Raw genomic sequence first — 57671 nt, 5'->3', positions numbered from 1 at the left:
ATTCAGGCAGTGCTCGCACAGGCGCGGCAGGTACATCATGAAGGTGTTTTCGAACTGGCCGTAGATGTCCTTTTGCACATCGTCGAAGTTCTTGTCCTTGCTGCGCTTGCTGAACTCGCCGCCCAGGATTTCTTCCCAGTTCGGGCCCCACTCGATCTTCTCCATGCGCTTGCCGGTGATCAGGCTGCGCGGGCGGGCCGTGGGTGCAGCCTTGGTCTCGGGCGCGGACTGCAGGTGGTCGTAGTCGAACGTGAAGGGTTCGTAGTAGTCGTCGATCTGCGGCAGGTTGGGGTTGGCGAAGATGCGCATGAGCAGCTTCCACTTGCCGCCCTGGCGGGGGGCGATGGAGCCGTCGGGGTTGCGTACCCAGCCACCGTTCCAGCGGTCCTGGTTTTCCCATTCCTTGGGGTAGCCAATGCCGGGCTTGGTTTCGACGTTGTTGAACCAGGCGTATTCCACCCCGGGGCGGCTGGTCCAGACGTTCTTGCAGGTGACGGAACAGGTGTGGCAACCAATGCACTTGTCCAGGTTCAGCACCATGCCGATTTGTGCGCGAATTTTCATCGTGTTTCTCCTTGTCTTCGGCTTCAGGCGTGGTGGGCCGATGCGGGGGCTTCGTCGTCGAGCCAGTCCACGCGGTCCATCTTGCGCACCAGCACGAACTCGTCGCGGTTGGTGCCGATGGTTCCGTAGTAGTTGAAGCCGTAGCTGTACTGTGCGTAGCCGCCAATCATGTGGGTGGGCTTGAGCACGATGCGCGTGACCGAGTTGTGGATACCGCCACGGGTGCCGGTGATCTCGGAGCCAGGGGTGTTGATGATCTTCTCTTGCGAGTGGTACATCATCACCATGCCGGGGTTCACGCGCTGGCTCACCACCGCACGGGCCGCAATGGCGCCGTTGGCGTTGAAAAGTTCGACCCAGTCGTTGTCCACGATGCCCGCAACCTTGGCATCGTCTTCGCTCAGCCACACCACGGAGCCACCCCGGTTGAGCGTGAGCATCATCAGGTTGTCGCTGTACGTGCTGTGGATGCCCCACTTTTGGTGCGGCGTGATGAAGTTCAGCTGGATCTCTTTGTTGCCGTTGGGCTTCTTGCCTTCGACTTCGTGCAGCGTCTTCAGGTGCACCGGTGGGCGGTAGCTCACAAAGCCTTCGCCGAAGTCACGCATCCACGGGTGGTCCTGGTAGAACTGCTGGCGGCCCGTGAGGGTGCGCCATGGGATGTACTCGTGCACATTGGTGTAGCCCGCGTTGTAGCTGACCTTCTCACTTTCCAGGCCCGACCAGGTGGGCGAGCTGATGATCTTGCGCGGCTGCGCCTGGATGTCGCGGAAGCGGATCTTCTCGTCCTCGCGGTGCAGCGCCAGGTGCACGTGGTCACGGCCGGTCTGCTTGCCCAGGGCCTCCCAGGCCTTGCAGGCCACATGGCCGTTGGTCTCAGGCGCCAGCATCATCACCACTTCGGTGGCGTCGATGTCGGTCACGATGCGGGGCATGCCCTGCGTCACGCCCTCTTCCTTCACGCGGCCGTTCAGGTCGCCCAGCTGGCCGACTTCGGTCTGCGTGTTCCAGCCGATGCCCTTGCCGCCGTTGCCGGCCTTGTCCATCAAGGGGCCCAGGGCGGTGAAGCGCTTGTACAGGTTGGGGTAGTCGCGCTCGACCACGGTGACCTGCGGTGCGGTCTTGCCGGGGATGAGTTCGCACTCGCCCTTCTTCCAGTCGCGCACGCCATAGGGCTGGGCCATTTCACCGGGGGTGTCGTGCATGATGGGCGTGAGCACCACGTCCTTCTCGACGCCCAGATGGCCCACGCTGACCTCGCTCACGGCCTTAGCGAAACCCTTGTAGATCTCCCAGTCGCTCTTGGCCTGCCAGGCAGGGTCCACCGCTGTGGACAGCGGATGGATGAAGGGGTGCATGTCGCTGGTGTTGAGGTCGTTCTTCTCATACCAGGTAGCCGTGGGCAGCACGATGTCGGAGTACAGGCAGGTGGTGCTCATGCGGAAGTCGAGCGTGACCAGCAGGTCCAGCTTGCCTTCGGGCGCGTTGGCGTGCCACTGCACTTCCTCGGGCTTGGCTTCGTCCTTGCCCAGGTCCTTGCCCTGCACGCCGTGGGTGGTTCCCAGCAGGTGCTTGAGGAAGTATTCATGCCCCTTGCCCGACGAGCCCAAAATGTTGGAGCGCCACACGAACATGTTGCGCGGCCAGTTGTCGGGATGGTCCGGGTCCTCGCAGCTCATCGTGAGGCTGCCGTTCTTGAGCGACTGCACCACGTAGTCCTTGGCGTCCATGCCCTTCGCCGCAGCATCCTTGGCCACTTGCATCGGGTTGGTCTTGAGCTGGGGCGCCGAAGGCAGCCAGCCCATGCGCTCGGCGCGCACGTTGTAGTCGATCTGGGCGCCGTGGTAGGCGCTGGCATCGGCCAGGGGCGAGAGGATTTCTTCCATGCCCAGCTTCTCGTAGCGCCACTGGTCGGTGTGGGCGTAGAAGAAGCTCGTGCTGTTCATCTGGCGGGGGGGACGGATCCAGTCCAGCGCAAAGGCAAGCGCCGTCCAGCCGGTCTGGGGCCGCAGCTTTTCCTGGCCCACATAGTGCGCCCAGCCGCCACCGCTCTGGCCAATACAGCCGCACAGCATCAGCATGTTGATGATGCCGCGGTAGTTCATGTCGCAGTGGTACCAGTGGTTCATCGCCGCGCCGATGATGACCATGGACTTGCCATGCGTCTTGTCGGCGTTGTCGGCAAACTGGCGCGCCACGGTGATGATCTGGTCGCGCGGCACGCCCGTGATCTTCTCCTGCCAGGCAGGGGTGTAGGGGCGGTCGGCGTCATAGCTGCCACCGGGCTCTTCACCAGGCAGGCCCCGGTCGATGCCGTAGTTGGCGGCCAGCAGGTCGAACACGGTGGCGACCATCACGCGGCCTTGGGCTTCGTGGCCGGACAGCTCCAGGTGCGTTACGGGCACGGGGCGCACCATCACGTCGCTGCCTTGTTCGTTGGCCGTGAAGTTGGGCGATTGCACGCCGCCGAAGTACGGGAAGGCCACCTTGGCCACTTCGTGGGCCTGTGCGCCGTCTTCGATCACCGACAGCTTGAGCTTGACGGTGTTGCCCGTGCGGGCTTCCTTGTTCTCCAGGTTCCACAGGCCCTGGTCGGCGCGGCCATCGGCGCCCCAGCGGAAACCGATGGAGCCGTTGGGCAGCGTGACCTGGCCCAGTTCGTCGTAGCCCACGGTCTTCCAGTCGGGGTTGTTCGACTGGTCAAGCTGGCCCGGGAAATCGCTGGCACGCACATAGCGGTCGGGCACCATGGCCTTGCTGCCATCGGGCAGCGTCTTTTCCTTGAGCACCACCAAGAGCGGCAGGTCGGTGTAGCGGCGTGCGTAGTCGTCGAAGTAGGTGCTGCGGCCCTTGCCACCGTCCTTGAAGTAAAACTCTTTCAGGATCACGTGGCCCATGGCCATGGCCACGGCAGCGTCGGTGCCCTGCTTGGGGTGCATCCACAGATCGCCCAGCTTGGCCACTTCGGAGTAGTCGGGCGTGATGGACACGACCTTGGTGCCCTTGTAGCGCACCTCGGTCAAGAAGTGGGCATCGGGCGTGCGTGTCTGGGGCACGTTGGAACCCCAGGCAATGATGTACGAGCTGTTGTACCAGTCGGCCGACTCGGGCACGTCGGTCTGCTCGCCCCACACCTGCGGGCTGGAGGGAGGCAGGTCGCAGTACCAGTCGTAGAAGCTCATGCACACGCCACCGATCAGGCTCAGGTAGCGTGAGCCTGCGGCGTACGAAATCATCGACATCGCCGGGATGGGCGAGAAGCCGATGATGCGGTCAGGGCCGTGCTTCTTGATCGTGTAGACATTGGCCGCAGCGATCATCTGGTTGACTTCGTCCCAGGTGCTGCGCACAAAGCCGCCCAGGCCGCGCTGCTTTTGCCATTCGCTTTTGGCGGCATTGTTTTCGACAATGCTGGCCCAGGCGTCCACGGGGCTCTTTGCCAGGGCAATGGCGGCACGCCAGTGCTTGAGCAGGCGGCCACGCACCATGGGGTACTTCACGCGGTTGGCGCTGTACAGGTACCAGCTGTAGCTGGCGCCGCGTGCGCAGCCACGGGGCTCGTGATTGGGCAGGTCGGGACGGGTGCGTGGGTAGTCGGTCTGCTGAGTTTCCCAGGTCACGATGCCGCCCTTGACGTAAATCTTCCACGAGCAGGAGCCCGTGCAGTTCACGCCGTGGGTGGAGCGCACGATCTTGTCGTGCGCCCAACGGTCGCGGTAGGCGTCTTCCCAGGTACGGTCTTCGCCGTTGGTTTCGCCGTGGCCTTGGGCGAAGGTCTCGCGGGGCTGCGAGAAGTACGTGAGGCGATCCAGAAAATGGCTCATCGGGGGCTCCTTGTTCTATAGGGGGTGTGCGGACAGCTCAGGCGGCCATCAGCAAGGCATCTCGGCGTTCTTGCGCGCGTAGTACCACCAGGTGACGACGATGCAGACGGCATAGAAGACTGCAAAGCACCACAGCGCGGCATTGGGGGTGCCCGTCAGGGCGATGGAGCTGCCATAGCTCTTGGGAATGAAGAACCCGCCGTAGGCAGCCATGGCGGCCGTGAAGCCGAGCGTGGCCGCCCCCAGGGTGTTGCCTTCCTTATTGGCCTGGGCCACGGCAGCAGGGTCGTGCTTGTCCACGCCGCGCAGGGCCTCGGTCAGAAAGATCACAGGGATCATGCGGAAGGTGGACCCATTGCCAATGCCGGTGGTGAGGAACAGCACCAGGAAGCACACGAAGAAGCCAGAGAACTGCCCTTCATTGCCTGCGGAGGGCAAGAACACCGTGACGCCCATCACGGCGATGGCCATGACGATGAAGTTCCACAGCGTGACGCGCGCGCCGCCGAGCTTGTCGGCCAGCCAGCCGCCAAAGGGGCGGATCACAGCACCCACCAGCGGGCCCAACCAGGCGTAGGCCAGGGGGTTCACGCTAGGGAACTGGCTCTTGATGAGCAGCGGGAAGCCTGCGGCATAGCCGATGAACGAACCGAAGGTGCCGAGGTACAGCACGCACATCAGCCAGTTGTGCTTGCGACGGAAGATGGCGGCCTGCGCGGCGAACGAGGCGCGGGCGTCGGCAATGTCGTTCATGCCGAACCATGCGGCCAGGGCCGTGACGGCAATCCATGGCACCCAGATGAAGGCGGCGTTCTGTGTCCAGACCTGCACGGTCTGGCCGTTCTTCACGATGGTCTGGCCTTCGCCACCAAAGATGCCGAAGATGCCGGCCGTGACGACCAGCGGGCTCAGGAACTGCACCACCGACACGCCCAGGTTACCCAGGCCGGCATTCACGCCCAGCGCCGAGCCCTTGCGCTCCTTCGGAAAGAAGAAGCTGATGTTGGCCATGCTGGAGCTGAAGTTGCCGCCGCCCAGGCCGCACAGCAGCGCCAGGATGAGCATGGTGGGGTAGGCCGTGGTGTTGTCCTGCACCGCAAAGCCGATGCCGATGGCGGGGATCAGCAGCGAGGCGGTGGAGATCGCCGTCCAGCGGCGGCCACCGACCAGCGGCACCATGAACGAGTAGAAGATGCGCAGCGTGGCGCCCGAGAGCGCGGGTGCTGCGGCCAGCCAGAACAGCTGGTTGGTCGAATACTTGAACCCGAGACCTGGCAAGCTCACGGCGACCACGCTCCAGACCTGCCAGATGGCAAAGGCCAGGAACAGCGCGGGCACCGAGATCCACAGGTTGAGCTTGGCGACGGCTTCGCCTTCGCGCTCCCAGAAATTCTTGTCCTCTGGTGTCCAGAGGGTGAGCAGACGCCCCTGGCGCCCGCTGGTGGTGGTGGCAGACATGGTGAGGTTCCTAGAAAAATCAGCGGTTACCGGCTTGGGCGGTACCTTGTGCACCCATGACGCGGGTGTTGCGCACTTCGGTGAAGTACATCCAGATGAGCGAGACCCACACCACGCCGTACATCAACATGAAGGCGCTGGAGCGGATGCCGGTGAGGTCCATCAGCAGGCCAAACAGAATGGGCAGGATGAAGCCACCCATGCCGCCAGCCAGCCCGACGATGCCGCTGATCGTTCCGATGTTCTGGGGGTAGTCGTTGCTGATGTACTTGAAGACGCTGGCCTTGCCAAAGGCCCAGCAGATGCCCAGCAGGAACATGAGGCCGGTGAAGACATACACGTTCAGGCCCAGGTGAAAGGTCTTGGCGCCGTTGACGGTGAGGATGGTGAAGTCGGTCTGCGGATAGCTCAGCAGGAACAGGCAGATCCAGCTCACCCACATCACCCACCAGGTCACGCTGTGGGCGCCGTACTTGTCAGACAGCACGCCGCCGATGGCGCGCAGCACGCCGCCAGGCAGCGAGAAGCAGGCAGCGAGCAGGGCGGCGACGCGGATGTCCAGGCCGAACTCACCCACGTAGTACTGCACCATCCACAGCGACAGCGCCACGTAGCCACCGAACACGATGCTGTAGTACTGGCAGTACTTGAGCACCTTGGGGTCCTTGAGCGCCTTGAGCTGGTCGGTGAACTTGACGTTGCTGGACACCAGGTGGGAAGGATCGCTGTGGCTAAAGAACCAGAACAGCACCAGCGTGCCCAGCATGATCGCGGCGTACACCTGCGGCACCATGGTCCAGCCAAAGGCCACCAGGATCACAGGCGCCACGAACTTGTTGACGGCCGCACCCGAGTTGCCTGCGCCGTACACGCCCATGGCTGTGCCCTGACGCTCCCTGGGGAACCAGCGCGCCACATACGGCGTGCCCACCGAGAACGAGCCCCCCGCCAAGCCCACGAACAGGCCGATGGTGAGGAAGTGCCAGTATTCGGTGGCGTAGCTCATCATCCAGATGGCAGGCACGGTGGTGGCCATCACAGCGGCCATCACAATGCGGCCGCCAAACTTGTCGGTCCAGATGCCCAGCGGCACCCGCACCAGCGAGCCCGTGAGCACAGGCATGGACATGAGCAACCCGAACTGCGTGGAGTTCAGGTTGAGCATCTTTTTGATGGGGATCCCGATGACGCCGAACATCATCCAGACCATGAAGCAGACCGTGAAGGCGAAAGTACTGACGATCAGTACCGACCAAGCCTGACGGGTGCGCTGTGGGCTGTTGCCCGAGGGCAAAGTGGTTTGTGCCATGGCGCTAGTCCTCTCGTATTGGATGACAGGCATCGTCCCTCTTATCGGGGAGCTTGCCCATCCTTCGCTAGAACGTGTCTGGCACGGCAGAGGGAGTAGTCACACGGGGAGCACCATCGTTCGAAAGAACTATGGCCTTTGCAAGAGCAGCCGCGAAGCACACGGAAGATCAACAGGGCGGTTTATAGCGGACTATCTTGACAACATCAAGACGCTGCAAATTCAGGAGCACCTCACGCCTATGAGGAGCCATTCTTCAATAAGAAGTGGCTTCCATCGCCCGTAAAACAAGCGCGAGCAGCTCTCATTTTGAGAGCATTCAAATCTTGAAGGGAGAGGTCCAGCAGATCGGCCCGCACTGAGCGGCACACCCGCTGCGAGCCCCGTGGCGGCATGGGGCCGATGACCCCAGAGCTATTCGATGCGCTGACGGTCTGACGCGTAGACCGCGGCCTGCACGCGCGAGGTGAGCCCCAGTTTGCGCAGGATGTGTTGCACATGGATCTTGACGGTGGTCTCGGCAATATCGAGTGTGCGGGCGATCTCTTTGTTGCTCAGGCCGCGTGCAATTTCACGCAGCACGTCTTCTTCGCGCGGTGACAGTGGTGACACCTCTTCTTCAGGGGCTGGCGCGGCCACAACCCCCGCAGGCACGGGCTCAGGCGGGCCACCCTGGGCCTGGAACGCAGCCACCAGCTTGCCCATGAGCTCGGGGCTGACCACGGGCTCGCCGCGCGCTGCGCGGCGGATGGCCTGGGCCAGCAGGTCGCCATCGATCGTCTTGAGCAGATAGCCTTGCGCGCCGTTGCGCAGGGCGGTGGCGAGGTCCTGCGAATCCTCGCTGACGGTGAGCATGAGCACCCGCGAGTGTGGGGACACCTCGCGCAGGCCGCGAATGGCGTCCACGCCCATCACGCCAGGCAAGTGGTTGTCCAGCAGGATCACGTCGGGCTGCAGGCGCGGCACCAGGCGCAGGGCTTCGGCCGCATCGCCCGCCTCCCCCACCACCTCCAGCCCCGCATCCTGCCCCAACAAGGCGATCAGGCCCCGGCGAAACAGGGTGTGGTCGTCCACCACAAGCAGGGTCAAGGGGCGGGCAGCAGCGGCAAGGGTCACGTCAAAAGTTCCTGGTGTACAGCGGGAGCAGCGGGCACCGACGCCGGGGCAGGCGTCGCCGCTGGGGCCGGTGGGCGCGGGCTGCTGGGCAGCTCAATGCACACGCGCGTTCCCTGGCCTGCCTGTGAATGTACTTGCACCACGGCACCGATGCGCTGTGCGCGCTCGCGCATGATGCCCAGCCCCACATGCACCGAATCGGGCGGCACCTGCGCGGCTTCAAAGCCGATGCCGTCGTCCTGCACTTCAAAGCGCCAACGGGGGTGGCGCTCCACGCGCAGCGCCACCCGGCTGGCGTTGGCATGCTTGCGCACGTTGGACAAGGCTTCCTGCACCATGTGCAGCACCTGGATCTGCACATCGGGCGGCAGCGGCAGGCCGTGGCCCGACATGGCGAGCGTGGCGGCCATGCCCGTCTGGTGCTCAAACTTGGACAGCGTGGCGCGCAGCGCGGTTTCGATGTCTTCCTCGCTGGTGCGGGTGCGAAAGTGCACCAGCAACTCGCGCACATCGCTGTAGCACTCGCGCACACCCACATCCAGCTCGTCAATGCTGCGGTCGCGCTTGGCGGTGTCACCCTTGGTCACCGCATCGCGCAGCAACTGGGTCTGTATTTTCAGGAACGCCAGCGACTGGGCGATGGAGTCGTGCAGTTCGCGCGCAATCATGCTGCGCTCTTGCGCCACGGCGGCCTCGCGCTCCAGGGCCGTGGCACGCAGGCCTTCCATGGCGCTGGCCAGGTGGCGCGTCATGGCCTCCAACAGTTCGCGCAGCTCGTCGTTCAGCACCACAGGGGAGCGAAAGAACAGGTCCACCTCGCCCAGGACGCGCTGCTGCATTTGCACGGGAATGGTGACCATGGTCTCAAACCCGGCCTCGCGGCAGTGGGGCAAAGCGACGGCCGATGTGGGCGTGATGGGGATGACGCGGGTGCGCGCTTTTTCCTGTGGCTGGCCGCAGTGGCAAGCGCCAGTGTGCAGGCAGTGCTCTTGCTCGGCCATGGCTTTGGGCAGCCCATCGTTGGCCAGCAGCACATAGCGCTCGTTGGCTTCGTCCGACCAGCGCACGGCCACCGCATCGGCCCCGGCCACGCGCCGGATCTGGCGCACAAAGCCGTTGGCCAACGCCTGCAGGCTGCCCGCATCCGAGGCCAGTGCGCTGACCTCGTAGAGCGCCGCCAGCCGCTGGTTTTGCACGGCAATGCTGGCGGTCTTCTCCTGCACTTTTTGCTCCAGCCCCTCGTGCGAGGCCTGCAACGCGTGGGCCATGAGGTTGAACCCCGCAGACAGCTGGCCAAACTCGTCATCGGTCTCGATGGGCAGCCGGGTGCCCAAGTCGCCCTGGCGCAAGCGGGCCTGGGCATTTTGCAGCCGCGCTACCGGGTTGATCACCAGCAGGTAACTCACCGCCATGAAGGTTACAGCCGCGGCAATCGCCAGCGCCATCATGCACAGCTGAAACAGGTGCAGCGCGGCCGTCCACCCGGCAATCTGCACCTCGATGGTCTCCACAAACTGGTCCACCTGCTCCACAAAGTGGTCGGCCTGCGCCAGCGCCTGCACCCGGTCCGGGCGGGGCTCCTGCGTCCACTGGCGGTGCAGGGTGGTCCATTCCGCGCGGATGGCCTCAAACCGGGGGCGCGTCTCGTCGCCCCAGGGCACAAACAGAGGGCGGGCCGGGTCACCGGTGCGCAGCAGCTCCAGGCTGGCGTCAAACTCTTTGGCGCGCTGCTGCACGGCTTGCACGGGTTCCGTCTGCAGCACCAGCACCATGCGCAGCATGTTCATGCGCAGGCGACCCGCCTCGTTCACGGCGGCGGCCCCGCCCTCCAGCTTCCAGGTCACCCACAGGGTCAGGCCTATGGAGCCCAGGGCCACCAGCAAGAAGCCGGCCCCCAGTGCCAGCAGCTTTGCGGTCAAGGATGGAGAGGTTCGCATCGCCGCAGTGTAAACATGCCCCCTTGGGTACTCTTGACCCAAGTCAAGAAACAACCGCGTAGCATTTGCGCATGCGCTCACTGTTTTCCCGCTCACGCCCCCATTTTTCGTCTGCCCTCCCTCTGCTGCGCCGCGCCCTGGGTTCCGTGGTGATAGGTGCCGCTTTGGCAGGCTGCGCCCACCGCCCCCCCAGCGCCACCGGCACGCAATGGCCCCTGGTGTTGCGCACCGTGCTGCCTGCCGATGTGCTACTCCTGGGTGAGCAGCATGACGACCCGGAGCACCAGCGCATGCAGCACGAAGCCGTGAAATGGCTGGCCATCCGCAACCAGCTGGGCGCGGTGGTGCTGGAAATGGCCGAGCGCGGCACCAGCACGGTCGCACTGCCCACATCAGCCACACCAGCCCAGGTACAAAGCGCCCTGCAGTGGCAAGAGGCCGCCTGGCCTTGGGAGAAATACAGCCCCGCCATCATGGAAGCTGTGCGCGCCGGAGTGCCCGTGCTCGGGGGCAATCTGCCGCGCACCCAGGCCCGCAGCGCCATGCGCGACCAGGGCCTGGACCAAGCCCTGCGCCCCGAGGCCCTGGAGCGGCAGCGCGAAGCCATCCGCGAGGGGCATTGCAACCTGCTGGCGCAAGCCCAGGTGCCGGGCATGGCACGCATCCAGATCGCCCGCGACAAAGCCATGGCCCAAACCCTGGTAGACGCCCACCGCAGCCCAGGCACCACCGCCTTGCTGATCACTGGCGCAGGCCACACCCTGCGCACCGCTGGGGTGCCCGTGCATTTGCCAAAAAACCTGACCGTTCGCATCGTGGTGGCGCTGCAGCAAAAGGCCCCCACGCCCGAAGGAGCGTCCAGCGAAACCCAGACCGCCCAGCCCTCCCACAGCCAACAAGCCACAGCCGACGCCGTGGGCCGCCTTGTCCCGGCCGACGCAGACCTGGTGTGGACATCGCCCTGGCGGGATGCGCCCGACCACTGCGAAGCATTGCGCAAGCAACTGGAATAAGCGCTCTGGGCCCCACGCCCAGGCCCAAGAACCCGCCACAAGTAGCCCCGCAGCGCCAAGCCACCGCCGGTGCTGCGACAATGTGGCGCCTATGACCCAAGCCTATATCCTCACCCTGTCTTGCCCCGACCGACTGGGGCTGGTGCACGCTGTCTCCGGTTTTCTGATGGAGCACGGCGGCAACATTGAAGAAGCTGCCCAGTACAACGACAACGCCACGGGCCTGTTTTTCATGCGCGTGCAGTTCGCCTGCGACCAGCATGACCACGCCACGCTGAAGGCGCGCCTGGCCACCTTTGCCGAGCCCTTCGAGATGCGCTGGAGCCTGCACACCACGGCCGAGCCCATGAAGACCGTGCTGCTGGTCAGCAAAGAAGGCCATTGCCTCAACGACCTGCTGTTCCGCTGGAAGTCCGGCCTGCTGCCGGTGGACATCCGCGCCATCATCAGCAACCACCGCGAGTTCTATCAATTGGCGGCCAGCTACAACGTGCCGTTCCACCACATTCCCGTCACAGCAGCCACCAAGGCCCAGGCCGAAGCCAAGCAATTCGAGATCATCGAAGCCGAAGGCGCTGAGCTGGTGGTGCTGGCGCGCTACATGCAGGTGCTCAGCGATGACCTGTGCCGCAAACTGGCGGGCCGCGCCATCAACATCCACCACAGCTTCCTGCCCAGCTTCAAGGGTGCCAAGCCTTACTACCAGGCCCATGACCGGGGTGTGAAGCTGATTGGCGCCACGGCCCACTATGTGACGGCCGACCTGGACGAAGGCCCCATCATCGAGCAGGACGTGGCCCGCGCCGACCACACCGACACCGTGGAAGACCTCACATCGCGTGGCCGCGACACCGAAAGCCAGGTGCTGGCACGCGCAGTGAAGTGGCACAGCGAGCACCGCGTGCTGCTGAACGGCCACAAGACGGTGGTGTTCCGATAAAGCCTTTGCGGGCTTGATGGGTGCATTGAAGTGGCTACCACCGCTGCGGCCTCCGTGCTCAACAGCGCCGCAAGGCGCATTCCACCCATCCAGTGCCTGCTGACGTTTGAGGCCCTGGCCCGCCTGCGCAGCGTGACGCAGACCGCCGACGAGCTGTGCGTCACGCCCAGCGCCGTGAGCCACCGCGTCAAGCAGCTGGAGCAGATGCTGGGCGTGCGCCTCTTTGGGCGGGCGGACTTTTCGCTCACCACGGAGGGCAGCGCCTACCTGGCCCATGTGCGCGAAGGCCTAGGGGCACTACAGCGTTTTCCAGGGGAAGCCACAGCCCCCGGTCGCAGGCGCCTGAAGCTGGCCGTCACACCCACTTTTGCGCGCACCATTCTCATCCCACGCCTGCGACAGTTCACCGAGGCCTACCCGGAAATCGACCTGGCCCTGCAGGTGTCCATCCCGCTGCTGGATGTGGTGGCCGAGGATGCCGACCTGATGGTGCGCTTTGGCCCCGGCCACTACGCCGATGTGGAGCATATCGAGCTGGCGCGGGATGTGGTGACACCTTTGGCGTCCCCCGCATTCGTGCGCGAACACGGCCCGTTTGAACGCCCAGAAGACCTGGAAGGCCTACCCCTGCTGCGCAGCCCCCTGGAGCCCTGGCGCACCTGGTTTGCCGTGAGCCAGCTTGACTGGGCCGAGCCCAACGAGGGCTCGCAATTCAACGACATTGGCCTCATGTGCGATGCCGCCGCAGCCGGCATGGGCGTGGCCCTGGTGCGCCTGAAACTGGGCGCGCCCTGGCTGGAGCATGGCACGCTGGTGCGGCTGTTTCCCATCGAAGCCCACAGCCCCCACGCCCACTACCTGTGCTGGCGCGCCGGCGCCATGGAGCGCTGGGAATGCGCCGCCTTTGCGCAGTGGCTCAAGGGCACTCTCTGACCCTGCGGCACCCCGCGTCGCCTCGCCTCAACCCGCTTCGCCGTGGGACATGGCTCTTTGTTTCAGTACAGAAAAAGGGCTTGTGTGCACCTGCGCACTTTTTTGTTGCCTTTCCTTTTTGCCTGCAGATACTCCGCGCTGAAGAGGGAAATCAAGGTGCCAAAAAGCACAGCCGCAGACACCAGGCGTTGACACAAGCGCTAGTCTGCAGCGCCCTCCTTCCGTGTAATGACCGCAAGGAGTTCGAAGATGAAAAGCAAGACCCCGGGCCTGCAGCGCCCCACACTGAAGCGCGTCGTGGCCGCAGCGCTGGCTGCCACCCTGGCCATTCAGCCTCACATGGCCGCCCAGGCGGCCAACCACCCGCTCACCGCTGTGCGTGATGTGAACATCATCGATTACGTGGTGAACGTGGACTGGGACTACGACAACCCGCCCACGCAGCAGGACAACCCCGGACAGTTGCTGGACCGTGCCTACATCACCCAGGTGATCCGCACCGTGGCCCGAAGCAAGTTCACCGCCACAGAAGGCCGCCACCGCCTGGGCAACGTGTTCATCTACAAGAATGGACAGTTCGGCAACAACGTCGACATCCGGATGATCAACAAGTCCGACCGATCAGCGGCCAACATCTCCGGCTGGGGCACTCGGGGCCAGACTTCCTATAACTACCTGGCCTACAGCGGCGCCTTTGAAAGCGTGGATGCCCTGGGCAAGGTGATCAACCACGAATTGGGCCACTACACCTACGGCCTGTACGACGAGTATGTGGAGGCCGGTGCTGCCCTCAAGCCCAGCGACCCAGGCAGCCCCTCTGGCGAAGACACGCCCAAGAACACGGCCATGAACAACCACCTGGAGTTCGTGTCGCTATCGACCCCCGCCGACTACACCAACCCCGCTGAGCGCAAAACCGCCCAAGCCCGCATGATGGCCACACAAAGTGATGGCACTGGCGGCAGCGCCTGGGAGATGCTGACCAGACCACCCGAGCAGGACCCTGAAGTCGCCCGTGGCCAGGGACGCACGTTCTTCGAGGCCTTCCGTGGCGTTGATCCAAAGACCCTGAACCTGACACGCCCCACCACCGGGTTTGATGCAGACCTGAAGCTAATCTTTGCACCAGCGCCGGTGTTCCGTGACGTGATCGTGGTCGACCGCACGCTGCCCGCAGCCCGCCTGGCGGACCTGATGCAAGCAGCCAAGACCCTGATTGGCCAAGCAGCAGCCAACACCCAGTTCGCCATCGTGGCGTCCCCCGCCACGGGCAGCGAACCCGTCGCGGCATTCACCACTGCGGACGCAGCGGGCAAGCAGACCCTGACGGCTGTCCTGGATGCGATTCAGGCCGACACCGCAGGCACATTCAATGCGCTGACAGCCTTTACCAAGGCCTACGAACTGATTGGCGCAGCGCGCCAAGCGGGCGACCCGGCCACCCTGCACCTGCTCACGGGCTCCGAAGCCCAGGTGCCTGCAGAAGCGGCATCCACCGCCAAAACTGCCCGCATCGCTGTCAGCCCATTGGGCTTGACGGGGGGGAGCGCAGAAGCCCGCGCCATGCGCGCCAAGGCGGCCGTGCTCCAGTCCAAGGCAGGTGCTTCGGTGAACCTGACGCAACTGGCCCAGTTCACAGGCGGTGCTTACAACTCTGCCCGCAACGGCGCGGAAGCCGCCAAGGATGTCACCCGCGCACTGAACGAAGTGCATGCCAAGGCCGTCGCCTCCGTGCGTCTGGATGGCTCGGATGCGCTCGCAGCCAATGGCAGCTTCAGCACCCAGTTTCGCATCGCCAGCGCTGCGCTGGACGGCGCGGTGGACATCGAAAGCTACTTTGACCCAGCCGACGCCAAGAAGCTGAGCTTCAGCCTGACCACACCCGATGGCCGCGTCTTTACCCCCGCCAATGCTCCTGCAGGCATTGACATGGAACTGGACGCGGCAGAAGGTGTGTTTCTGGTCACGATCGGCACTGAGGTGTCGGGCCGCAATGGTGTGTGGGCGCTGAAGGCGACCAGCAACGCCGCCATGGTGGACGGCCTGAGCGTGGACGTGAGCAGCGCATCGCGCCTGGCACTCAATAGCGAAGTCACCGGTGGCGTGCTGTCCACCGTCAACACGGCCCCGACCCTGCGGGCCACGCTGGCCTCTGACAAACGCATCAAGGGCGCTACGGTGCGCGCCACCGTGTACAACGAGGATGGCCAGGCCGTTCTCGAAAACCTGGTGATGCGCGATGACGGGGTGGCCCCTGACCTGCGTGCGGGCGACGGGGAATACGCCGTATCGCTCAAGGACAAGCTCAAGGCAGGCGAGTACTACGCCATTGTGGAAGCCAACAACGACGGTTCCGCCGTGATCGCCAGCCTGGGGGCCCTGGTCAAGGGTGCCCGCGCTGAAGAGACGCCCGTAGAGGCGTTCCAGCGTGAAGCGGAGGTCTCGTTCACGCTGGAGGCCACAGCCACAGGGGTGCTGGGCACAGACAGCACACCGACACCCACGCCCACGCCAACGCCCACCCCAGGCAGTGGTGACAGCGGCGGCGGTGGCTGCACAGTCAACCCTGACGGACGCGACGCATCGTTGCTGGCGCTGCTGGGCCTGGCCCTGGCCGGAGCCGCCCTGCGCCGCCGTCTGCGCAAGGTAACTCGCGGCTGACATTCGCGAAGAGCCCCGCCCCGACCAGAAGCGCGACCTGGAATGCCATGAGCCTGACTCACCTGCGCCCCCTGAACGCCTTGACGCAGCCCGTGCGCGCCGGGCGACCGGCACGCCCTCACCCCAACCGGCTGCTGGCCTTTCTGGCGGGGTTGTGGGTGGCAGCTGTGGCCGTGGCATGGATCGCGCAGCACTGGCTGGGCATGGGGCTGCGCCCTGCGGGTGCGGGGGCATGGCTGTGGGTTCTGCTGGGTGCGCCCGTGCTGGAAGAGTCTGTTTTTCGGCCACTGGTGCAGAGCAGCCTGCACGAGGGGCTGCAGCGGTGGCGCCCTCCACTGCGCAGCAGATTCTGGCCCCGCCCAGCCGCAGTGCGGGCAGCGGTGCTGCGCTGGGCTGCGGCGCACGGCGCTACCGTGCTGACAACAATAGCGTTTGCCGCCGCCCACGCCCCAGCCCATGGCTGGCACTGCCTGTGGTGGCTGCTGCCAGGCTGGGCGCTGGCCGAGGTGTGGCGCCGCAGCGGCAGCCTTTGTGCCTGCATTGCCACCCATGCGTGGTTTAACTTGAGCCTGGCGCTTTTGTCACACGGACTGTGACGAAACTTCAACCAGTCCGCGCCCCCCAAATTGCCCCGAGGGCGTTACAGTGCGGCGGTGATAACCGAAACCTCCCCCATCACCCCTGAAGAGCGCAAGGCCCTGCAGCACCGCGTAGTGCAGGCCCTTTCTGCTGTGGTTCCACAGCACGCCCTGCTCTGGCACAGCGAAGACACCACCCCCTACGAGTGCGATGGCCTGACCGCCTACCGACAGCGCCCTCTGGTGGTGTGCCTGCCCGAAACGTACGAGCAAGTGGCCGCCGTGTTGAAAACCTGCCATGCGCTGCAGGTGCCGGTGGTGGCGCGCGGTGCAGGCACAGGCCTGTCGGGCGGGGCCATGCCCCATGCCACGGGCGTCACGCTGTCGCTGGCCAAGTTCAACCGCATCCTCGACATCAACCCCGAAAGCCGCACGGCGGTGGTGCAATGCGGCGTGCGCAACCTGGCCATCAGCGAGGCCGCCGCACCGTATGGCCTTTACTACGCACCCGACCCCAGCAGCCAGATCGCCTGCACCATCGGCGGCAATGTGGCCGAGAACTCCGGTGGCGTGCACTGCCTGAAATACGGCCTGACGGTGCACAACGTGCTCAAGGTAAAGGGCTTCACGGTGGAAGGCGAGCCCGTCGAATTTGGCAGCGAAGCGCTGGACACCCCTGGCTACGACTTGCTGGCCGCCGTGATCGGCAGCGAAGGCATGCTGGCCGTGACCACTGAAGTGACGGTCAAGCTCATCCCCAAGCCCCAGCTGGCGCGTTGCATCATGGCCAGCTTTGACGACGTGCGCAAAGCGGGCGACGCCGTCGCCGCCGTGATCGCGGCCGGCATCATTCCCGCCGGGCTGGAGATGATGGACAAGCCCATGACTGCCGCCGTAGAGGACTTTGTGCACGCAGGCTACGACCTCACAGCCGAAGCCATCTTGCTGTGCGAAAGCGACGGCACTCCCGAAGAGGTGGAGGAAGAAGTGGGCCGCATGAGCGAGGTGCTGCGCGCCGCAGGCGCCACGGCCATCTCGGTCAGCCAGGACGAAGCAGAGCGCTTGCGCTTTTGGAGCGGTCGCAAGAACGCCTTCCCCGCCAGCGGCCGCATCAGCCCCGACTACATGTGCATGGACTCGACCATCCCGCGCAAGCGCCTGGCAGACATCCTGCTCGCCATTGCCGAGATGGAAAAGAAATACCAGCTGCGCTGCGCCAACGTGTTCCACGCGGGCGATGGCAACCTGCACCCACTGATCCTGTTCGACGCAAACGACCCGGACCAGCTGCGCCGCTGCGAGCTGTTTGGCGCCGACATCCTGGAAACCAGCGTGGCCATGGGCGGCACGGTGACGGGCGAGCATGGCGTAGGCATCGAGAAGCTGAGCAGCATGTGCGTGCAGTTCTCTGGCGAGGAAAACGCGCAGATGTTCGGGCTCAAGCATGCGTTCGATCCGGCAGGGTTGCTGAACCCGGGCAAGGTGATTCCGACGCTGCACCGGTGTGCGGAGTACGGGAAGATGCTGGTGCTCGGGGGGCAAATCAAACACCCCGAGCTGCCGCGTTTTTGAAGCCAATGAAACCCTTGCAAGGTTTGGCCTTCCTGCTGCTCATGCAGTCAGCGGGTGAAGCGCTCTCGCATTTTTTGAAGCTGCCAGTGCCTGGCCCCGTGGTGGGCATGGTGCTGTTGGTGTTGGCCTTGCGCTGGGGCCCCGTGCAAGCGGCAGTGGCCCCGGCTGCGGGCTTCCTGCTCAGCCACCTGTCGCTGTTGTTCATCCCGGTGGGCGTGGGGGTGATGACACACCTGGCCTTGCTGAGCGAGTACGGTTTGCGGCTGGTGGCGGTGATCGTGTTGTCCACCTGGATCGGCATGGCCGTGACGGCAATGGTGCTGCGCCTGCTGCAACCCAAGGCGATCCATGCCGAACTTCGTTGAACTGTGGGTGTACCTGGCCTCGGCCCCGCTGTTTGGGCTGACGGCAACCCTGTCCGTGTATGTACTAGCCCAGGCACTGTCGGTGCGCGCGGGGCACGCGCCCTGGGCCAACCCTGTGATGTTGTCGGTGGCCGCGCTGGCAACACTCATGCTGGCCACAGGCACCGCCTACCCCACCTACTTTGCGGGTGCACAGTTCATCCACTTCTTGCTGGGGCCTGCGGTGGTGGCACTGGGCTGGCCCCTGTGGCAGCGCCGTGCAGCGCTGCGCGCGCGCTGGGCTCGCCTGGTGCTGGCGTCACTGGCCGGTGGCAGCGCCGCAGCGGCCAGTGCCGTGGGGCTGGGCTGGGCGCTGGGTCTGCCGGGGGATGTGCTGCTGTCGCTGGCGCCCAAATCCGTCACGGCACCGGTCGCAATGGGTGTGGCCGCGCAAATCGGCGGCGTACCGGCGCTGGCGGCAGTGTTTGCCGCACTGACGGGCATGGTGGGTGCGCTGTCGGCCCGCTGGCTGTTTGGGTGGATGCGTTTGCCGAGCGACGCGGAGGGCATGGCTCTGCGGGGGTTTGCACTGGGCACCGCGTCGCACGGCATTGGTGCGGCGCACGCGCTGCAGGTGCATGCCGAAGCAGGGGCGTATGCGGGGCTGGCGTTAGGGCTGCAGGTGGTGCTGGCGGCGGTGTTGATGCCGTTGGTGTTTCGGTGGTTGTGAGGGCCTTTGCCGTCAATTTTTAAGCCATTTTGGCCGTTAGCGCTTGTATCAACTGCGCTGGCAGCTACGCTTTTGATAGCAAATTCAAGCCCCTGACACTGCCGCCCAAACCTCCCTGGCGTGGGACACCCCGAACAACACCAACCCGATCAACCCGCCGACCACGGTGCCGTTGATGCGGATGTACTGCAGGTCCTTGCCAATGTTCAGCTCGATCAGCCGCGTCATCTCTTCCGTGTCCCAGCGGCGCACCGTGTCTTCAATGTGCTGGGCGATGAAGGCCGACACATCTGGCGCCAGCCCCTCTACCCACCGCTCCAGGCGGTCATTGAACGACTGCCGCAACGCCGCATCGCCCGCCAACGACTCACCGAACCACAAGCCCAGCTTGCCCACCTGCCGCGCCAGCACCGAATCGGCATCGGCCAGGTCGCGCTGCAGCGCCCCGCGCAGGTCCTGCCACAAGGTCTGCACATAGCCCGCCACCGTGGCATCGGTCTGCAGCCAGGTGCGGATCTCCTCGCCCTTGCGTGCCCAGCCGGGGTCAGTCCGCAGGCGCTCGATGAAACGCTGCACCACTGCATCGAACTGCGCGCGCAGGGCGTGCTGCGGGTTGGCAGCGACATCGGCCATCACGCTCTCCAGCGCGCGGGCCAGCAGGGCCGAGCCCTTGTCGCCCAGCCAATCGCTGGGCAATAACTTTTCGGTGCGCGGGTGGTCCTTCTTGAGCCAGGCCACGATGGCCTGCGCCACCCAGGCACGGGTTGGCTCGTTCTGCAGCAATTCGATGAGTTTCTCCAGCACCTCGTCCAGCAGCGCCTGGTGGCGGCCGTTGTGCGTGAGGGTATCGAGCACCGCCGCCAGGGCACGCGACATGTCCACCTGACCGATCAACGCGCGCGCCGCCTTCTGGATGAAGCGCTCCACCTGCGCGTCCTGCACCGTTTCCAACGCGGCCGAGGCCAAACGCGTGGCCTGGTGCCCCAGCAGCGCGGCGTTGCCCGGTGCCGTCAGCCACTGCGCCAGCCGCTCGGCGGGGTCATGCCGGCGGATCAGCGCCACCAGCGAGGGCACGTCCAAAAACTTGTCGCGCACAAAGGTGGCCAGGTTGCGGCCGATGCGCGCCTGGTTGCGCGCGACGACCGCGGTGTGCGGAATGGGCAGCCCCAGCGGGCGGCGGAACAGCGCCACCACCGCGAACCAGTCGGCCAGCGCGCCCACCATGGCGGCCTCGGCCATGGCTTTGATGCAGTTAAGCAGCAAATCCCGCTCGACCACGCTGGTGGCAATAAAAACGGCGGTCACCAGCCCCAGCAGGCCCAGCGCTTGCCGCTTGGCGCGGCGCAGGGCCAGCGCTGCGGTGTCAGGGGCCGCCGCGGTGGTCATCCGGGTTTGCTGCAGCGCCTCAGGCCGCAACGGCGATCTGGTCCAGCGCCTTGGCAAGGTGGCCCACGGTGCGGTCCACGTTGTGCCACTTCTCCAGGCCAAACAGACCGATGCGGAAGGTCTTGAAGTCCGGGCCTTCGTCGCACTGCAGCGGCACACCCGCAGCGGTCTGCAAGCCCACTTCCATGAACTTCTTGCCGTTCTGGATGCCGGGGTCGGTGGTGTAGCTCACCACCACGCCGGGCGCCTTGAAGCCATCGGCCGCTACGCTGGGGAAGCCGCGCGATTCGAGCAGCGCGCGCACCTTGGCGCCCAGCTCGATCTGATCGTCGCGCACCTTGGCAAAGCCGTAGGCGCGCGTCTCGGCCATCACCTCGGACAGGCGCACCAGCGCATCGGTGGGCATGGTGGTGTGGTACGCGTGCTGGCCCTTTTCATAGCCCTCGGCGATCTGCATCCACTTTTTGAGGTCGCACGAGAAGCTGCTGCTGGTGGTGCCGTCGATGGCCTGGCGCGCGCGTTCACTCAACATCACCATGGCGCAGCAGGGCGAGCCGCTCCAGCCCTTTTGCGGCGCGCTGATGAGCACATCCACGCCGGTGGCCTGCATGTCCACCCACATGGCGCCCGAAGCCACGCAGTCCAGCACGAACAGCGCGCCCACATCGTGGGCCGCAGCCGTCACGGTGCGAATGTAGTCGTCGGACAGGATGATGCCGCTGGCCGTCTCCACATGGGGGGCGAACACCACCTTGGGTTTTTCGGCGCGGATGGTGGCCGCCACTTCCTCAGCCGGGCATGGTGCCCAGGGCGCCTGCGGGCCGCTGCCCTGCTGGCGCGCCTTGCAGACGACCGAGCCGCCACCCAGACCCTTGTCGGCGTCAAAAATCTGCGTCCAACGGTAGCTGAACCAGCCGTTGCGCACGATGAGCACCTTCTCGCGGTTCGCGAACTGGCGGGCCACGGCCTCCATGCCGAAGGTGCCGCTGCCGGGCACCAGCACGGCGGTGTGGGCGTGGTAGACCTCTGTGAGCGTGCCCAGGATGTCCTTCACCACGCCGGTGAAGCGCTTGGACATGTGGTTGAGCGCGCGGTCGGTGTAGACCACCGAAAATTCAAGCAAGCCATCGGGATCGATATCGGGCAGCAGTCCGGGCATGAAAGTTCTCCGTCAACAGGAACGCCACCCCGGTGCGGGGTAGGCCGAGCAGGCCAGCTTAGCATGCAGGCTGGGCCAAAAGACCCACCCGCACAGCGTTGGCCACGGGCCGCTACGATGCCCTTTTTACCCGCAGGATTGCCATGCCCGACTTTCGCAGCGACACCGTCACCCAACCCACGCCCGCCATGCGCGAGGCGATGTTCAAAGCCCCGCTGGGCGACGATGTGTTTGCCGATGACCCCTCGGTCAACGCCCTGCAGGAGCATGCAGCGCAGTTGCTGGGCTTTGAGGCCGCGCTGTTCGCCCCCTCGGGCACGCAAACCAACCTGATTGCGCTGTGGGGCCACTGCCAGCGGGGCGATGAAGCCATCGTGGGCCAGAGCTGGCACACCTACCGCTGGGAGGCGGGCGGCATGGCGGTGCTGGGCTCCATCCAGCCCCAGCCCGTCGAGACCCAGCCCGACGGCACGCTGCGCGTGGCCGACATCGCCGCCGCCATCAAGCCGGACGACCCACACTTTGCACGCACCCGACTGGTGGTGCTGGAGAACACGACCGGCGGCCAGGTGCTGCCGCCCGCCTACATCGCCGAGGTGGCCCAACTGGCCCGCAGCCGGGGGCTGGCGATGCACCTGGACGGCGCGCGCTTGTTCAACGCCGCCACGGCCAACGCAGCACGCCATGGCACCGATGTGTACGAAGAAGCGCGCACGCTGTGCAGCCATTTTGATTCGGTGTCGCTGTGCCTGAGCAAGGGCCTGGGCGCCCCCGTGGGCTCACTGGTGCTGGGCAGCGCTGCGTTCATCCGCCAGGCACGCCGCACCCGCAAAATTCTGGGTGGCGGCATGCGCCAGGCCGGTGTGCTGGCGGCGGCGGGGCACTATGCGCTGCAGCACCACGTCCGCCGACTGGCGGATGACCATGCCCACCTGAACCAGTTGGCCCAGGGGCTGCAGGAGATGGGCCGCAGCCACCCGGCGCTACAGGGCCGCATCACGGTGCAGCCCTGGCAAACCAATATTTTGTTCACCGACATCCACCCAGACATTGCCCCGGCCTTCACGGCCTGGCTCGCCCAGCACCAGGTGCGGGTGACCAGTGGCTTGTATGCAGGCCAGACCCGCCTGCGCTGGGTGACGCATCTGGATGTGAGCCAGGCCGATGTGCAAGCGGCCCTGGACTGCGTTGCGCGCTTTGCCCTGCCCGGCTGAAGCGGGGGCAACCACCGCCCGTCAAGCAGGGGGGTAGGTACGCCCACCAAACACCCCTGTGCCGACACGCACCATGGTGCTGCCTGCCTGGATCGCGGCATCCAGGTCGGCCGTCATGCCCAATGACAAGGTGTCAAACGCCTCGGCGCCCGGGATGCCTACCTCCACAAGGGCCTTGCGGATTTGGTCAAACAACGCGCGGGCCGCACTGTGCACCGCTTTCTGGGCTGCGAAGTCAGGACTGGCATCGGGGATGCTCATCAGCCCGCGCAGCCGCAGACGTGGCAGTTTTGCCACAGCCAAGGCCAACTCCAGCGCGTCCTGGGGCGCAACCCCGGCCTTGGTCTCGCCACCGTCCACGTTCACCTGGATGCACACATTCAAAGCAGGCAGGTCCTGGGGCCGCTGGTCAGACAAGCGCTGGGCGATCTTGAGCCGGTTCACCGTGTGGACCCAGTCAAAGTGCTCAGCCACCAGCCGGGTCTTGTTGCTCTGCACAGGCCCGATGCAGTGCCATTGCAGCGCAAATGGCAATTGCTGGCGAAGCGCCAGGATCTTGTCCACGCCCTCCTGGATGTAGTTTTCGCCGAAAGCCCGCTGCCCGGCAGCGGCGGCCTCGGCCACGGCCTCGGCGCCGAAGGTCTTGGAGACAGCCAACAAAGCCACCTCCTCCCGCGCCCGGCCAGCTGCCCGGCACGCCTCGGAAATGCGGTCGTTCACCTGTTGGAGGTTGTTAGCAATCGTGGTCATAATGGCCGCCAAGCGTACCAAACGATAGAGGGAACCCCGTGGACATTACCCAATTGCTGGCATTCAGCGTCAAGAACAAGGCCTCCGACTTGCACTTGTCGGCGGGGCTTCCGCCCATGATCCGGGTGCACGGCGATGTGCGGCGCATCAACGTCGAGGCACTGGACCACAAGACCGTGCACGCCATGGTGTACGACATCATGAGCGATTCCCAGCGCAAGCAATATGAGGAATTCCTGGAGGTCGACTTCTCGTTTGAGATCGAAGGCCTGGCCCGTTTCCGTGTCAACGCCTTCAACCAGAACCGTGGCGCAGCGGCCGTGTTCCGGACGATTCCGAGCAAGATCCTGACGCTGGAGCAACTGAACGCCCCCAAGATTTTTGGCGACCTGGCCCTCAAGCCACGGGGCCTGGTGCTGGTGACCGGCCCTACGGGCTCGGGCAAGTCCACCACGCTGGCCGCCATGGTCAACTACCTGAACGAAACCGAGTACGGTCACATCCTCACGGTGGAAGACCCTATCGAGTTCGTGCACGAATCCAAGAAGTGCCTGATCAACCAGCGCGAAGTCGGCCCGATGACGCTGTCGTTCGCCGCTGCGCTCAAATCCGCACTGCGCGAAGACCCGGACGCCATCCTGGTGGGCGAAATGCGCGATCTGGAAACCATCCGCCTGGCCATGACGGCCGCTGAAACAGGCCACTTGGTGTTCGGCACGCTGCACACGTCCAGCGCCGCCAAGACCATCGACCGGATCATTGACGTGTTCCCGGCCGAAGAAAAGGAAATGGTCCGCGCGATGTTGTCCGAATCGCTGCAGGCCGTGATCTCGCAAACGCTGTGCAAAACCAAGGACGGCTCGGGCCGCGTGGCCGCGCACGAAATCATGCTGGGCACCAGCGCCATCCGCAACCTGATCCGCGAGGCCAAGGTGGCGCAGATGTACTCCACCATCCAGACCAGCAACAGCGTGGGCATGCAGACGCTGGACCAGAACCTCACGGATCTGGTGCGCCGCAACATCATCAGTCCTGCAGAAGCGCGCGCCAAGGCCAAGATCCCCGAGAACTTCCCTGGTTGATCGGCGTCACACACGCCCCCACAGACACATATCGCAGCACCGTTGTGCTGTAGACCGGAGCATCTTATGAAAGGCATTCTTGGCCTTCTGCGTTCAAAAACCATAGGCAACAAGCCCAAGGACGACAACACCGATTCCGTGCTGTTTTCTACCGCCTTTGCGGGCCAGGGCGTGGATGATTCCATGCTCGTCCCTTGGGAGGCACGCGCTGTAGAGGTAGGCGCCAAGCGCCTGCCCACCAGCCGGGGTGGCAAGCTGCTGCAAGGCCTGTGGTCCAAAGACAAGTACATGGCGCACCTGGACAAGGATGCCGTGGAACGCATGGAGCGCTTTTTTGAATTTGCCGCCATTCCGTCCAACCGCGACGTGATCCGCCAGGACGAATACGGCAACTTCATGGTGGTGCTGTTGACTGGCACCATTGCGGTGGACCGCGTGCAACCCTGGGGAGAGCAATTGCGTCTGGCGGAAACCCGCCCAGGCGACATCCTGGGCGAGATGTCGCTGCTCGATAGCGGCATCCGTTTTTCGGCCTGCACCACGCTCACCGATTGTGAAATCGCGGTGCTGAGCGCCGAAGCCATGGACGACATGATGTCCCAAGACCCCCAGTTGGCCGCCAGCTTGGTGGCGCTGTTGGCGCGTAAACTGTCGTTGCGCTTGCGCGTGGTCAGTGCCCGCTTGAGCGACAACCAAAAGTAACCGCACGTAAACAGCGCAGAACAAAGACAGCCGCCCGGCTGACAATGACGCCAGAGAGGATTTCTGATGGAACGCGATCAGGCCAGTAAATTTATCAATGACCTGCTCAAGTTGATGGTCAGCCGCAACGGCAGCGACTTGTTCATCACAGCGGAGTTTCCACCGGCCATCAAGGTCGATGGCAAGGTGACCAAGGTATCGCCCCAGCCTTTGACGCCCACGCACACCCTCACATTGGCCCGCGCCATCATGAGCGACAAGCAGGTGGCCGACTTTGAACGCACCAAGGAATGCAACTTCGCCATTTCGCCTGCGGGCATTGGCCGCTTCCGGGTGAATGCTTTTGTGCAACAAGGCCGGGTCGGCATGGTGCTGCGGACCATTCCGCTGACACTGCCCACCATTGACGGCCTGGGGGTGCCCCAGGTGCTCAAGGAAGTAACGATGGCCAAGCGCGGCTTGTGCATCATGGTGGGCGCGACCGGCTCCGGCAAGTCCACCACACTGGCCGCGATGGTGGACTGGCGCAACGAGCACTCCTTTGGCCACATCATCACAGTGGAAGACCCGGTCGAATTCGTGCACCCCCACAAGAACTGCGTAGTGACGCAGCGCGAAGTGGGCCTGGACACCGACAGTTGGGAAGCCGCCCTCAAGAACACCCTGCGCCAAGCGCCCGATGTGATCCTGATGGGCGAAATCCGCGACCGCGAAACCATGGAGCATGCCGTGGCCTTCGCTGAAACCGGGCACTTGTGCCTGGCCACGTTGCACGCCAACAGCGCCAACCAAGCACTGGACCGGATCATCAACTTCTTCCCAGAAGAGCGCCGCGCCCAATTGCTGATGGACTTGTCGCTGAACTTGCGCGGCATGGTGTCGCAGCGGCTGATTCCCAAGCAAGACGGCAAGGGCCGTGCTGCGGCGGTGGAAATCATGCTCAACACCCCGCTGATTTCTGACCTGATCTTCAAGGGCGATGTCTCTGAGATCAAGGAAATCATGAAGAAGAGCCGCAACCTGGGCATGCAGACTTTCGACCAGTCGCTCTTCGATCTGTACGAAGCGAACGTCATCAGCTATGAAGACGCGTTACGCAACGCTGACTCGTTGAACGACCTGCGCTTGCAAATCAAGCTCAACAGCCAACGCGCCAAGTCACCAGACTTGGCCTCGGGCACCGAGCATTTCGCGATAGTTTGAAAGCCCCCCTGAGTCGCCTGCGGCGCCTTCCCCCGAGGGGGACGCCACCGGTGGCCGGGCAAAGCCCGCTCCACGGTGGCACTGGCAAGTGCACGCCCAATGCGGGCTTTTCTTTTTGATCCATCTTCCTTTATTGCCATGCCAAGCACCAATCCCCGCAACTACGACGCCACCCCTTCCCGCAAAGTCGCCTTCCTGGGCTTGGGGGTGATGGGCTACCCCATGGCTGGTCACCTTGCGCTGGCGGGGCATGAAGTCACGGTCTATAACCGTACCGCTACAAAATCCATAGCTTGGTGCGCCGAATACGCAGGCGCCAAGGCCCCCAAACATGCAGCAACCCCGCGCGAGGCGGCGGCGGGTGCCGACATCGTGTTCTGCTGCGTGGGTAACGACAATGACCTGCGCTCCGTCACGCTGGGTGCGGATGGCGCCTTTGCAGGCATGCAGCCTGGGGCCATTTTTGTGGACCACACCACGGCATCTGCTGAAGTGGCGCGCGAGCTGTATGCAGCAGCCCAGGCACTGGGCCTGGCTTTTGTCGATGCCCCCGTGTCCGGCGGCCAAGCCGGTGCGCAAAACGGCCTGCTCACGGTGATGTGCGGTGGCGATACAGCGGCCTTTGAGGCCGTGCAACCCACGGCCATGGCGTTCTCGCGCGCGTTCACTCTGCTGGGCACCAGCGGCGCGGGGCAACTGGCCAAGATGGTCAACCAGATCTGCATCGCGGGCCTGGTGCAAGGCCTGTCTGAGGCCGTGGCCTTTGGTCAAAACGCGGGGCTGGACATGAAGCAGGTGCTGGACGTGATTGGCAAGGGCGCCGCGCAAAGCTGGCAAATGGACAACCGTGGCAAGACCATGGTGGACGACAAGTTCGACTTCGGCTTTGCCGTGGACTGGATGCGCAAGGATCTGGGGCTGGTGCTGGATGAGGCCAAGCGCAATGGCTCACGTCTGCCCGTTACTGCCTTGGTGGACCAGTTCTATGCCGATGTGCAAAAAATGGGGGGCCAGCGCTGGGACACCTCCAGCCTGATCAAGCGCCTGAAATAAACAACCCCCGGTGTGCTGCCAGCACACCATGCGGTGCGGGCAACACGCCCCGCAGGCCTGCGCTGGCTCGGCAGCCCAGCGTTCAGGCCACCCACAAGGCGCGGGGCCTGTGGGCTTAATAAAACCGCTGCGTCAGTTGCGAGGGTACGAGGGCGCTGGCGCGTCCTGAATCACCGGTGCCGGGGCGATGTTGCGCAGCTCGTCCTCGGTGAGTGTTTCAAACACACGCACCACCTTGTTCACACCGCTCACGCCGCGCGCAATTTCGGTGGCGCGCTGCGCTTCGCGCGGGGTGACACGGCCCATCATGTAGACGATGTTGCGCTCCGTCACCACCTTGAAGGCGTTGGCAGACAGGTCTTTGGCATCCACCAGGCTGGCGCGCACCTTGCCGGTGATGAAGGTGTCGTTGGAGCGCTGGCCCAAGCTGGTGGTGGGCATGACGGCCAGGTCATTGACGACAGAGCGCACGTTCTCCACCCCCAGCACGATCTGCTCCACCCGCTGGCGGTCCTGTGCGCTGGGCACTTCACCCGTCAGCAGCACCTGGCGATTGAAGCTGGTCACGTTGACATGGCCACGGTCACCCAGGGCCTCATTGAGGCGATTGGCCGAGCGCAGCTCAATGCCCTCGTCCTCGACTTGGGTGCCCGTTGTGCGACGGTCCACCGCCATCATGGTGCCCATCACGGCACCGCCCACCACCAGGGGTGCGCATGCCGACAGGCCTGCGGCCAGCGCGGTAGCGGCCAGCACGGCGCAAAGAGTGCGGTTCAAGGTTTGCTTCATAGAGGAATCTCCTGGTCACCAAGTAGTTGGGCGTCCACACCGTCGCTCAGGCAGTGCAGCACCAAGGCATGCACCTCACGCACGCGCGCAGCGCGGTCATGGGGCACACAGATCGATACGTCCGTTTCGCGCAGCACGGTGGCCAAGCGCCCCCCGGTGCGGCCTGTCAGCACGATGACGGTCATGTCACGTTCGTGCGCGGCCTCGGTGGCCGACAGCAGGTTGGCATCGTTGCCCGACACCGACAGCGCCAACAACACATCGCCCGCCTGGCCCAGGGCTCGCACTTGGCGCGCAAACTGCTGCGACGACATGTCAGGGGCGCTGGCCGACGCGGTGAGCAAGGTGCTGTCGGTCGTGAGGGCGAGGGCCGCCAGCTCGGGCCGGTCGCGCTCAAAGCCCGCAACGCACAAGGCGGCAAACTGTTGCGCTTCGGCGGCCGAAGGGCCGTTGCCACAGGCCAGCACTTTGCCCCCGCTGGTGACGCACGCCAAAATGGCCTGAACGGCCGAGGCGATGGGTTGGCTCAAGACTTGCGCGGCCTGGTATTTCAGGTCGGCGCTGTCGATGAAGTGTTGTTGGATGCGTTGCTCAAGCATGAGGGCCCGATGATACCCGGCGGGTGTTACATCTTTTGTAGCAAAGGGTTGCCACGGGTAGGGCATTCAGCCCCAGTGCGGAGCAGTGCGCGCCCACCCGCAAACCCCAACGGGCGGACATGCACCTCACTGCGCATCAAAGGCCGCTTTGAGCCACTGCACCGAGTCTTCCAGCAGCACCGCATCAAACCGGCATGGTGGGGGCGATGCATAGCGCAGCAGGTAGTGGCGCGCGGCGTACACCACGCGCTGCTGCTTGGCAGCGCCAATGCTCGATGCCGCCCCACCAAACGCCCCACTGCTGCGGCTGCGCACCTCCACAAAGACCACGGTGCCATCGCGTTCGCGCATGACCAAGTCGATCTCACCACCGCCGCGCCCGGGCGTCCGATAATTGCGCTCCAGCAGCTGCAAGCCCTGCGCCTGCAAATAGGCCAGCGCCCGGTCTTCGGCCGCATTGCCGCGCTGGCGCGTAGTGCCCGCTGCAGGGCCAGTCGCCACCACAGCAACGCCCGCCAGAGCAGGCTTCACAGGCTTTTTTCCAAGGAATTTCATTGAGCGCATCTTTCGCAACAGCCCTGGCCGCCGCACACGATGCGGCCGCTGCGCAGCATTATCCGCAGGGCGCGCTGTACGTCGTGGCCACACCCATCGGCAACCTGGCCGACATCACCCTGCGTGCACTGCATGTGCTGCAGCTGGCCGACACCGTGGCCTGTGAGGACACACGCCACACCCAAGCCCTGCTGCGCGCCTACGGCATCGACAAAAGCGCGCACCAGCTGCTGGCCGTGCACCAGCACAACGAGGCTGAAGCTGCGCTGAACGTGGTGCAGCGCTTGCAGCAAGGCCAGCGTGTGGCCTATGTGAGCGACGCAGGTACCCCGGGCGTGAGCGACCCCGGCGCCCGCCTGGCGCAAGCGGTGCGCGAAGCAGGCCTGCGATCCGTCCCCCTGCCCGGCGCCAGCAGCATCACCACGGCGCTCAGCGCCGCAGGGGCGGTGGCCCACAGTGCAGAGCAAGGCGGCTTTGTGTTCGCGGGGTTCTTGCCCGTCAAACAGGCCGAACGTGCCGCCGCCGTGCAGGTACTGGCCGCAGAGCCCCGCTGCGTGGTGCTGCTGGAAGCCCCCCACCGCATCCAAGAACTGGCCGCCGCACTGGCACCGCTGGGCGAGCGCCCGGTGACGCTGGCACGCGAGCTGACCAAACAGTTCGAAGAAATCACCACCCAGCCCGCCCACGCCTTGACGGCATGGCTGGAAGGCGGCGCCCAGCGCTCACGCGGCGAATTTGTGGTGCTGCTGCACCCCGTGCCCGTGGCCAGCGACAACAACGGCGAAAGCCTGCGCGTGCTGCGCCTGCTGCTGCAGGAACTGCCCCTGAAAACCGCTGTGCGCCTGGCGGCCGAAGTGACCGGGGCATCGCGCAACGTGCTGTACGACACCGCCCTGGGCTGGAAGCGCGAGGCGGACGACGAAACGCCCTGAGCGTGGAGCACCCCAACGCGCAGGGGCTCAAAAAACAAGCCAAAATGGCTTCCAGCGCTTGATTAATAAGCGCTAGAAGCTATATTTTTAATAGCAAATTTCAGTTACGACGCAACGGCCAATCCCAAGGCCACGCCGCCAAACAGATCCCCCTCCACCTGCGCGGTGTCGGGGAAGGCCACCCGCAGCGCATGGCGCAGCGGGCGCAACGCGGACGAGCCTCCAGTGAGGTAGATGGCCTGCAAGTCGCTGGCCTGCAGCCCCGCCAGTTGCAGGCACTGCTGGGCACATTGCACCACCTGGGCCAGCGGAGACGTCAAATGCTGCGCAAGCCCCTCAGGGCTGACGCCGGATGCCAGCGCTGGCTCGATCCAGTCCAGCGCCACCGGGGCCATGGCATCGCTCACCGACGCGGCAATCTTGGCCTGCTCCATGGCATTGGCCAGCTTATGGCCAAAGCGCTCGTTCAACACCGTCATCAAGCGTGCATGCAGTTGCTGGTTGGCGTAGTCGGTGCGCAGGTTCTGCGCATCGCGCAGCGCTTTGGGCGAATACAGCCACTGGATCAAGTGCCAGGTTGAGAGGTCAAAAAACACCCGGCTGGGCACCTCCCGCCCACTGGCCCCCAGGTGCCTGAAGCCCAGCAATGGCATCAACAGCTCCAGGCTCAAGCGGCGGTCAAAGTCCGTGCCGCCCACATGCACCCCGGTGGTGGCCAGCACATCGCTGAGGCGATCGGCCCGCTGCATGCGCCCAGGCCCCAGTCGCACCACCGTGAAGTCCGAGGTACCGCCGCCAATGTCCACCACCAACACCACGGCTTCGTGGTCAATGCGCTGCTCATAGTCCAGCGCCGCCGCAATGGGCTCTAGCTGAAACGACACGTTCTCAAACCCGGCATCCAGGGCCGCTTGCCGCAGCGCGTCCTCGGCCTGCTGGTCGCGGGTGGGGTCGTCATCCACAAAGTGCACCGGGCGCCCCATCAGCACGCGCCCCGGCATGCCACCCAGCTCCGCCTGCGCCTTTTGCGCCAGCATGCGCAAAAAGAGACTGATCACGTCCTGGTAGCTGATCAGCTGGTTGTGCACCGCCGTTTTGTCCTGCAGCAGCGCGCTGCCCAGCAGGCTCTTGAGCGAACGCATCAAGCGCCCCTCCGTGCCCTCCAGGTACTGCGCAATCGCATCGCGCCCAAAGTGCGTGCGCTGCTCCTCGGTGTTGAAAAACAAGGCCGTGGGCAAGGTGCGCGCATCGCCTTCGAGCGAAATCATGCGCGCGGGGCCGCTGCCTTGGCGTACCGACATGGCCGAGTTGGAGGTACCAAAGTCGATACCGAGCGTGACATCCTGCAGGAGAGCCATCTTGAACCGTTGCTGTAGCAGGGCAAGGCGCGCAAGGCGCCGCCCAAGATAGAGAGAAAGCCAACGCACCCAACGCCCGGGCCACGCGGACGCCTCAATGGGCAAGACCAGCATCGACACCGAGGGGGACGGGACCACAAGCCTGCACCGCGGAGCACGGCCAGCCGGCCGCAAAGGCCTGTGTAATGTAAAAAGCCCCTGATCTTTTGGATCAAGGGCTTTTTGATTTGGTGGCCTGGGACGGAATCGAACCGCCGACACAAGGATTTTCAATCCTCTGCTCTACCGACTGAGCTACCGGGCCTGAGCCTCAAATTATAGCCAGAGAATTTGGCCAAAAAGAGGAATCTTCAAAAATTAATTGCGTTTTCCACGTCCGAGGTCCACGCCCAACTGGCGCAGCTTGCGGTAAAGGTGGGTACGCTCCAGCCCGGTTTTCTCTGCCACGCGCGTCATGGAGCCGCCTTCGCGTGCGAGGTGAAATTCAAAATACGCCTTCTCGAAACCATCGCGCGCTTCGCGCAAAGGGCGGTCCAGATCAAAGCCCTGGTGGGCATGGGGCCCACTGTCGCCCGCAGAGGCCACCACGATGGCCGCCATGGGCACCTGCGCGACGTCCACTACGGACTGTAGCGACACCGAAGCCACCGCTGCAGGTGCTGCATGGCGCGCGCTGTTGCGGGCCAGGCCCTGCTCCACGGCCTTGAGCAGCTTTTGCATGGTGATGGGCTTTTCCAGGAAGGAGAACGCCCCGATGCGCGTGGCCTCCACGGCCGTGTCGATGGTGGCATGCCCGCTCATCATGATGACGGGCATGGTCAGCACGCCTGCGGCAGCCCACTCCTTGAGCAGCGAGACGCCATCGGTGTCGGGCATCCAGATGTCCAGCAGCACCAGATCGTACTGGTTGGCCAAACGGGCAGCGCGGGCTTGGGTGGCGTTTTCCGCCAGGTCCACGCTGTGGCCTTCATCGTTCAGGATTTCGGACAACAGGTCGCGAATACCAAGCTCGTCGTCGACCACCAGAATATTTGCCATGTGTATTTTGAAGCGCCAAGGAATGCTGCGGTACGGTGTCGCGGAGGACGCTCTGCACAACTGGAAGCCAGCAGCGGGCCCGGCAGACGGTGCGGCTTGGGCTGTGACCGACCCCTGCTCCGACGGCGGGGCCAATGATGGCAAAGCGACACACCTGACTGCCCGAGGTGTGCACTAACACAGCCCGCAGGAGTTGTGCGGAGGCTTCCTAAGACGCCACCGCGGGTTCAGGGGCGAATGATAACGACACTTGCGCACCACGCAACACATCGCCGTCCATGCGATTGGACAGGTCGATGCGGGCGCCGTGCTCGTCGGCGATCTTTTTGACGACAGCCAAACCGAGCCCCGTGCCCCGGGCTTTGGTGGTGACGTAAGGCTCGAAAGCGCGCTGCAAAATGTGCGCCGGAAAGCCCGTTCCGCTGTCAGAAATGGTCAGCCGCACCCGCCCCGACGTCTCACTTACACGGGTAGAAATGCGCACTAAAAACTCGTCCGATCGGCCTTCCGCGCGTGCCTGCTCGGTGGCATCCTGGGCGTTTTGCAGCAGGTTGTGCACCACTTGGCGCAGTTGCTGCGCATCGCCTGCAATCCTTGGGCAACGCGGGTCCAGCTCGGCCTTCACGGGGACGGACGCGTTTTCCTCCCCATACAAATGCAGGACATCGGCGACCAGCGCATTGAGGTCGAGCGACTGCAACTCGGCGGCTGGCAGTCGGGCGTAATCACGGAACTCGTTGACCAGCCGCTTCATCGCATCCACCTGGTCCACGATGGTCTTGACCGACTTGGTGAGGATGGCCTGTTCGGGGGGCGGAACCTTGCCCGAGAGCTTCATTTCCAGCCGCTCAGCCGACAACTGGATGGGCGTCAGGGGGTTCTTGATTTCATGGGCCAGACGCCGCGCGACCTCGCCCCAAGCCTGCGCACGCTGGGCTGAAACAATCTCCGAAATGTCGTCAAAAACCAACAGTTGGGTGCCATCGGGCAGCTCCGCCCCCCGCGCAACCAAGCTGGTCGCGTGCTGCCCAGCACCGGAAGACGATGCGTGCAGCTCAAACGGCTGCTGCCAATGGTCCAGTCCGTGGTGGTCACGGTCGCCCAAAAATGCGGCAAAGTGGCGCTCCACCGCTGCAGCAAATTCGGCCAGCCCGGGCACCTCAGACAGTGGTCGCCCTTCGTAGGCGGCCATGGGGGCCCTCAAAATGCGGGTAGCCCCGGGGTTGGACGAGCGGATCAAGCCACGCTCACCCAGCACGATGACGCCTGCCGTGAGGTTGTCCAAAATGGTCTGCAGCTTGGAGCGCGAGGCGTCCACCTTGACCATGCTCTGCTCCACCGCCGTGCGGGCGTCGGCCAGTTGCTGCGTCATCAGGGCAAACGAGCGGGTGAGCCCCCCCAACTCGTCTTTGCCTTGCAATGCGGCCTTGGGGCTGAGGTTGCCTGCGGCAACCTCGCGCACGCCTTCGGCCAACACCAGCAGCGGCCGTGCCAATTGGTTGCCCAGCAAAACGGCCAGCAGCACAGCCCCAAACACGGCCAGAAACAAACTGAGCGTGAGTGTGCCCACGTACATGCGCCGCAACCCCCCGCGCGCCAGGGCGCGCTCCTGGTATTCGCGGTTGGCTTCCTGGACGTCAATGGCATTGGACACCAATGCCGGCGGCAGCGGCAGGGTGGCCTGCAAAAAGCGCGGCTCGGTCAGCAGGCCCAGCCCGGGGCTGGTGACCAGCACCAGTACCTTGACGCGGGCCATCTGCAGCGGGGCCGGATCCGTCAGGTCATCCAGCCCTTCGATTTGGCTGACAGAGCGTTGGTCGCGCACCGTGCGCAGCAAGCTGCTGCTGGGGCGCTCCGGGTTCAGGTTGAAGCGGGATTGCCCTGCACTGCCGATGGGCTGGCCCGCGGCGTTCCAAAGCACCACATCGGTGGCACCCAGTTGATCGCGCACCCGCTCCAGCATCAGCCCGGCGGAAGTGCTGGACACCTGCGCCACCTGCGCGCTGGCGGTCCGGGTCTTGGCGACCATGTCGGCGGCCTGCGATTCCAGCGACACCCGTGCCAGGTTGACCCCAGCCACCAGGGCCCCCTCCACTTTCACATCGAACCAGCTTTCGATGGACCGCGTGACGAACTGGTACGACACCACATAAATCAGCACCCCAGGCAGCAGCCCCACCAGACCGAAGATGGCAGCCAGCTTGACCAGCAAACGGCTGCCAAAACGGCCCTTGCGCAGCCGCAGGGCCAGCCGCACGGCAATCCACAGCAGCACCCCCAGCAGCAGCAGGGCCACCAGCACGTTCACGCCAAAAAGCCAGGCGTAGTTGCGCTCGTACAGGGCGCGGTTGTTGGTGGCCAGCGTCAGCAAGAAGAGCAGCACCATGCCGATGGCCACCATGGTGGCGGCCCCCACCCCCACGGCCCAGCGCACGGCCTTGGAAGCGCGGGCGGCGGTCTCCGCAGAGGCCGACGGAGCGGGGATGCCGCCCGATGCGGACGAAGGCTGGCTCATGGCAGAGCGTGGGGCGCGATGCGCTGGTTACGGGACACCAGCAGATTCCAGTCTGAGCGGCCCACGGCCCCAATCTGCAAGGGGCGGGGCAGCTGAGACATGTCGAGCCGAAAGCGCAGCTGCACGGTGTGCGCGGCATCAGGGTCGATCGCATCGGCATTGCCAATGCGCCAGCGCGAAACCCGGCGCATGGCAGAAAGGGCCTCGTCCAGGTCATCAAAATTCTGCCCCAGCACCACTCCCAGGCCGCTGTTGGTGAAGGGCACCGTCGAGGTGTTCAGGCGCCAGCGGCGGGTGAGCGGCTGGTAAGTGAGGCGCATGTAGCGTGTGGCTTCAGCCACCACGCGGTCTGACCAGTACCAACGGTCGCGCAGCACCTGGGCCTCCATCACGAAGAACATGGGAATCCCTTTGTTCAGGGCATCCTCGGCCAGGTCCGGCAAACTGAAGTTCAACGACGCGGCCAAATACAGCGCGTCATCGGCTCGCTCTACGCGCAGGCCGGGGGCCTCCGGTGCATCGGACTGCGCCATGACCGCTGCAGGCAGGGCAAACCACAGCGCCCAGCAGCACAGGAAAAGGCGCAGCCAACGAGCCAGGGGAGACTCATTGCGCTGATTTTTGCAACAGAGCGTAAAAAAATCCGTCGTGATCACCCAATGGATTGTCCGGGACAGCCTCAGCCTTGTCCCCGATTCGGGGAATTAAATGACCCGGCGAGGGTAGCAATCGTGCGTCGGTGTTGTGTGTAAGAAACGTTTGCATCTGCGCATCGCCCTCGGTCTTGAAGACCGAACAGGTGCAGTACAACAGGCGCCCACCGGGCTTGAGCAGGGGCCACAGCGCGGCCAGGATGCGTGCCTGCAACTGCGCCAACTGGGCCACGTCCGACTCGCGGCGCAGCCAGCGTACATCCGGGTGGCGGCGCACAATGCCCGAGGCGGTGCACGGCGCATCCAGCAAGATGGCATCAAAGGGCTGCCCGCCGCACTGCGACGCCCACCAGTCCTGCGGCCGGGCCGCGTCGGCCACCAGCACCTGGGCCGATAACCCCAAACGGGCCAGCGTGCCATGGATGCGCTCGCTGCGGGCAACATCCACCTCCAGCGCCGTGACCTGCAGAGCAGCACCGGCAGGGGCGTGCTCAAGCAAATGCGCGGTTTTACCTCCCGGTGCGGCGCAAGCGTCCAGCACCCGCAGGGGCTGCGTCAAATCCAGCCCCTGCAGCAGCAAAGGCGCCGCCTGCTGTGCGGCTGTGTCTTGCACAGACACCCAGCCGTCGGCAAAGCCCGGCAAAGCCTGCACAGGCACCGGCTGGGCCAGCTCCAGCCCATAGCCGCCCACCTCGTTTGCTACCAAATTAATAGCTTCTAGCGCTTGTTGATATTGCGCTAGCGTGCATTTTTGTTGATTAACGCGCAAAGCCATGGGTGCGTGGGCATTGTTGGCTTGCAGGATGCGTTCCCAGTCGCTGGGGTAATCCTGCTGCACCCGCCGAATCCACCAAGCCGGGTGATTCCAACGGGCCACGGGATCGGCATCGGTGGCGGCCACCAGGGCATCGCGCTCGCGCAGAAAGCGGCGCAGGCAGGCGTTGATGAACGGAGCCTGGCCCCGCGTGGCCTGACCGCGCTTGGCCGACTCCACCGCTTGGTTGACCAGGGTGAAAGGCTCGTAGGGTGCTGCCTGCGGGTCCCAGGCCAGGGCCAAGGCGGTGCACAGCAGCGCATCGGCGGCAGGTGGGGGCTTGCGGGCCACCAGTTGGCTGCGCAGGGCATCGGCCCGCCCCAACTGGCGCAGCACCTGAAACAGCAGCGCCTGCACCCCGGGGCGCAGACGGGGCTCCACCGCATCCACCGCCGCCGTTCCCGATTGCCCGCCGCGTATGGCCTGCAGCGCCTGGGCCACGGCCGTCAGCTGCAGCCACAGAGGCACGGGCACGCTTGTGCCAGGCGCCCCTCCTTGCGTGGACAAAGCGGGGGCTTTAGGCCGATCGGCCTTGGGTGCAGCGGCGGGGCGGGCAGGACGCGCAGGGCGTGGGGTGGGTGAGTTCATGGATTGGAGGAAAACAAAGCGGCACAGCAGGGCGCGCCATGGCAGGAAAAAAGGAGCCTTGCACACGCCCGCACACAATATGCAGGCACGCACAACATGGGTTCAAACGGAGAGCCGCCGGGGCACACCCAGCGGCGCCCATCGATACCCGCCTACAACGGCCTGAATCCCACCACACGGGCCAGCACGCTGGCGGGAAACTGGCGGATGGCACAAAGGTACGCCTGCGAAGCCTCTTCATAGCCCCGCTGCGCTGGCACCAGCAGCGCCTGCAGCTCGGCCCAGCGCGCCTGCCATGCGGCCACATCCCACTCAGAGACTGCAGCAGCCTGCATGGCATCGGCCCACGCATTTTGCAGCACTAGGCTCGCCTCTTGGGCGCTGGCATGCGGCTCTTGTGGTGACAAGGGGGCTTTGGCTGGCGACAAGGCTTTGTCCAATAGGTCGCTCGCAGCCAACAAAGCCTCAGTGTGCGCCTCAGGAACACCGCCAGGCTCTTGGGACACAGGCAAAGCTGGCGTGGGTCCAGCGGCCACCCAATCGCGCGGCAACTGCGCGCACCGCTTTTGCAGCCCGCGCAAGTGCACACCAGCGGCTTGCGCGGCGGACTTCAGGCGAACCAGACGGTTATAGGCCCCCAGTGACCAAAACACCAAGACAGCAACCAATATCCAGAACAGGGGGGACGACCACATACACCAGAGCTTGGCACCACCCCTTCAGGCGCGACGCGTGACAAGCAAATAAAAAGGTAAAGAGGGCAAACAGACAAAGCGGCGCGCCCATGAAAAACGCTCCCGGCCCGCCGGGAGGCAGGACGGGAGCGTTTTAGACGGCGCCCAAAGGCTTAGTCTGCAGCGGCGTCAGAGGCAGACACGCTGCTTTCTGATTCTGGCTCGTCCGCAGAGGCAGCCATTTCAGCCGCTTCGGCTTCGGCGATGGCGCGGCGCTCGGCGTCGTCCATGGCGTCCTTGGCCTTGCGTGCCTGGTGGTAAGCCATACCGGTACCGGCAGGGATCAGGCGGCCCACGATCACGTTTTCCTTCAGACCGCGCAGCTCGTCCTTCTTGCCCATGATCGCGGCTTCGGTCAGCACGCGGGTGGTTTCCTGGAAGGAAGCGGCCGAAATGAACGAGTCGGTGGACAGCGAAGCCTTCGTGATACCCAGCAGCAAGTTGCTGTAGGTCGCGGTGATCTTGCCCTCGGACTGCAATGCATCGTTGGTGTTCAGGATCTCGGAGCGCTCAACCTGTTCACCGCTGATGTAGTTGGATTCACCGACGTTCTCGACCACCACACGGCGCAGCATCTGGCGAACAATCACTTCAATGTGCTTGTCGTTGATCTTCACGCCTTGCAAGCGGTACACGTCCTGCACTTCGTCCACGATGTAGCGCGACAGCTCTTCGATGCCCAACAGGCGCAGGATGTCTTGTGGGTCGGCGGGGCCGTCCACAATCGATTCGCCCTTGTTGACCACTTGGCCTTCGTGCACCAGGATGTTCTTTTCCTTGGGCACGAGCTCTTCCCACACCTTGCCTTCAGGATCGGTGATCTGCAAGCGGACCTTGCCCTTGGTTTCCTTACCGAACGAAATGGTGCCGGTCATTTCTGCCAGCGTGCCCTTGTCCTTCGGAGTGCGGGCTTCGAACAGTTCGGCCACACGGGGCAGACCGCCGGTAATGTCGCGGGTCTTCTGACCTTCGACCGGGATACGGGCCAGCACTTCGCCGGGGCCCACGTCCTGGCCATCGCGCACCTGGATAAGCGCACCCACCTGGAAGCCGATGGTCACCGAGTGGTCGGTGCCAGGGATCTTCACTTCTTGGCCTTGGGCGTCGATCAGCTTCACTTGGGGGCGGACGACCTTGGCAGCGCCACGGCGCTTGGGGTCGATCACCACCAGCGTGGACAAACCGGTCACTTCATCGACCTGCTTGGCAACGGTGAGGCCTTCTTCGACGTTTTCGAACTTGGTCTGACCGGCGAACTCGGTGATGATGGGGCGCGTCAGCGGATCCCAGTTGGCGAGGATGGTGCCAGCCTTGATGGTCTGGTCAGCCTTCACCGTCAGGGTTGCACCGTAAGGCACCTTGTGGCGCTCACGCTCGCGGCCATGCTCGTCGTGGATGATGATTTCACCCGAACGCGCAATCACCACCAGTTCACCCTTGGTGTTGCTCACGTAGCGCATCGTGGCGTTGAAGCCGATCACGCCGTTGGACTTGGCTTCCACGCTCGATGCGATGGCGGCACGCGAAGCGGCACCACCGATGTGGAACGTACGCATGGTCAGCTGCGTGCCGGGCTCGCCGATGGACTGAGCAGCGATCACACCCACGGCTTCGCCGAGGTTGATCAAACCGCCACGGCCCAAGTCGCGGCCATAGCACTTGGCGCACAGACCGAAGCGTGTTTCGCAGGTCAGGGCCGTGCGCACCTTCACTTCGTCCACGCCCACTGCCTCGATCTCTTCGATCAGGTCTTCTTCCAGCATCGTGCCTGCAGGGATCAGGACCGAGCGGTTTTCAGGGTGCAGCACATCTTCCGCCGCTGTGCGGCCGAGGATACGGTCACGCAGCGATTCGATCACTTCACCGCCTTCAACGATGGCGCGCATCAGCGAGCCATTGGAAGTGCCGCAATCCTCTTCGGTCACTACCAAGTCCTGCGTCACGTCCACCAGGCGGCGGGTCAGGTAACCGGAGTTGGCCGTCTTCAGCGCCGTGTCGGCCAGACCCTTACGGGCACCGTGGGTGGAGATGAAGTACTCCAACACGTTCAGACCTTCGCGGAAGTTCGCGGTGATAGGCGTTTCAATGATCGAGCCGTCTGGCTTGGCCATCAGACCCCGCATACCGGCCACCTGACGGATCTGGGCTGCAGAGCCACGGGCGCCGGAGTCGGCCATCATGTAGATGGAGTTGAAGGATTCCTGGTCCACCTCGTTGCCATGGCGGTCCATCACCTTTTGCTTCGAGAGCTGGGCCATCATCACCTTGGACACGTCGTCACCGGCTTTGCCCCAGATGTCCACCACCTTGTTGTAGCGCTCGCCAGAGGTGACCAGACCGGAGACGTACTGCTGCTCGATCTCTTTCACTTCCTTTTCGGAGCGCTCAATGATGCCGGCCTTCTGTGGAGGCACCAGCATGTCATCGATACAGATAGAGATACCAGCGCGGGTGGCCAGACGGAAACCGTTTTGCAGCAGCTTGTCGGCAAACACCACCGTTTCCTTCAAACCGCACTTGCGGAAGGACACGTTGATCAGGCGCGAGATTTCCTTCTTCTTGAGCGCCTTGTTCATGTTGGAGAACGGCAGGCCCTTGGGCAGAATCTCGGACAGCAGTGCGCGGCCCACAGTGGTTTCCACCAACGAGGTCGAGGGCACAAATTCGCCTGTGGCCTTGTCCTTGGTCCACTCGGTCATGCGCACCGTGATCTTGGCAGCCAGCTCGACTTGGCCAGCGTCCAGGGCACGCTGCACTTCACCGGTGTCAGCGAACACCAGGCCTTCGCCCTTGCCGTTGATACGGTCACGGGTGGCGTAGTACAGGCCCAGCACCACGTCCTGCGATGGAACGATGGAGGGTTCGCCCGATGCGGGGAACAGCACGTTGTTGGAGGCCAGCATCAGCGTGCGGGCTTCCATCTGCGCTTCCACCGACAGCGGCACGTGAACAGCCATCTGGTCACCGTCGAAGTCGGCGTTGAAGGCCGCGCAGACGAGCGGGTGCAGCTGGATGGCCTTGCCTTCGATCAGGATAGGTTCAAAGGCCTGGATGCCCAAACGGTGCAGCGTAGGCGCACGGTTCAGCATCACGGGGTGCTCTTTGATGACCTCTTCCAGGATGTCCCACACCACGGGGGTGCCGGATTCGACTTCCTTCTTGGCGGCCTTGATCGTCGTCGCGATGCCCATGGCTTCCAGGCGCGAGAAGATGAAAGGCTTGAACAGTTCCAGCGCCATCAGCTTGGGCAGACCGCACTGGTGCAGCTTGAGCGTTGGGCCCACGGTAATCACGGAACGACCGGAGTAGTCCACGCGCTTACCCAGCAAGTTCTGGCGGAAACGGCCCGACTTGCCCTTGATCATGTCGGCCAGCGACTTCAGAGCACGCTTGTTGGCGCCCGTCATGGCCTTGCCACGGCGACCGTTGTCCAGCAGCGAGTCCACGGCTTCCTGCAGCATCCGCTTTTCGTTGCGGGCGATGATTTCAGGGGCCTTCAGCTCCAGCAGGCGGCGCAGACGCGAGTTGCGGTTGATGACGCGGCGGTACAGGTCGTTCAGGTCAGACGTGGCAAAGCGGCCGCCGTCCAGCGGCACCAGCGGACGCAGGTCCGGTGGCAGCACGGGCAGCACTTCGAGCACCATCCACTCGGGCTTGATGCCCGACTTCTTGAACGCTTCGAGCACCTTCAGGCGCTTGGCGTTCTTCTTGACCTTGACTTCGGAGCCGGTCAGGTCACCGCGCAGGCGTTCGATCGACAGGTCAATGTCGATGGATTCCAGCAGGTCCTTGATGCCTTCGGCGCCCATCTTGGCGATGAACTCGTCGCCGTATTCCTTGCGCTTGGCGTCATAGTCGTCCTCGGACATGATGCTGAACTTCTTCAGCGGCGTCATGCCAGGGTCGGTCACCACGTAGGCTTCAAAGTACAGCACGCGTTCGATGTCGCGCAGCGTCATGTCGAGCACCAGGCCCAGACGCGAAGGCAGCGACTTCAGGAACCAGATGTGGGCGCAAGGCGCGGCCAGATCAATGTGGCCCATGCGCTCGCGGCGCACCTTGGTCTGCGTGACTTCAACGCCGCACTTCTCGCAGATCACGCCGCGGTGCTTCAAACGCTTGTACTTGCCGCACAGGCATTCGTAGTCCTTGATGGGGCCAAAGATCTTCGCGCAGAACAGACCGTCGCGCTCGGGTTTGAACGTGCGGTAGTTGATGGTTTCAGGCTTCTTCACTTCGCCGAAAGACCACGAACGGATCTTTTCGGGCGAAGCCATGCCGATGCGGATGGCATCGAAATGCTCGTCCGGCGTGAATTGCTTGAACAGGTCGAGTAGCGATTTCATAGTGACTCTTTCCTTTTCTGCTTAGGAGCGTTCCAGCTCGATGTCCAGGCCCAGCGAACGGATTTCCTTGACCAGCACGTTGAACGATTCCGGCATGCCGGCTTCGATGGCGTGTTCGCCCTTGACGATGGACTCGTACACCTTGGTACGGCCCACCACGTCATCGGACTTCACGGTCAGCATTTCCTGCAGCACGTAGGCGGCGCCGTAAGCTTCCAGCGCCCACACTTCCATTTCCCCGAAACGCTGGCCACCGAACTGCGCCTTACCACCCAGCGGCTGCTGCGTGACGAGCGAGTAAGGACCGGTCGAGCGGGCATGCATCTTGTCGTCCACCAAGTGGTGCAGCTTCAGGTAGTGCATGTAGCCGATGGTGGTGGGGCGCTCAAAGCGGTCACCCGTGCGGCCATCGTGCAGGTAAGCCTGCGTGCGGGTCGGTGTCAGGCCCTTGCGTGCGGCGATGTCATCAGGGTATGCAATCTTCAGCATGTCCTTGATTTCTTCTTCCGAAGCACCGTCGAACACGGGGGTTGCGTAAGGCACGCCCGAAGTCAGGTTCTGCGCCATGGCCACCAGCTCGTCGTCAGACAGCTGCGACAGGTCTTCCTTGCGGCCACGGGAGTTGTAGACCTCTTCCAGGAAGGTGCGCAGCTCAGAAGCCTTGGCCTCTTCCTGCAGCATGTCGCCCAGGCGTTGGCCAATGCCCTTGCCGGCCCAGCCCAAGTGGACTTCCAGCACCTGACCAATGTTCATCCGCGAAGGCACGCCCAGCGGGTTCAGAACGATGTCGGCAGGCGTGCCGTCGGCCATGTAGGGCATGTCTTCAACGGGCACGATCTTGGAGACCACACCCTTGTTACCGTGGCGGCCGGCCATCTTGTCGCCAGGCTGCAGGCGACGCTTGACGGCCAGGTACACCTTGACCATCTTCAGCACGCCCGCAGGCAACTCGTCACCTTGCGTGAGCTTCTTGCGCTTTTCTTCAAAGGCCAGGTCGAAGCTGTGGCGGGTTTGCTCCAGCGCGTTCTTGATGGATTCGAGCTGGGTGGCGACTTCGTCTTCGGCAGGACGGATGTCGAACCAGTGGAATTTTTCCACCGACGACAGGTACGCCTTGTCGAGCTTGGTGCCCTTGGCCAGTTTTTGCGGGCCACCGTTGGCCACGCGGCCGGTCAGCAGCTTTTCGATACGGTCAAACGCGTCAGCTTCCACGATACGCAGCTGGTCGTTCAGGTCCAGACGGAAGCGCTTGAGTTCATCGTCGATGATCTGCTGGGCGCGCTTGTCGCGCTGGATGCCTTCGCGGGTGAACACTTGCACATCGATCACGGTGCCGGAGGAACCTTGGTCCACGCGCAGCGAGGTGTCCTTTACGTCAGATGCCTTCTCACCGAAGATTGCGCGCAGCAGCTTCTCTTCGGGCGTGAGGGTGGTCTCGCCCTTGGGCGTGACCTTGCCGACCAGCGTATCGCCGGGTTGCACTTCTGCACCCACGTAGATGATGCCGGACTCGTCCAGACGGTTGAGTTGCTGCTCCGACAGGTTCGGAATGTCGCGCGTGATTTCTTCCGCACCCAGCTTCGTGTCACGGGCCATCACGACCAGTTCTTCGATGTGGATCGAGGTGTAGCGGTCTTCCGACACCACACGCTCGGAGATCAGGATCGAATCTTCGAAGTTGTAGCCGTTCCAGGGCATGAAGGCGATCAACATGTTCTGGCCGATCGCGATTTCGCCAAAGTCCGTCGATGCGCCGTCGGCCACCACGTCACCCTTGACCAGCTTGTCACCCTTCTTCACGATGGGACGCTGGTGGATGTTGGTGTTCTGGTTGGAACGCTGGTACTTGATGAGGTTGTAGATGTCCACACCCACTTCACCGGCCACAGCTTCGTCGTCGTTCACGCGCACCACAATGCGGGTCGCATCGACGTAGTCCACCACACCACCACGGGTGGCCGTGACCACAGTGCCCGAATCCACAGCGGCCACGCGCTCGATACCGGTGCCCACCAGTGGCTTCTCAGGACGCAGCACAGGCACAGCCTGGCGCGACATGTTGGCGCCCATCAACGCGCGGTTCGCGTCATCGTGCTCCAGGAATGGCACCAGCGAGGCAGCCACCGACACGATCTGAGCGGGCGACACGTCCATGTACTGCACTCGGTCCGCGCCGCACAGGATGGATTCACCCTTTTCACGGGCAGACACCAGATCACCGGTGAGGCGACCATCCTTGTCGAGCTGCGCGTTCGCCTGAGCGATCACGTACTTGCCTTCTTCAATGGCCGACAGGTAGTCGATTTCGTTGGTGATCTTGCCGTCCACAACGCGGCGGTAAGGCGTTTCAATGAAGCCGTACTCGTTCAAGCGGGCGTACAGAGCCAGCGAGTTGATCAGACCAATGTTTGGACCTTCTGGCGTCTCAATTGGGCAAACGCGACCGTAGTGGGTCACGTGCACGTCACGCACTTCAAAGCCTGCGCGCTCACGGGTCAAACCGCCTGGGCCCAGAGCGGACACACGGCGCTTGTGCGTGATTTCGGCCAGCGGGTTGGTCTGGTCCATGAACTGCGACAGCTGAGATGCGCCGAAGAATTCCTTCAGAGCAGCCGAAATCGGCTTGCTGTTGATCAGGTCATGGGGCATCAGAGGCTCTTGCTCGGCCTGGCCCAGACGCTCCTTCACGGCCTTCTCGATACGTGCCAAGCCTGTGCGGTACTGGTTTTCGGCCAGTTCGCCCACGCAACGCACGCGGCGGTTGCCCAAGTGATCAATGTCATCGACTTCGCCGTTGCCGTTGCGCAGATCCACCAAAATCTTGACCACAGCCAAGATGTCTTCGTTGGACAGCACCATGGGGCCGGTGGATTCGTCGCGGCCAATCTTGGCGTTGAACTTCATGCGGCCCACGCGCGACAGGTCGTACGTGTCGGGGTTGTAGAACAAGCGCTGGAACAGGGCCTGCACTGCGTCTTCGGTGGGTGGCTCGCCAGGGCGCATCATGCGGTAGATGGCCACGCGGGCGGCAAACTCGTCCACGGTTTCATCGATGCGCAGGGTCTGCGAGATGTAGGCGCCTTGGTCTAGTTCATTGGTATAGATGACCTGGAGGTCCTGCACGCCGGCAGAGCGCAGCTTCTTGAGCAACGCTTCGGTCAACTCTTCATTGGCCTTGGCGATGATTTCGCCGGTATCGGCATCAACGATGTTGCGGGCAACGACTCGACCGATCAGGAAGTCTTCGGGCACGCTGATGTGCGTAGTACCCGATTGTTCCAGTTCACGGGTGTGACGGGCCGTGACGCGCTTGTCCTTGGCCACAACGACCTTGCCGGACTTGTCGGTGATGTCGAAACGTGCCACTTCGCCACGCAAACGCTCGGACACAAATTCCATTTGTGCGCCGCTGTCCATCAGACGGAAATTGTCATTGACAAAGAAGTTCGCCAGGATGGATTCAGGGTTCAGGCCAATGGCCTTGAGCAGCGTCGTAACCGGCATCTTGCGACGGCGGTCCACACGGAAGTACAAGATGTCCTTGGGGTCAAACTCAAAATCCAGCCACGAGCCGCGGTACGGGATGATGCGAGCCGAGAACAGCAGCTTGCCGGAACTGTGGGTCTTGCCCTTGTCGTGCTCAAAAAATACGCCAGGCGAGCGATGCAGCTGAGACACGATCACGCGCTCAGTGCCGTTGATGATGAACGAGCCCTTGTCAGTCATCAGGGGCACTTCGCCCATGTAGACCTCTTGCTCTTTCACTTCCTTCACCACCTTGGACTGCGAAGTGGAGGACTCGCGGTCATAGATGATCAGCTGCACTTTGGCGCGCACGGCCGAAGCAAAGGTCAAGCCCCGAGTCTGGCACTCACGCACGTCAAACGCGGGCTTGGCCAAGTTGTACTCAATGAACTTCATCTCGACAAAACCATTGTGCGAGACGATAGGGAAAGCTGCATCAAAAGCAGCCTGCAAACCTTCTATGGTCCTCTTTTGAGGTGCTTTATCTGCCTGCAGGAAGGCGGTGTATGCGTCCTTCTGCATCTGCAGCAGATAAGGAACTTCCAGCACGCTGTCGCGGCTGCCGAAACTTTTGCGAATTCGCTTGCGTTCGGTATAGGAATAGGCCATGAGATCTCCGGGCAAAGACATGAGTCCTGGGTCTTCGACGACTGACCCGCAAGGTGCTTTCCTTTGCGGGCTTGGCGGTTGGCCACTACCAACCATGGCGGACGGCGATGCATTGCACATCACCCGAACCAAGGTATCTTCTGCTGTCGGGGTTGTCAGAAGACACTCGAAACTCAACTCACTGCAGACTCATAACGCCCTGCATCAAGTCACTTTTCGGGTGCGCTCTGAAAGCGCCAAAGGCTGGAGGCCCTTGAGGAGCACTCCAGCCCTTGAAAGAGACCGAATTACTTCAGTTCAGCCTTGGCACCGGCTTCCACCAGCTTCTTGACTGCGGCTTCAGCGTCAGCCTTGGCAATAGCTTCCTTGACGTTCTTTGGAGCGCCGTCCACCAGATCCTTGGCTTCCTTGAGGCCCAGGCCGGTGATTTCGCGCACTGCCTTGATGACGGAAACCTTGTTGGCGCCAGCGTCAGTCAGCACCACATTGAATTCTGTCTTTTCTTCAGCAGCAGCAGCGCCAGCGCCACCACCAGCGGCAGCAGGAGCAGCCATGGCTGCAGCGCTCACACCAAACTTCTCTTCAATGGCCTTCACCAGGTCATTGAGTTCCAGAACCGTCATGCTGTCCAGAGCGGTCAAAAATGCGTCTTTATCGAATGCCATTTTTATTTCCTAACAATTAGTTGGTTGTCTGTCGGGCTATCAAGCCGCAACAGGTTCGGCGGCCGTTTCGGCTGCGCCTTCGCCTTTTTTCGCCGCCAGCGCGCCCAGCACAACGGCTGTACGCGACATGGGGGACATAAGCAAGCCACAAATCTGAGCCAGCAAAACTTCCTTGGAAGGAATGTTGGCCAGTTGCTTAACGCTGTTGACATCCAGGGCTTTGCCACCGAAAGCGCCACCGCGAATCACCAACTTGTCGTTGGTTTTCGCGAAATCGGCCACCACCTTAGCGGCAGCCACAGCGTCTTCGGAGAAGCCATAGATCAGCGGACCGGTCATCTGGTCGGCCACAACGTCAAATGCGCTACCAGCCACAGCACGGCGAGCCAGGGTGTTCTTCAGAACACTCAGGGTGACGCCCTTGCTGCGTGCATCAACGCGCAGTTTGGTCATGTCGGCGACCGTGATGCCACGGTATTCCGCGATCACGAGCGTTTGAGCTTTAGCGGCGAGGCTGGTCACTTCACTGATGACCGCTTCTTTCTCACTGCGATTAAGACTCAAGGTCTACTCCTTAAAATGCGCACTCGGCGATGGCCTTGTGCGCGCTCTTGTTGCAGCGACCAACTGTTTTGGAAAATTTCCATCTGCAGCGGGATCGCCATCTGCGTTGGCACCATCTCTGGCTTTAAGCGCGAGTAACTCACACACCAACGGTCTTGGATGGCCTGAAGCTACCGAGGTAGCCTCAGCCCACCACATCAATCTCGCCCGAAGGCAAGATTGAAGATTTTTTGCAATTACGCTGCGATGGTTTGCGTATCCACGCGGACACCCAAGCCCATCGTGGAGGACACAGCCACCTTGCGCAGGTACAGACCCTTGCTGGTAGCTGGCTTGGCCTTGTTCAGGGCTTCAATCAGCGCAGCCAGGTTGCCTTGCAGCTTTTCGTTGTCGAACGAACGGCGACCGATCGTGCTGTGCACGATACCAGCCTTGTCGACGCGGAATTGCACTTGACCCGCCTTGGCATTCTTCACAGCCGTAGCGACGTCAGGCGTCACGGTACCCACCTTGGGGTTAGGCATCAGGCCACGTGGACCAAGAATCTGGCCCAGCGTACCCACAACGCGCATGGCGTCAGGGGCAGCGATCACCACGTCGAAAGGCATGTCGCCGGCCTTGACCATGGCGGCCAAGTCGTCCATACCCACGATGTCGGCGCCAGCAGCCTTGGCTTCTTCAGCCTTGGCGCCTTGGGCGAAGACGGCCACGCGAGTCGTCTTGCCGGTACCGTTAGGCAGCACCACAGCACCACGCACCACTTGGTCCGACTTCTTGGCATCAATGCCAAGTTGAACGGCCACATCGATGGATTCATCGAACTTGGCGGTAGCAGCTTCTTTCACGATTGCAACTGCTTCAGCGAAAGCGTACAGCTTGGTGCTGTCAACCTTGCCTTGCAGGGCTTTTTGCTTCTTTGTCAGCTTGGCCATTTTACAAACCCTCCACCGTCACGCCCATGGAGCGTGCAGAGCCAGCCAGCGTGCGCACAGCGGCGTCGACGTTGGCAGCGTTCATGTCCTTCAGCTTGGTCTTCGCGATCTCTTCAAGCTGTGCGCGAGTGATCTTGCCGACCTTGGTCTTCAAAGGGTTGGAAGAACCCTTCTCGAGCTTGATGGCCTTCTTGATCAGAGTCGTCGCAGGCGGCGTCTTGATGATGAAGGTGAAGCTCTTGTCCGCAAAAGCCGTGATGACCACGGGCAATGGCAGGCCTGGCTCGACGCCCTGGGTCTGCGCATTGAATGCCTTGCAGAACTCCATGATGTTGAGGCCACGCTGACCCAGCGCGGGGCCGATTGGTGGGGATGGGTTGGCCTTACCTGCTGGGACTTGCAGCTTGATAAAACCGACGATTTTCTTCGCCATGCTTTGCTCCTTGCGGGTTGTAACGCCTGCCTATGCAACATGCACTAGCAGGCTCCCCGGGGGTTAACGACTCACCAAAACCTCTCGCACCGAGTCGAAAAATGCGAGGTATTTATTCCACTAGGCTCAGGTCTTTTCAACCTGTCCAAATTCCAATTCGACGGGTGTAGACCGGCCAAAAATCATCACAGAAACGCGCAGACGATTCTTTTCGTAGTTGACTTCTTCGACCGAGCCATTGAAATCAGTGAATGGGCCTTCCTTGACCCGCACCAACTCACCCACCATGAATTCGACCTTGTGGCGTGGCTTGTCAGTGCCTTCCTGCATCTGGCTGACGATCTTTTGCACCTCGTCTTCCGAGATGGGCGCAGGCCGATTCTTGACCCCACCAACGAAACCCGTCACTTTGTTGGTGTGCTTCACCAAGTGCCAAGTGTCGTCGTCCATCACCATTTCAACAAAGACATACCCAGGAAAAAGACGCCGCTCGGTCGTCTTCTTCTGGCCATTTTTCATCTCAACCACTTCTTCAGTGGGGACGAGAATTCGGCCAAATTTGTCTTGCATGCCAGCGCGGCCGATGCGCTCGACAATGTTGCGCTCAACCGCCTTTTCCATGCCCGAATAGGCATGAACGATGTACCAACGCAAATCAGGATTAGAGGGCGTGGATGAAACGGGAGCACCGCCATCGGCCACCACTGCATCGGTTGTCATGACTTTCTCCATCCCAAAATGAGGTCGTAAAAAACCCATTCCAGCGTTTTATCCGTGAACCACAGAAACAAGGCCATGATGACCACAAAGGCAAAAACGTAAGCTGTTATTTGCAGTGTTTCTTTTCGGGTTGGCCAAACCACCTTTTTGACTTCGCGCCAAGCATCACGCGCAAATGCAACAAACTGGCGGCCCGACTCAGAAACCAAGAAAACGCCCGCAGCAGCCAACAGCCCGACAATCAGGGCCGCCCACTGAGCGTATACACCTTGCTTTCCAAGCAAATAAAAACCAGCAATAGCAGCTAGCACGAAAGCAACAGCAGCAGCAAGCTTTGCTTTTTCCGCACCGGAACTTACGGTTTCAACCTGTGAGGCAGCCATGTTTGATACTTTCACTTCATTTCACACGGCATCACACAAGACACCGAAGCCCGCCAGATACTGGCGGGCTTTGATTGAGCCACTTTAAGTGGCAGGGGCAGTAGGAATCGAACCTACAACCTTCGGTTTTGGAGACCGACGCTCTGCCAATTGAGCTATACCCCTATACACAAACTAATTAAGCAATGATCTTGGCAACCACGCCGGCGCCCACAGTGCGGCCGCCTTCGCGGATAGCAAAGCGCAGGCCTTCTTCCATAGCGATGGGGTTGATCAGCTTCACAGTGATCGACACGTTGTCGCCAGGCATGACCATTTCCTTGTCGGCTGGCAGCTCGATGGCGCCAGTCACGTCAGTCGTACGGAAGTAGAACTGAGGACGGTAGTTGTTGAAGAAAGGCGTGTGACGGCCGCCTTCGTCCTTGCTCAGCACATACACTTCGGCAGTGAAGTGGGTGTGTGGCTTGATCGAGTTGGGCTTGCACAGCACTTGGCCGCGCTCGACGTCTTCGCGCTTGGTGCCGCGCAGCAGCAGGCCAACGTTGTCGCCAGCTTGACCTTGGTCCAGCAGCTTGCGGAACATTTCCACGCCGGTGCAGGTGGTTTTTTGTGTGTCGCGGATACCGACGATTTCGATTTCTTCGCCGACCTTGATGATGCCGCGCTCGATACGGCCCGTCACCACGGTGCCACGACCGGAGATCGAGAACACGTCTTCCACAGGCATCAGGAAGGCACCGTCCACAGCGCGCTCAGGCGTAGGGATGTAGGTGTCCAGGGCTTCGGCCAGCTTGTCGATGGCTTGTTCGCCCAGAGGGCCCTTGTCGCCTTCCAGAGCCAGCTTGGCGGAACCACGCACGATGGGGGTGTCGTCGCCAGGGAAGCTGTACTTGTCCAGGAGTTCGCGAACTTCCATTTCGACGAGTTCCAGCAGTTCTTCGTCGTCCACCATGTCGCACTTGTTCAGGAACACGATGATGTAAGGCACACCCACTTGACGGGCCAGCAGGATGTGTTCGCGGGTCTGGGGCATTGGGCCGTCAGCAGCGGAGCACACCAAGATAGCGCCGTCCATTTGGGCAGCGCCAGTGATCATGTTCTTCACATAGTCAGCGTGGCCAGGGCAGTCCACGTGAGCGTAGTGGCGGTTGGCGGTTTCGTATTCAACGTGGGCAGTGTTGATGGTAATGCCGCGTGCCTTTTCTTCGGGCGCTGCGTCGATTTCATCGTACTTCTTGGCTTCGCCGCCAAACTTGGCAGACAGCACGGTGGCGATAGCAGCCGTCAGGGTTGTCTTGCCATGGTCCACGTGACCGATGGTGCCCACGTTGACGTGGGGCTTGGTGCGTTCGAATTTTCCTTTTGCCATTTTTCCGACTCCGAAAAATATCTATTTCAAAAAACAGGATCTTGGCGCAACCAGAACCGGACGCACCCGAAAGTGGTGCCCATGGCGGGAATCGGACCCGCGACCTCTCCCTTACCAAGGGAGTGCTCTACCACTGAGCCACATGGGCAATCCAAGCATCACATCAATGATGTCAGACGAAACTACAAAACCAAAACAATGTGGAGCGGGAGACGGGAATCGAACCCGCGTCATTAGCTTGGAAGGCTAGGGTTCTACCATTGAACTACTCCCGCACAAGCCAACGACTCTTGCGAAGCCTGCACAACCCAACAGACAAACTCACACTAAATTTTGGTGGAGGGGACTGGATTCGAACCAGTGTAGGCGTAAGCCAACAGATTTACAGTCTGCCCCCTTTAGCCACTCGGGCACCCCTCCGATCAGCCTTGAATTCTAGCACGGTTTTTGCAAACCTAAACAAAACCCGAAATTCAAGCAACATATTTATCTGGTGCGGCTGGCGGGGATCGAACCCACGACCCTTGGCTTCGGAGGCCAATACTCTATCCACTGAGCTACAGCCGCACGAATTCACATGTTAGCCACGGATTATCGCACGGAGCAACGCTCCAGGCGATCACCTTGCACTACGTGTCAGCAACGGACCAGCAAAGCCCCACCCCCTGCAAAAAAGCATCCGTCGCACGCCCCCCCACACTCACCAGATCAAACCCGCCCTGCCCAAGAATCCAGTTTTGGATCAACCCGTCGAACAGCGCATGCAATGACACAGCCGCCTCATGCGGAGACAAGGGCATGCTCAATCGCCCCCCCTCCACAGCCAGCGCAAAGTCGCGAGCCAGCTGGGCAGTGAAATTACCCGACGCGGCAATGTGCCGATCCCGCACCGCAGCCATTTCATCCACGTACTCCACCTTGTACATGGCAATCTCAAAAACCCGCCGAGCCTGCGCATTGGACGCCACCGCATGGAGCACAAACGCCATGACAGCGCGCAAGCGCCCCACGGGATCTCCGCCCGCCACACACGAAAACTGAGCACACCCTTGCTCCAGCGGCAAAGTCACCCGATCCATCATGGCATTGAACAGATCCACCTTGTCCTTGAAATGCCAGTAGATCGCGCCACGGGTAGCCCCTGCAGCGCTGGCAATGTCACTCAAAGACGCACGCGACACACCCTTCTCACAAAACACACGCTCGGCCGCATCAATCAGGCCATTGCGCGTAGCCGCCGCATCTTCTTTTGTTCTGCGAACCATTTCGCCATCCATTTCTACAAGCATCGTCATCGCCAGCACGTGCTGCAAATTCATTATACATTCATGACTGTATGTATAATCTCTCAGCAGCCATGTCGGGTTTTCGCGCCCCTGCCATCTTTTGTGGCCATCTTGTTTCAGGCTACGGGCACATCAGCCCTCCTCTCGCCTCATCACCAAAGGATTTCCATGCTTCGCTTGCATGATGAACAACCCGTTCAACAAACATCCAACAGAACACAGCACCTGCTTCTCGGGAGCCTTGTCGCAACCAGCCTATTGCTAGCCGCTTGCGGCAAAGAGGCGTCGGCACCAGCCGGAGCCGGCGGCCAAAAGCCTGCAGTAGAGGTCGGGACAGTGACAGCGACGCCCGGCGACATTGGGCTGGTGACCGAACTGCCAGGGCGTGTAGAGGCCTCTCGCGTTGCACAAGTGAGGGCTCGGGCTGCAGGGATCTTGCAGCAGCGAACCTTCAAGGAGGGCAGCGATGTCAAGGCTGGGCAGTCTTTGTTCAAAATCGACGAGGCCCCTTATGCAGCAGCCCTGGACAGTGCCAAAGCCAGCCAGGCCAAAGCCGAAGCCAACCTGGCGCAGACCCAAGCCCAACTGGAGCGTTATCGCCCACTCGTCGAAGCCAACGCCATCAGCAAGCAAGACTATGTGAACGCCGAAGCGGCGCTCAAGCAATCTCAAGCCGATGTGGCATCAGCCAAGGCGGCCGTGCGCACGGCAGGCATCAACCTGGGTTACGCCAGCGTCTCGGCCCCCATTTCCGGGCGCATTGGGCGTGCATTGGTAACCGAGGGAGCCTTGGTCGGCCAAGGGGAAGCAACCCCTTTGGCGGTGATTCAACAGATTGACCCTGTGTACGTGAACTTCACCCAGTCTGCGAACGACATCTTGCAATTGCGCAAAGCCATGGCCAACGGGCAGTTCAAGCGCGCAGACGGCAAGGAGGCTGCCAGCGTTCGCTTGATCCTGAGCGATGGCACCGAATACGCCCAAGCGGGCAAGCTGCTTTTTTCTGATTTGTCCGTGGACGCGAGCACGGGTCAGGTGACCTTGCGCGCAGAAGTCCCCAACCCCAAGGGCGAGTTGTTGCCAGGCCTGTATCTGCGTGTGCGACTGGAACAGGCACAGGCCAGCAATGCCATCACGCTGCCTCAACAAGCGGTCACGCGCACGCAGCAAGGGGACACAGTCAGTGTGGTGGGTGATGACGGAAAGATCAGCCAGCGCACCGTCAAGATCAGTGCGGCACAAAACAACCGCTGGGTCGTGCGTGAAGGCCTGCAAGCGGGCGAAAAGGTCATGGTGGATGGCTTTCAGAAACTGCAGATGCTGCCCCCAGGCACTCCCGTTAAAGCCGTGCCATGGCAGGCGCCCGGACAGGCTGCAACGCCCGCTCCGGCCCCGGCAGCCGATGCATCTGCAGCCAAGCCCTGAGAGGCACGCACATGGCAAAGTTCTTTATTGACCGACCCATCTTTGCGTGGGTCATCGCACTGTTCATCATGGTCATGGGGGGCGTGGCAATCACCCAGCTGCCCATCTCGCAGTACCCCCCCGTCGCTCCGCCGTCCATCGTCATCAATACCTCATACCCAGGCGCTTCTGCACAGACGCTGGAAGACAGTGTGCTGTCGGTGATTGAGCGCGAGATGAATGGCTCCCCGGGGTTGATCTATATGGAGTCCGTTGCACAAGCAGACGGCTCCGGCAGCATCACGCTGAGTTTCCAGCCCGGCACCAACGCAGACCTGGCGCAGGTAGACGTACAAAACCGGCTGTCCAGAGCCACTCCACGGCTGCCGTCAACCGTCACGCAGCAAGGCGTGCGCGTGGACAAATCGAGGTCCAACTTCTTGCTGTTCACGATGTTGTCCTCCAGCGACCCGAAAACAGACACCGTGGCGCTGGGTGACTATGCATCTCGCAACGTGGTGCCTGAACTGCAGCGGCTGAGCGGCATCGGCCAGGCCCAGCTCTTCGGCACCGAAAGGGCGATGCGCATCTGGATCGACCCCGCCAAGATGGAGAGCTTCAACGTCTCTGCGGCCGAAGTGAGTGCAGCCATCCGCGCCCAAAATGCACAAGTGGCCAGCGGCACCATTGGCGATTTGCCCAACCTGGCAGGCCAGGGCATTTCCGCAACCGTGGTGGTGACAGGCCAGTTGTCCAGCGTAGAGCAGTTCTCCAACATCATCCTGCGGGCCAATGCAGACGGCTCTACCGTTCGGATCAAGGATGTGGCGCGCGTGGAACTGGGCGGCCAGGCCTACGCCACCGCCGCCCGACTCAACGGCAAACCGGCCATTGGCATCGGTGTCCAGTTGTCTCCTAGCGGCAACGCGCTGGAGGCAGCCAAAGCCGTGCGCACCAAGATGGACGAGCTGTCCCGGTACTTTCCCCAAGGCATGAGCTGGAGCATTCCTTACGACAGCTCGCGCTTTGTGGACATCTCCATCACCCAAGTGGCCAAAACGCTGCTGGAAGCCGTCGCCCTGGTGTTCCTGGTGATGTTCCTGTTTCTGCAGAACTGGCGCTACACCGTCATTCCCACCATCGTGGTGCCGATTGCGTTGCTGGGCACTTTTGCGACGTTGCTGGCGCTGGGCTTCTCCATCAACGTGCTCACCATGTTCGGCATGGTGCTGGTGATCGGTATCGTCGTGGACGATGCCATCGTGGTGGTCGAGAACGTCGAGCGCATCATGAGCGAAGAAGGTCTCTCGCCGCTGGAAGCCACACGCAAAGCCATGCGCCAGATTTCGGGCGCCATCATTGGCGTGACCGTGGTACTGATCTCCGTGTTCGTGCCACTGGCGTTCTTCGCAGGCTCTACCGGCAATATCTACCGCCAATTCTCGGCAGTCATGGTGGCGTCTATCGGGTTCTCGGCCTTCATGGCCTTGTCGTTGACGCCAGCGCTGTGCGCCACCTTGCTCAAGCCAGTGGAAGCAGGCCACCACCACGAAAAGACGGGCTTTTTCGGCTGGTTCAACCGGCGCTTCACCGTTGCCGCCAAAGGATATGAAGGCTGGGTCGCTCGCATGCTCAAGCGCACAGCGCGATATTTGGTCATTTACGCGGCCATCGTGGGTGCCGTGGCAGTCGTCTACATGCGCCTGCCAACCTCCTTTTTGCCCAGCGAGGACCAAGGCAACATCATCGTGAACGTGCAGTTGCCGCCGGGCGCGACGCAGGAGCGGACGCTGGCCGCCATGGAGCAAGTGGAAAACTTCATCCTCAAGCAGCCCGAAGTGCAAAGCATGGTGGGGGTTCTGGGTTTCAGCTTTTCTGGCCAAGGACAGAACGCAGCATTGGCCTTTGTGACGCTCAAGGACTGGAGCGAGCGCCATGGTCCAGGCCAGTCGGCGCAAGACGTGGCCAACCGCGCCTTTGGTGGGCTGATGGGCATTCGCGATGCATTCATCTTCCCGCTCAGCCCACCGCCCATCCCCGAACTGGGCAACGCCAGCGGGTTCACGTTCCGCTTGCAAGACCGCAGCGGTGCGGGGCATGAAGCGTTGGTCAATGCCCGCAATCAACTGCTGGGCATGGCCTCCCAGAGCAAGGTGCTCACGCAAGTGCGCCCAGACGGACTGGAAGACGCCCCGCAACTGCAAATTGACATTGACCGCGACAAAGCCAATGCACTGGGCGTGACGTTCGATGCCATCAACTCCACGCTGTCCACCGCCCTGGGGTCCAGCTATGTCAACGACTTCCCGAACCAGGGGCGACTACAGCGTGTCGTGGTGCAGGCGGATGCCCCTGCCCGCATGCAGCCGGATGACCTGATGAAATTGAACGCAAGCAACAGCCAAGGCAAGCCGGTGCCACTCTCGGCCTTTGCAACCACCAAGTGGGTCAAGGGCGCACAACAGACGGTGCGCTACAACGGCTATCCCGCTATGCGCATCTCTGGCAGCCCTGCGCCAGGTCTGAGCACTGGAGCGGCCATGGCGGAGATGGAGAAGCTGGCCGGCCAGTTGCCTGCAGGCTTTGGCTTTGAATGGACCGGGCAGTCGCGTGAAGAAAAGCTCGCAGGCTCACAGTCCTTGATTCTGTACAGCTTTGCCATCCTGGCAGTGTTCCTCTGCCTGGCTGCACTGTATGAAAGCTGGTCCATCCCGTTGGCCGTAGTGCTGGTGGTGCCGCTGGGCGTGCTGGGGGTGTTACTCGCCACGCTGATGCGGGGATACGCCAACGACGTCTACTTCCAGGTGGGGCTGATCACCATCATTGGGCTGTCTGCCAAGAATGCGATTTTGATCATTGAGTTCGCCAAAGACCTGCAAGCCCAAGGCAAGGGTGTCATTGAGTCGGCCCTGGAAGCAGCGCATTTGCGCTTCAGGCCCATCATCATGACCTCAATGGCGTTTGGCCTGGGCGTGGTGCCACTGGCCATTGCCAGCGGCGCCGGGTCTGCCAGCCAACGCGCCATCGGCACTGGTGTGCTGGGGGGTATGTTCACGGGCACCGTCTTGGCGGTGTTCTTTGTCCCCGTCTTTTTCGTGGTCGTGCGCGGGCTCTTCAAGGGCAGCGCACGCCAACAAGAAATGAACCGCCGCCATGCAGAAGAAGCAGGAATTGGAAACCATGACTAAGAAACTCGCCCCCCTGAGCCTGGCGATGGTGGCCCTGCTGGCTGGCTGCTCCATGATTCCGGCATACGAGCGCCCTGCAGCCCCAGTGCCCACGGGCTACACCGCAGCGTCGACGCAGCCCGGCGCTCCGCTCCCCTCCTGGCG

Annotated in this window: 45 protein-coding genes and 6 tRNA genes (2 of these 51 cut by a window edge); 17 read left to right on the top strand and 34 right to left on the bottom strand. The window is 62.7% G+C overall.

Annotated features, from left to right (window positions below; genetic code table 11):
- The 6 genes from narH to CLU88_RS17300 all read right to left on the bottom strand — a co-directional run.
- Positions 1-564, bottom strand: the 5' portion of a protein-coding gene (gene narH / locus CLU88_RS17325; protein WP_099657653.1) for a nitrate reductase subunit beta. It extends 960 nt beyond the left edge of the window; the window shows 564 of its 1524 coding nt (coding positions 1-564); it begins with the start codon at positions 562-564; its stop codon lies beyond the left edge, outside the window.
- Positions 565-587: 23 nt separating this feature from the next.
- Positions 588-4388 carry a nitrate reductase subunit alpha gene (locus CLU88_RS17320; protein ID WP_099657652.1) on the bottom strand — a complete coding sequence of 1267 codons (3801 nt, stop codon included), beginning with the start codon at positions 4386-4388 and terminating at the stop codon, positions 588-590.
- A 48-nt stretch (positions 4389-4436) separates the two neighbouring features.
- Positions 4437-5846: a NarK family nitrate/nitrite MFS transporter gene (locus tag CLU88_RS17315; RefSeq protein WP_099657651.1), complete on the bottom strand. Its 1410-nt coding sequence runs from the start codon at positions 5844-5846 to the stop codon at positions 4437-4439.
- A 19-nt stretch (positions 5847-5865) separates the two neighbouring features.
- Positions 5866-7155 carry a nitrate/nitrite transporter gene (locus tag CLU88_RS17310; RefSeq protein ID WP_099657650.1) on the bottom strand — a complete coding sequence of 430 codons (1290 nt, stop codon included), beginning with the start codon at positions 7153-7155 and terminating at the stop codon, positions 5866-5868.
- A 414-nt stretch (positions 7156-7569) separates the two neighbouring features.
- Positions 7570-8271, bottom strand: a complete 702-nt coding sequence (locus tag CLU88_RS17305) for a response regulator (protein WP_099657649.1) — start codon at positions 8269-8271, stop codon at positions 7570-7572.
- On the bottom strand, positions 8268-10208 hold the full coding sequence (locus CLU88_RS17300; protein WP_099657648.1) for a type IV pili methyl-accepting chemotaxis transducer N-terminal domain-containing protein: 1941 nt from the start codon (positions 10206-10208) through the stop codon (positions 8268-8270). The genes CLU88_RS17305 and CLU88_RS17300 overlap by 4 nt, the downstream gene beginning before the upstream one ends.
- A 71-nt stretch (positions 10209-10279) precedes the next feature.
- Here CLU88_RS17300 and CLU88_RS17295 point away from each other — a divergent pair, with 71 nt between their 5' ends.
- From CLU88_RS17295 to CLU88_RS17260, 8 genes are all read left to right on the top strand, one after another.
- A complete protein-coding gene (locus CLU88_RS17295; RefSeq protein WP_099657647.1) occupies positions 10280-11221 on the top strand; it encodes a ChaN family lipoprotein in 942 nt (313 codons plus the stop codon).
- Positions 11222-11312: 91 nt separating this feature from the next.
- The gene (gene purU, locus CLU88_RS17290; RefSeq protein ID WP_099657646.1) at positions 11313-12161 is read left to right on the top strand and encodes a formyltetrahydrofolate deformylase; all 849 of its coding nucleotides are present in this window, start codon (positions 11313-11315) and stop codon (positions 12159-12161) included.
- Between the two features lie 30 nt (positions 12162-12191).
- Positions 12192-13094 carry a LysR substrate-binding domain-containing protein gene (locus tag CLU88_RS17285; RefSeq protein WP_099657645.1) on the top strand — a complete coding sequence of 301 codons (903 nt, stop codon included), beginning with the start codon at positions 12192-12194 and terminating at the stop codon, positions 13092-13094.
- 249 nt (positions 13095-13343) lie between these two features.
- Positions 13344-15755 carry a choice-of-anchor X domain-containing protein gene (locus CLU88_RS17280; protein ID WP_099657644.1) on the top strand — a complete coding sequence of 804 codons (2412 nt, stop codon included), beginning with the start codon at positions 13344-13346 and terminating at the stop codon, positions 15753-15755.
- A 47-nt stretch (positions 15756-15802) separates the two neighbouring features.
- A complete protein-coding gene (locus CLU88_RS17275) occupies positions 15803-16351 on the top strand; it encodes a type II CAAX prenyl endopeptidase Rce1 family protein (RefSeq protein ID WP_099657643.1) in 549 nt (182 codons plus the stop codon).
- A gap of 57 nt (positions 16352-16408) precedes the next feature.
- Entirely contained in the window at positions 16409-17905 is a 1497-nt protein-coding gene (locus CLU88_RS17270) for an FAD-linked oxidase C-terminal domain-containing protein (RefSeq protein WP_233205515.1), read from the top strand.
- A gap of 5 nt (positions 17906-17910) precedes the next feature.
- Positions 17911-18270 (top strand): CidA/LrgA family protein, encoded by a 360-nt coding sequence (locus tag CLU88_RS17265; RefSeq protein WP_099657642.1) that lies wholly within the window; start codon positions 17911-17913, stop codon positions 18268-18270.
- A complete protein-coding gene (locus tag CLU88_RS17260; protein ID WP_099657641.1) occupies positions 18254-18979 on the top strand; it encodes an LrgB family protein in 726 nt (241 codons plus the stop codon). Before CLU88_RS17265 ends, CLU88_RS17260 begins: the two co-directional genes overlap by 17 nt.
- Before the next feature lie 84 nt (positions 18980-19063).
- Here CLU88_RS17260 and CLU88_RS17255 read toward each other — a convergent pair whose 3' ends face one another.
- Both CLU88_RS17255 and CLU88_RS17250 read right to left on the bottom strand, forming a co-directional pair.
- On the bottom strand, positions 19064-20365 hold the full coding sequence (locus CLU88_RS17255; protein WP_099658966.1) for a DUF445 domain-containing protein: 1302 nt from the start codon (positions 20363-20365) through the stop codon (positions 19064-19066).
- A gap of 19 nt (positions 20366-20384) precedes the next feature.
- Positions 20385-21524 carry an aminotransferase class V-fold PLP-dependent enzyme gene (locus CLU88_RS17250; protein WP_099657640.1) on the bottom strand — a complete coding sequence of 380 codons (1140 nt, stop codon included), beginning with the start codon at positions 21522-21524 and terminating at the stop codon, positions 20385-20387.
- A gap of 143 nt (positions 21525-21667) precedes the next feature.
- Between CLU88_RS17250 and ltaE the strand changes: the two genes are divergently transcribed.
- Positions 21668-22738 carry a low-specificity L-threonine aldolase gene (ltaE, locus tag CLU88_RS17245; RefSeq protein WP_099657639.1) on the top strand — a complete coding sequence of 357 codons (1071 nt, stop codon included), beginning with the start codon at positions 21668-21670 and terminating at the stop codon, positions 22736-22738.
- Positions 22739-22759: 21 nt separating this feature from the next.
- Here the strand turns inward: ltaE and CLU88_RS17240 are convergent, their stop codons facing one another.
- The gene (locus CLU88_RS17240) at positions 22760-23488 is read right to left on the bottom strand and encodes a YggS family pyridoxal phosphate-dependent enzyme (protein ID WP_099657638.1); all 729 of its coding nucleotides are present in this window, start codon (positions 23486-23488) and stop codon (positions 22760-22762) included.
- A 38-nt stretch (positions 23489-23526) separates the two neighbouring features.
- Between CLU88_RS17240 and CLU88_RS17235 the strand changes: the two genes are divergently transcribed.
- The 4 genes from CLU88_RS17235 to CLU88_RS17220 all read left to right on the top strand — a co-directional run bounded on the left by CLU88_RS17235 (position 23527) and on the right by CLU88_RS17220 (position 27528).
- Positions 23527-24570, top strand: a complete 1044-nt coding sequence (locus CLU88_RS17235) for a type IV pilus twitching motility protein PilT (RefSeq protein WP_099657637.1) — start codon at positions 23527-23529, stop codon at positions 24568-24570.
- A 66-nt stretch (positions 24571-24636) separates the two neighbouring features.
- Positions 24637-25272, top strand: coding sequence for a cyclic nucleotide-binding domain-containing protein (locus tag CLU88_RS17230; protein ID WP_099657636.1), 636 nt, complete (start codon positions 24637-24639; stop codon positions 25270-25272).
- A 66-nt stretch (positions 25273-25338) separates the two neighbouring features.
- Complete coding sequence (locus tag CLU88_RS17225; RefSeq protein WP_099657635.1) at positions 25339-26475, top strand: PilT/PilU family type 4a pilus ATPase; 1137 nt, start codon at positions 25339-25341, stop codon at positions 26473-26475.
- A 138-nt stretch (positions 26476-26613) separates the two neighbouring features.
- Positions 26614-27528, top strand: a complete 915-nt coding sequence (locus tag CLU88_RS17220; protein ID WP_099657634.1) for an NAD(P)-dependent oxidoreductase — start codon at positions 26614-26616, stop codon at positions 27526-27528.
- Positions 27529-27660: 132 nt separating this feature from the next.
- Here the strand turns inward: CLU88_RS17220 and CLU88_RS17215 are convergent, their stop codons facing one another.
- From CLU88_RS17215 to CLU88_RS17205, 3 genes are all read right to left on the bottom strand, one after another.
- A complete protein-coding gene (locus CLU88_RS17215) occupies positions 27661-28317 on the bottom strand; it encodes a BON domain-containing protein (protein ID WP_099657633.1) in 657 nt (218 codons plus the stop codon).
- Positions 28314-28916 (bottom strand): SIS domain-containing protein, encoded by a 603-nt coding sequence (locus CLU88_RS17210; RefSeq protein WP_099657632.1) that lies wholly within the window; start codon positions 28914-28916, stop codon positions 28314-28316. Before CLU88_RS17210 ends, CLU88_RS17215 begins: the two co-directional genes overlap by 4 nt.
- Positions 28917-29042: 126 nt before the next feature.
- Positions 29043-29471 (bottom strand): YraN family protein, encoded by a 429-nt coding sequence (locus CLU88_RS17205; protein ID WP_099657631.1) that lies wholly within the window; start codon positions 29469-29471, stop codon positions 29043-29045.
- On the opposite strand from CLU88_RS17205, the gene rsmI reads away from it, so the two are divergent.
- Positions 29471-30403: a 16S rRNA (cytidine(1402)-2'-O)-methyltransferase gene (gene rsmI, locus CLU88_RS17200; protein ID WP_099657630.1), complete on the top strand. Its 933-nt coding sequence runs from the start codon at positions 29471-29473 to the stop codon at positions 30401-30403. The two genes, CLU88_RS17205 and rsmI, sit on opposite strands and share 1 nt — an antisense overlap.
- Before the next feature lie 104 nt (positions 30404-30507).
- Here rsmI and CLU88_RS17195 read toward each other — a convergent pair whose 3' ends face one another.
- The 22 genes from CLU88_RS17195 to CLU88_RS17090 form a co-directional block, all read right to left on the bottom strand.
- On the bottom strand, positions 30508-31761 hold the full coding sequence (locus CLU88_RS17195; RefSeq protein WP_099657629.1) for an Hsp70 family protein: 1254 nt from the start codon (positions 31759-31761) through the stop codon (positions 30508-30510).
- A 228-nt stretch (positions 31762-31989) separates the two neighbouring features.
- Positions 31990-32065, bottom strand: a tRNA-Phe gene (locus CLU88_RS17190).
- A gap of 53 nt (positions 32066-32118) precedes the next feature.
- Complete coding sequence (locus CLU88_RS17185) at positions 32119-32799, bottom strand: response regulator (RefSeq protein WP_099657628.1); 681 nt, start codon at positions 32797-32799, stop codon at positions 32119-32121.
- A gap of 208 nt (positions 32800-33007) precedes the next feature.
- Positions 33008-35314, bottom strand: coding sequence for an ATP-binding protein (locus CLU88_RS17180; RefSeq protein ID WP_099657627.1), 2307 nt, complete (start codon positions 35312-35314; stop codon positions 33008-33010).
- Positions 35311-35847: a DUF4390 domain-containing protein gene (locus CLU88_RS17175; protein ID WP_099657626.1), complete on the bottom strand. Its 537-nt coding sequence runs from the start codon at positions 35845-35847 to the stop codon at positions 35311-35313. The genes CLU88_RS17180 and CLU88_RS17175 overlap by 4 nt, the downstream gene beginning before the upstream one ends.
- Before the next feature lie 73 nt (positions 35848-35920).
- A complete protein-coding gene (rsmB, locus tag CLU88_RS17170; RefSeq protein ID WP_099658965.1) occupies positions 35921-37369 on the bottom strand; it encodes a 16S rRNA (cytosine(967)-C(5))-methyltransferase RsmB in 1449 nt (482 codons plus the stop codon).
- Positions 37370-37521: 152 nt separating this feature from the next.
- Positions 37522-37797: a hypothetical protein gene (locus tag CLU88_RS22870; RefSeq protein ID WP_143226041.1), complete on the bottom strand. Its 276-nt coding sequence runs from the start codon at positions 37795-37797 to the stop codon at positions 37522-37524.
- Positions 37798-38216: 419 nt separating this feature from the next.
- Positions 38217-42449 carry a DNA-directed RNA polymerase subunit beta' gene (gene rpoC / locus CLU88_RS17160; protein ID WP_099657624.1) on the bottom strand — a complete coding sequence of 1411 codons (4233 nt, stop codon included), beginning with the start codon at positions 42447-42449 and terminating at the stop codon, positions 38217-38219.
- 21 nt (positions 42450-42470) lie between these two features.
- Positions 42471-46583: a DNA-directed RNA polymerase subunit beta gene (gene rpoB / locus CLU88_RS17155; RefSeq protein WP_099657623.1), complete on the bottom strand. Its 4113-nt coding sequence runs from the start codon at positions 46581-46583 to the stop codon at positions 42471-42473.
- Positions 46584-46870: 287 nt separating this feature from the next.
- Positions 46871-47248, bottom strand: coding sequence for a 50S ribosomal protein L7/L12 (gene rplL, locus CLU88_RS17150; RefSeq protein WP_099657622.1), 378 nt, complete (start codon positions 47246-47248; stop codon positions 46871-46873).
- A 39-nt stretch (positions 47249-47287) separates the two neighbouring features.
- On the bottom strand, positions 47288-47812 hold the full coding sequence (gene rplJ / locus CLU88_RS17145) for a 50S ribosomal protein L10 (RefSeq protein ID WP_099657621.1): 525 nt from the start codon (positions 47810-47812) through the stop codon (positions 47288-47290).
- Positions 47813-48048: 236 nt separating this feature from the next.
- Complete coding sequence (gene rplA, locus CLU88_RS17140) at positions 48049-48744, bottom strand: 50S ribosomal protein L1 (RefSeq protein WP_099657620.1); 696 nt, start codon at positions 48742-48744, stop codon at positions 48049-48051.
- A gap of 1 nt (position 48745) precedes the next feature.
- On the bottom strand, positions 48746-49177 hold the full coding sequence (rplK, locus tag CLU88_RS17135) for a 50S ribosomal protein L11 (protein WP_099657619.1): 432 nt from the start codon (positions 49175-49177) through the stop codon (positions 48746-48748).
- A gap of 126 nt (positions 49178-49303) precedes the next feature.
- Positions 49304-49897 (bottom strand): transcription termination/antitermination protein NusG, encoded by a 594-nt coding sequence (gene nusG / locus CLU88_RS17130; protein WP_099657618.1) that lies wholly within the window; start codon positions 49895-49897, stop codon positions 49304-49306.
- Complete coding sequence (gene secE, locus CLU88_RS17125; protein WP_099657617.1) at positions 49894-50280, bottom strand: preprotein translocase subunit SecE; 387 nt, start codon at positions 50278-50280, stop codon at positions 49894-49896. The genes nusG and secE overlap by 4 nt, the downstream gene beginning before the upstream one ends.
- Before the next feature lie 89 nt (positions 50281-50369).
- Positions 50370-50445: transfer RNA gene (locus CLU88_RS17120), tRNA-Trp, on the bottom strand.
- Positions 50446-50458: 13 nt separating this feature from the next.
- Complete coding sequence (gene tuf, locus CLU88_RS17115; protein ID WP_099657583.1) at positions 50459-51649, bottom strand: elongation factor Tu; 1191 nt, start codon at positions 51647-51649, stop codon at positions 50459-50461.
- 73 nt (positions 51650-51722) lie between these two features.
- A tRNA-Thr gene (locus CLU88_RS17110) sits at positions 51723-51797 on the bottom strand.
- A 53-nt stretch (positions 51798-51850) separates the two neighbouring features.
- Positions 51851-51924 (bottom strand) — tRNA-Gly (locus tag CLU88_RS17105).
- Positions 51925-51983: 59 nt separating this feature from the next.
- A tRNA-Tyr gene (locus CLU88_RS17100) sits at positions 51984-52069 on the bottom strand.
- Between the two features lie 71 nt (positions 52070-52140).
- Positions 52141-52216: transfer RNA gene (locus CLU88_RS17095), tRNA-Arg, on the bottom strand.
- A 62-nt stretch (positions 52217-52278) separates the two neighbouring features.
- Positions 52279-52914 carry a TetR family transcriptional regulator gene (locus CLU88_RS17090; RefSeq protein ID WP_099658964.1) on the bottom strand — a complete coding sequence of 212 codons (636 nt, stop codon included), beginning with the start codon at positions 52912-52914 and terminating at the stop codon, positions 52279-52281.
- A 189-nt stretch (positions 52915-53103) separates the two neighbouring features.
- On the opposite strand from CLU88_RS17090, the gene CLU88_RS17085 reads away from it, so the two are divergent.
- The 3 genes in view from CLU88_RS17085 to CLU88_RS17075 are tightly spaced (at most 11 nt apart) and all read left to right on the top strand, a layout consistent with a single transcriptional unit that may run on beyond the window.
- Entirely contained in the window at positions 53104-54360 is a 1257-nt protein-coding gene (locus CLU88_RS17085) for an efflux RND transporter periplasmic adaptor subunit (RefSeq protein WP_099657616.1), read from the top strand.
- An 11-nt stretch (positions 54361-54371) separates the two neighbouring features.
- Positions 54372-57527 carry an efflux RND transporter permease subunit gene (locus tag CLU88_RS17080; RefSeq protein WP_099657615.1) on the top strand — a complete coding sequence of 1052 codons (3156 nt, stop codon included), beginning with the start codon at positions 54372-54374 and terminating at the stop codon, positions 57525-57527.
- Positions 57520-57671 carry the 5' end (the start) of an efflux transporter outer membrane subunit gene (locus CLU88_RS17075; protein ID WP_143226040.1) on the top strand. It continues 1258 nt past the right edge of the window, so only the first 152 of its 1410 coding nucleotides appear in the window; its start codon is at positions 57520-57522; its stop codon lies off the right edge, out of view. Before CLU88_RS17080 ends, CLU88_RS17075 begins: the two co-directional genes overlap by 8 nt.

The sequence above is a fragment of the Acidovorax sp. 56 genome, from assembly GCF_002749705.1.
In the GTDB taxonomy this organism is placed as follows: Bacteria; Pseudomonadota; Gammaproteobacteria; order Burkholderiales; family Burkholderiaceae_C; genus Acidovorax.
Note: the sequence above shows the minus strand (reverse complement) of the source record. Positions and strands in the feature narration are given on the sequence as shown.

What these genes read in the sequence shown, in the direction of transcription:
- rpoC (WP_099657624.1), bottom strand. Translation starts at nt 42,449, where the DNA reads ATGAAATCGCTACTCGACCTGTTCAAGCAATTCACGCCGGACGAGCAT.
- CLU88_RS17295 (WP_099657647.1), top strand. Translation starts at nt 10,280, where the DNA reads ATGCGCTCACTGTTTTCCCGCTCACGCCCCCATTTTTCGTCTGCCCTC.
- CLU88_RS17090 (WP_099658964.1), bottom strand. Translation starts at nt 52,914, where the DNA reads ATGGTTCGCAGAACAAAAGAAGATGCGGCGGCTACGCGCAATGGCCTG.
- CLU88_RS17180 (WP_099657627.1), bottom strand. Translation starts at nt 35,314, where the DNA reads ATGAGCCAGCCTTCGTCCGCATCGGGCGGCATCCCCGCTCCGTCGGCC.
- rplA (WP_099657620.1), bottom strand. Translation starts at nt 48,744, where the DNA reads ATGGCCAAGCTGACAAAGAAGCAAAAAGCCCTGCAAGGCAAGGTTGAC.
- CLU88_RS17250 (WP_099657640.1), bottom strand. Translation starts at nt 21,524, where the DNA reads ATGCCCGGACTGCTGCCCGATATCGATCCCGATGGCTTGCTTGAATTT.
- CLU88_RS17175 (WP_099657626.1), bottom strand. Translation starts at nt 35,847, where the DNA reads ATGGCGCAGTCCGATGCACCGGAGGCCCCCGGCCTGCGCGTAGAGCGA.
- rplL (WP_099657622.1), bottom strand. Translation starts at nt 47,248, where the DNA reads ATGGCATTCGATAAAGACGCATTTTTGACCGCTCTGGACAGCATGACG.
- CLU88_RS17230 (WP_099657636.1), top strand. Translation starts at nt 24,637, where the DNA reads ATGAAAGGCATTCTTGGCCTTCTGCGTTCAAAAACCATAGGCAACAAG.
- rpoB (WP_099657623.1), bottom strand. Translation starts at nt 46,583, where the DNA reads ATGGCCTATTCCTATACCGAACGCAAGCGAATTCGCAAAAGTTTCGGC.
- CLU88_RS17080 (WP_099657615.1), top strand. Translation starts at nt 54,372, where the DNA reads ATGGCAAAGTTCTTTATTGACCGACCCATCTTTGCGTGGGTCATCGCA.
- tuf (WP_099657583.1), bottom strand. Translation starts at nt 51,649, where the DNA reads ATGGCAAAAGGAAAATTCGAACGCACCAAGCCCCACGTCAACGTGGGC.
- purU (WP_099657646.1), top strand. Translation starts at nt 11,313, where the DNA reads ATGACCCAAGCCTATATCCTCACCCTGTCTTGCCCCGACCGACTGGGG.
- rsmB (WP_099658965.1), bottom strand. Translation starts at nt 37,369, where the DNA reads ATGAACTCACCCACCCCACGCCCTGCGCGTCCTGCCCGCCCCGCCGCT.
- nusG (WP_099657618.1), bottom strand. Translation starts at nt 49,897, where the DNA reads ATGACAACCGATGCAGTGGTGGCCGATGGCGGTGCTCCCGTTTCATCC.
- CLU88_RS17275 (WP_099657643.1), top strand. Translation starts at nt 15,803, where the DNA reads ATGAGCCTGACTCACCTGCGCCCCCTGAACGCCTTGACGCAGCCCGTG.
- CLU88_RS17205 (WP_099657631.1), bottom strand. Translation starts at nt 29,471, where the DNA reads ATGAAATTCCTTGGAAAAAAGCCTGTGAAGCCTGCTCTGGCGGGCGTT.
- CLU88_RS17315 (WP_099657651.1), bottom strand. Translation starts at nt 5,846, where the DNA reads ATGTCTGCCACCACCACCAGCGGGCGCCAGGGGCGTCTGCTCACCCTC.
- CLU88_RS17310 (WP_099657650.1), bottom strand. Translation starts at nt 7,155, where the DNA reads ATGGCACAAACCACTTTGCCCTCGGGCAACAGCCCACAGCGCACCCGT.
- CLU88_RS17085 (WP_099657616.1), top strand. Translation starts at nt 53,104, where the DNA reads ATGCTTCGCTTGCATGATGAACAACCCGTTCAACAAACATCCAACAGA.
- CLU88_RS17240 (WP_099657638.1), bottom strand. Translation starts at nt 23,488, where the DNA reads ATGACCACGATTGCTAACAACCTCCAACAGGTGAACGACCGCATTTCC.
- rplK (WP_099657619.1), bottom strand. Translation starts at nt 49,177, where the DNA reads ATGGCGAAGAAAATCGTCGGTTTTATCAAGCTGCAAGTCCCAGCAGGT.
- CLU88_RS17255 (WP_099658966.1), bottom strand. Translation starts at nt 20,365, where the DNA reads ATGACCACCGCGGCGGCCCCTGACACCGCAGCGCTGGCCCTGCGCCGC.
- CLU88_RS17185 (WP_099657628.1), bottom strand. Translation starts at nt 32,799, where the DNA reads ATGGCAAATATTCTGGTGGTCGACGACGAGCTTGGTATTCGCGACCTG.
- CLU88_RS17300 (WP_099657648.1), bottom strand. Translation starts at nt 10,208, where the DNA reads ATGCGAACCTCTCCATCCTTGACCGCAAAGCTGCTGGCACTGGGGGCC.
- CLU88_RS17215 (WP_099657633.1), bottom strand. Translation starts at nt 28,317, where the DNA reads ATGAAGCAAACCTTGAACCGCACTCTTTGCGCCGTGCTGGCCGCTACC.
- CLU88_RS17265 (WP_099657642.1), top strand. Translation starts at nt 17,911, where the DNA reads ATGAAACCCTTGCAAGGTTTGGCCTTCCTGCTGCTCATGCAGTCAGCG.
- CLU88_RS17260 (WP_099657641.1), top strand. Translation starts at nt 18,254, where the DNA reads ATGCCGAACTTCGTTGAACTGTGGGTGTACCTGGCCTCGGCCCCGCTG.
- ltaE (WP_099657639.1), top strand. Translation starts at nt 21,668, where the DNA reads ATGCCCGACTTTCGCAGCGACACCGTCACCCAACCCACGCCCGCCATG.
- CLU88_RS17195 (WP_099657629.1), bottom strand. Translation starts at nt 31,761, where the DNA reads ATGGCTCTCCTGCAGGATGTCACGCTCGGTATCGACTTTGGTACCTCC.
- CLU88_RS17320 (WP_099657652.1), bottom strand. Translation starts at nt 4,388, where the DNA reads ATGAGCCATTTTCTGGATCGCCTCACGTACTTCTCGCAGCCCCGCGAG.
- CLU88_RS17210 (WP_099657632.1), bottom strand. Translation starts at nt 28,916, where the DNA reads ATGCTTGAGCAACGCATCCAACAACACTTCATCGACAGCGCCGACCTG.
- CLU88_RS17220 (WP_099657634.1), top strand. Translation starts at nt 26,614, where the DNA reads ATGCCAAGCACCAATCCCCGCAACTACGACGCCACCCCTTCCCGCAAA.
- CLU88_RS17225 (WP_099657635.1), top strand. Translation starts at nt 25,339, where the DNA reads ATGGAACGCGATCAGGCCAGTAAATTTATCAATGACCTGCTCAAGTTG.
- CLU88_RS17280 (WP_099657644.1), top strand. Translation starts at nt 13,344, where the DNA reads ATGAAAAGCAAGACCCCGGGCCTGCAGCGCCCCACACTGAAGCGCGTC.
- secE (WP_099657617.1), bottom strand. Translation starts at nt 50,280, where the DNA reads ATGGCTGCCTCACAGGTTGAAACCGTAAGTTCCGGTGCGGAAAAAGCA.